48 protein-coding genes (1 of these 48 running past the window's edge) are annotated in these 57,671 nt (G+C 71.5%); 27 read left to right on the top strand and 21 right to left on the bottom strand.

Annotated features, from left to right (window positions below):
- Window positions 1-976, bottom strand: the 5' portion of a protein-coding gene (locus tag ACFQ11_RS19340; RefSeq protein WP_378300463.1) for a DivIVA domain-containing protein. The gene continues 143 nt to the left of window position 1, outside the view; 976 of the gene's 1,119 nt are visible here — the first part of the coding sequence; its start codon is at window positions 974-976; the stop codon falls past the left edge of the window.
- Between the two features lie 271 nt (window positions 977-1,247).
- Between ACFQ11_RS19340 and ACFQ11_RS19335 the strand changes: the two genes are divergently transcribed.
- The 10 genes from ACFQ11_RS19335 to pstB all read left to right on the top strand — a co-directional run bounded on the left by ACFQ11_RS19335 (window position 1,248) and on the right by pstB (window position 14,033).
- Window positions 1,248-1,775, top strand: a complete 528-nt coding sequence (locus ACFQ11_RS19335; RefSeq protein ID WP_378300461.1) for a gamma carbonic anhydrase family protein — start codon at window positions 1,248-1,250, stop codon at window positions 1,773-1,775.
- 33 nt (window positions 1,776-1,808) lie between these two features.
- Entirely contained in the window at window positions 1,809-6,179 is a 4,371-nt protein-coding gene (locus ACFQ11_RS19330; protein ID WP_378300459.1) for an AAA family ATPase, read from the top strand.
- 164 nt (window positions 6,180-6,343) lie between these two features.
- Window positions 6,344-6,538 carry a hypothetical protein gene (locus ACFQ11_RS19325; protein WP_325052979.1) on the top strand — a complete coding sequence of 65 codons (195 nt, stop codon included), beginning with the start codon at window positions 6,344-6,346 and terminating at the stop codon, window positions 6,536-6,538.
- Between the two features lie 403 nt (window positions 6,539-6,941).
- On the top strand, window positions 6,942-7,562 hold the full coding sequence (locus tag ACFQ11_RS19320; RefSeq protein WP_026404434.1) for a DUF47 domain-containing protein: 621 nt from the start codon (window positions 6,942-6,944) through the stop codon (window positions 7,560-7,562).
- Window positions 7,559-8,764 carry an inorganic phosphate transporter gene (locus ACFQ11_RS19315; RefSeq protein WP_378300456.1) on the top strand — a complete coding sequence of 402 codons (1,206 nt, stop codon included), beginning with the start codon at window positions 7,559-7,561 and terminating at the stop codon, window positions 8,762-8,764. Before ACFQ11_RS19320 ends, ACFQ11_RS19315 begins: the two co-directional genes overlap by 4 nt.
- Window positions 8,765-8,872: 108 nt before the next feature.
- Complete coding sequence (gene mshD / locus ACFQ11_RS19310; protein ID WP_378300471.1) at window positions 8,873-9,727, top strand: mycothiol synthase; 855 nt, start codon at window positions 8,873-8,875, stop codon at window positions 9,725-9,727.
- Between the two features lie 397 nt (window positions 9,728-10,124).
- On the top strand, window positions 10,125-11,231 hold the full coding sequence (gene pstS / locus ACFQ11_RS19305) for a phosphate ABC transporter substrate-binding protein PstS (protein ID WP_378300454.1): 1,107 nt from the start codon (window positions 10,125-10,127) through the stop codon (window positions 11,229-11,231).
- A gap of 160 nt (window positions 11,232-11,391) precedes the next feature.
- Window positions 11,392-12,309, top strand: coding sequence for a phosphate ABC transporter permease subunit PstC (gene pstC, locus ACFQ11_RS19300; RefSeq protein WP_378300469.1), 918 nt, complete (start codon window positions 11,392-11,394; stop codon window positions 12,307-12,309).
- Window positions 12,306-13,217 (top strand): phosphate ABC transporter permease PstA, encoded by a 912-nt coding sequence (gene pstA / locus ACFQ11_RS19295; protein WP_378300452.1) that lies wholly within the window; start codon window positions 12,306-12,308, stop codon window positions 13,215-13,217. Before pstC ends, pstA begins: the two co-directional genes overlap by 4 nt.
- A gap of 39 nt (window positions 13,218-13,256) precedes the next feature.
- Entirely contained in the window at window positions 13,257-14,033 is a 777-nt protein-coding gene (gene pstB, locus ACFQ11_RS19290) for a phosphate ABC transporter ATP-binding protein PstB (protein WP_378300450.1), read from the top strand.
- 635 nt (window positions 14,034-14,668) lie between these two features.
- Here pstB and ACFQ11_RS19285 read toward each other — a convergent pair.
- Window positions 14,669-15,388, bottom strand: coding sequence for a winged helix-turn-helix transcriptional regulator (locus ACFQ11_RS19285; RefSeq protein ID WP_378300448.1), 720 nt, complete (start codon window positions 15,386-15,388; stop codon window positions 14,669-14,671).
- A 208-nt stretch (window positions 15,389-15,596) separates the two neighbouring features.
- Between ACFQ11_RS19285 and ACFQ11_RS19280 the strand changes: the two genes are divergently transcribed.
- The 7 genes from ACFQ11_RS19280 (at window position 15,597) to ACFQ11_RS19250 (ending at window position 20,186) form a co-directional block, all read left to right on the top strand.
- Window positions 15,597-15,851, top strand: coding sequence for a MoaD/ThiS family protein (locus ACFQ11_RS19280; RefSeq protein ID WP_378300446.1), 255 nt, complete (start codon window positions 15,597-15,599; stop codon window positions 15,849-15,851).
- 81 nt (window positions 15,852-15,932) lie between these two features.
- Entirely contained in the window at window positions 15,933-16,637 is a 705-nt protein-coding gene (locus ACFQ11_RS19275) for an LmeA family phospholipid-binding protein (protein ID WP_378300444.1), read from the top strand.
- 85 nt (window positions 16,638-16,722) lie between these two features.
- Window positions 16,723-17,037: a TlpA family protein disulfide reductase gene (locus tag ACFQ11_RS19270; protein ID WP_378300442.1), complete on the top strand. Its 315-nt coding sequence runs from the start codon at window positions 16,723-16,725 to the stop codon at window positions 17,035-17,037.
- 118 nt (window positions 17,038-17,155) lie between these two features.
- Complete coding sequence (locus tag ACFQ11_RS19265; protein WP_353819285.1) at window positions 17,156-17,221, top strand: putative leader peptide; 66 nt, start codon at window positions 17,156-17,158, stop codon at window positions 17,219-17,221.
- 315 nt (window positions 17,222-17,536) lie between these two features.
- Window positions 17,537-18,376 (top strand): sulfurtransferase, encoded by an 840-nt coding sequence (locus ACFQ11_RS19260; protein WP_378300440.1) that lies wholly within the window; start codon window positions 17,537-17,539, stop codon window positions 18,374-18,376.
- A gap of 61 nt (window positions 18,377-18,437) precedes the next feature.
- Window positions 18,438-18,746: a DUF1416 domain-containing protein gene (locus ACFQ11_RS19255; protein ID WP_378300438.1), complete on the top strand. Its 309-nt coding sequence runs from the start codon at window positions 18,438-18,440 to the stop codon at window positions 18,744-18,746.
- 129 nt (window positions 18,747-18,875) lie between these two features.
- Complete coding sequence (locus ACFQ11_RS19250) at window positions 18,876-20,186, top strand: hypothetical protein (protein ID WP_378300436.1); 1,311 nt, start codon at window positions 18,876-18,878, stop codon at window positions 20,184-20,186.
- Here the strand turns inward: ACFQ11_RS19250 and ACFQ11_RS19245 are convergent.
- Genes ACFQ11_RS19245 through ACFQ11_RS19235 form a run of 3 tightly spaced genes read right to left on the bottom strand, consistent with a single transcriptional unit; the run spans window position 20,068 to window position 22,402 of the window.
- On the bottom strand, window positions 20,068-21,201 hold the full coding sequence (locus ACFQ11_RS19245) for a hypothetical protein (protein WP_378300434.1): 1,134 nt from the start codon (window positions 21,199-21,201) through the stop codon (window positions 20,068-20,070). The genes ACFQ11_RS19250 and ACFQ11_RS19245 overlap by 119 nt on opposite strands.
- Window positions 21,198-21,797, bottom strand: a complete 600-nt coding sequence (locus ACFQ11_RS19240) for a hypothetical protein (RefSeq protein ID WP_378300432.1) — start codon at window positions 21,795-21,797, stop codon at window positions 21,198-21,200. The genes ACFQ11_RS19245 and ACFQ11_RS19240 overlap by 4 nt, the downstream gene beginning before the upstream one ends.
- Window positions 21,794-22,402 (bottom strand): hypothetical protein, encoded by a 609-nt coding sequence (locus ACFQ11_RS19235; protein ID WP_378300430.1) that lies wholly within the window; start codon window positions 22,400-22,402, stop codon window positions 21,794-21,796. The genes ACFQ11_RS19240 and ACFQ11_RS19235 overlap by 4 nt, the downstream gene beginning before the upstream one ends.
- Window positions 22,403-22,670: 268 nt before the next feature.
- Here ACFQ11_RS19235 and ACFQ11_RS19230 point away from each other — a divergent pair, with 268 nt between their 5' ends.
- Window positions 22,671-23,855: a S8 family serine peptidase gene (locus ACFQ11_RS19230; RefSeq protein WP_378300428.1), complete on the top strand. Its 1,185-nt coding sequence runs from the start codon at window positions 22,671-22,673 to the stop codon at window positions 23,853-23,855.
- 101 nt (window positions 23,856-23,956) lie between these two features.
- Here the strand turns inward: ACFQ11_RS19230 and eccCa are convergent, their stop codons facing one another.
- Window positions 23,957-27,931, bottom strand: coding sequence for a type VII secretion protein EccCa (gene eccCa, locus ACFQ11_RS19225; RefSeq protein WP_378300425.1), 3,975 nt, complete (start codon window positions 27,929-27,931; stop codon window positions 23,957-23,959).
- Window positions 27,932-28,102: 171 nt separating this feature from the next.
- Here eccCa and eccD point away from each other — a divergent pair, with 171 nt between their 5' ends.
- From eccD to ACFQ11_RS19185, 8 genes are all read left to right on the top strand, one after another.
- Window positions 28,103-29,503 carry a type VII secretion integral membrane protein EccD gene (gene eccD / locus ACFQ11_RS19220; RefSeq protein WP_378300423.1) on the top strand — a complete coding sequence of 467 codons (1,401 nt, stop codon included), beginning with the start codon at window positions 28,103-28,105 and terminating at the stop codon, window positions 29,501-29,503.
- A gap of 7 nt (window positions 29,504-29,510) precedes the next feature.
- Window positions 29,511-30,938: a type VII secretion protein EccB gene (eccB, locus tag ACFQ11_RS19215; RefSeq protein ID WP_378300421.1), complete on the top strand. Its 1,428-nt coding sequence runs from the start codon at window positions 29,511-29,513 to the stop codon at window positions 30,936-30,938.
- A gap of 208 nt (window positions 30,939-31,146) precedes the next feature.
- Window positions 31,147-31,467: a WXG100 family type VII secretion target gene (locus ACFQ11_RS19210; RefSeq protein ID WP_378300419.1), complete on the top strand. Its 321-nt coding sequence runs from the start codon at window positions 31,147-31,149 to the stop codon at window positions 31,465-31,467.
- Window positions 31,468-31,510: 43 nt separating this feature from the next.
- Window positions 31,511-31,804 carry a WXG100 family type VII secretion target gene (locus ACFQ11_RS19205; RefSeq protein WP_378300418.1) on the top strand — a complete coding sequence of 98 codons (294 nt, stop codon included), beginning with the start codon at window positions 31,511-31,513 and terminating at the stop codon, window positions 31,802-31,804.
- A gap of 93 nt (window positions 31,805-31,897) precedes the next feature.
- The gene (locus tag ACFQ11_RS19200) at window positions 31,898-32,491 is read left to right on the top strand and encodes a hypothetical protein (RefSeq protein WP_378300417.1); all 594 of its coding nucleotides are present in this window, start codon (window positions 31,898-31,900) and stop codon (window positions 32,489-32,491) included.
- Window positions 32,492-32,515: 24 nt separating this feature from the next.
- The gene (locus tag ACFQ11_RS19195; RefSeq protein ID WP_378300416.1) at window positions 32,516-33,730 is read left to right on the top strand and encodes a hypothetical protein; all 1,215 of its coding nucleotides are present in this window, start codon (window positions 32,516-32,518) and stop codon (window positions 33,728-33,730) included.
- A gap of 81 nt (window positions 33,731-33,811) precedes the next feature.
- Entirely contained in the window at window positions 33,812-35,170 is a 1,359-nt protein-coding gene (locus ACFQ11_RS19190; protein ID WP_378300414.1) for a S8 family serine peptidase, read from the top strand.
- A 10-nt stretch (window positions 35,171-35,180) separates the two neighbouring features.
- Complete coding sequence (locus tag ACFQ11_RS19185; protein WP_378300412.1) at window positions 35,181-35,900, top strand: sulfotransferase family protein; 720 nt, start codon at window positions 35,181-35,183, stop codon at window positions 35,898-35,900.
- A 20-nt stretch (window positions 35,901-35,920) separates the two neighbouring features.
- Here the strand turns inward: ACFQ11_RS19185 and ACFQ11_RS19180 are convergent, their stop codons facing one another.
- The 15 genes from ACFQ11_RS19180 to ACFQ11_RS19110 form a co-directional block, all read right to left on the bottom strand.
- Window positions 35,921-36,739, bottom strand: coding sequence for a hypothetical protein (locus ACFQ11_RS19180; RefSeq protein ID WP_378300410.1), 819 nt, complete (start codon window positions 36,737-36,739; stop codon window positions 35,921-35,923).
- Window positions 36,740-36,847: 108 nt separating this feature from the next.
- Window positions 36,848-38,107 carry a hypothetical protein gene (locus tag ACFQ11_RS19175; protein WP_378300408.1) on the bottom strand — a complete coding sequence of 420 codons (1,260 nt, stop codon included), beginning with the start codon at window positions 38,105-38,107 and terminating at the stop codon, window positions 36,848-36,850.
- Window positions 38,108-38,117: 10 nt separating this feature from the next.
- Complete coding sequence (locus ACFQ11_RS19170; RefSeq protein ID WP_378300406.1) at window positions 38,118-38,924, bottom strand: hypothetical protein; 807 nt, start codon at window positions 38,922-38,924, stop codon at window positions 38,118-38,120.
- Window positions 38,925-38,962: 38 nt separating this feature from the next.
- The gene (locus tag ACFQ11_RS19165) at window positions 38,963-39,439 is read right to left on the bottom strand and encodes a hypothetical protein (RefSeq protein WP_378300404.1); all 477 of its coding nucleotides are present in this window, start codon (window positions 39,437-39,439) and stop codon (window positions 38,963-38,965) included.
- 84 nt (window positions 39,440-39,523) lie between these two features.
- Window positions 39,524-41,020, bottom strand: coding sequence for a glycohydrolase toxin TNT-related protein (locus ACFQ11_RS19160; RefSeq protein ID WP_378300402.1), 1,497 nt, complete (start codon window positions 41,018-41,020; stop codon window positions 39,524-39,526).
- Complete coding sequence (locus ACFQ11_RS19155) at window positions 41,017-41,967, bottom strand: hypothetical protein (protein WP_378300400.1); 951 nt, start codon at window positions 41,965-41,967, stop codon at window positions 41,017-41,019. The genes ACFQ11_RS19160 and ACFQ11_RS19155 overlap by 4 nt, the downstream gene beginning before the upstream one ends.
- A gap of 147 nt (window positions 41,968-42,114) precedes the next feature.
- Entirely contained in the window at window positions 42,115-42,531 is a 417-nt protein-coding gene (locus ACFQ11_RS19150) for a hypothetical protein (RefSeq protein ID WP_378300398.1), read from the bottom strand.
- A 121-nt stretch (window positions 42,532-42,652) separates the two neighbouring features.
- Entirely contained in the window at window positions 42,653-43,471 is an 819-nt protein-coding gene (locus ACFQ11_RS19145) for a cytochrome c oxidase assembly protein (protein WP_378300396.1), read from the bottom strand.
- The gene (locus ACFQ11_RS19140; protein ID WP_378300394.1) at window positions 43,471-44,028 is read right to left on the bottom strand and encodes a DUF2243 domain-containing protein; all 558 of its coding nucleotides are present in this window, start codon (window positions 44,026-44,028) and stop codon (window positions 43,471-43,473) included. Before ACFQ11_RS19140 ends, ACFQ11_RS19145 begins: the two co-directional genes overlap by 1 nt.
- A 206-nt stretch (window positions 44,029-44,234) precedes the next feature.
- A complete protein-coding gene (locus ACFQ11_RS19135; RefSeq protein WP_378300392.1) occupies window positions 44,235-44,546 on the bottom strand; it encodes a hypothetical protein in 312 nt (103 codons plus the stop codon).
- A gap of 560 nt (window positions 44,547-45,106) precedes the next feature.
- Window positions 45,107-45,553 carry a hypothetical protein gene (locus ACFQ11_RS19130; protein WP_378300390.1) on the bottom strand — a complete coding sequence of 149 codons (447 nt, stop codon included), beginning with the start codon at window positions 45,551-45,553 and terminating at the stop codon, window positions 45,107-45,109.
- Between the two features lie 68 nt (window positions 45,554-45,621).
- A complete protein-coding gene (locus ACFQ11_RS19125) occupies window positions 45,622-46,380 on the bottom strand; it encodes a hypothetical protein (protein WP_378300388.1) in 759 nt (252 codons plus the stop codon).
- A 19-nt stretch (window positions 46,381-46,399) separates the two neighbouring features.
- Window positions 46,400-47,068: a hypothetical protein gene (locus tag ACFQ11_RS19120; protein ID WP_378300386.1), complete on the bottom strand. Its 669-nt coding sequence runs from the start codon at window positions 47,066-47,068 to the stop codon at window positions 46,400-46,402.
- 216 nt (window positions 47,069-47,284) lie between these two features.
- Complete coding sequence (locus ACFQ11_RS19115; protein ID WP_378300384.1) at window positions 47,285-47,539, bottom strand: DUF6406 domain-containing protein; 255 nt, start codon at window positions 47,537-47,539, stop codon at window positions 47,285-47,287.
- 1 nt (window position 47,540) lies between these two features.
- Entirely contained in the window at window positions 47,541-56,903 is a 9,363-nt protein-coding gene (locus ACFQ11_RS19110; protein WP_378300382.1) for an ADP-ribosyltransferase, read from the bottom strand.
- Between the two features lie 331 nt (window positions 56,904-57,234).
- Here ACFQ11_RS19110 and ACFQ11_RS19105 point away from each other — a divergent pair.
- The coding region (locus ACFQ11_RS19105; protein ID WP_378300380.1) for a hypothetical protein at window positions 57,235-57,671 on the top strand (437 nt) is incomplete at its 3' end.

Here is a 57,671-nt window from a genome sequence, read left to right as displayed (position 1 = left end):
GCACGGTGGGCTGCGGCTTCGCGGGGGAGGGCTCGCCCGACGCCGACGGCGCGTCGGGCGCGGACGGGCCCGCGGGCGCGGGCGGCACGGGCTTGGCGGGGGCCTGCGGTGCGTCGGGCGCCGCCGGGCCCGCGGACGGGCTCGCGGACGGGGCCGCGGGCGCGGGGCGCGGCTTGGACTCGGCGGCCGGGGCACCGGCCGGCTTGGCCGCCGCCTTGCCCGAACCCGAACCCGAACCCGAACCGGCGGCCGGGGCCTGCTTGCGGGGCCCGGACGACTGCTTGACGGCGTCCTCGACCATCTTCTCCAGCGGGCCCGCCTCGTTCTCGGCGGTCAGCAGCCGGTGCAGCGTCTCGCTGATCTCGGTGAGGCGCTGCAGCGCCTGCGTGTGGTTCTTGGTCAGCGAGTTGAGCCGCTGGGTGGCGCCCTCGTTGATGACCCCGGCGCGGCGCTCGGCGGTGGTGAGGGTGCGCTCCGCCTCGACCCGCGCGGTCGTCACGGTCTGCTCGGCCTCCTGCTGGGCCGACGACAGCACCCGGTCGGCCTCCTTCTCGGCCGACCCCAGCACCTGCTCGGCCTTCTGCTGGGCGTTCGCGAGGTTCTTCTCGGCGTTCCCGCGGGCGTCGTCGATGATCCGCTTGGACTCCTGCTCGGCGTCCCTGCGGATCTCCTCCCCCTTGGCCTCGGCCTGGGCGATCTTGTCCTGCGCCTCGTCCTCGGCGAGGTTGATGATCTGCCGGAGCCGGTCGGACAGGTCGTCCCCGGTCGGCTTGCGCGCCTCCCGCAGCTCGGCCATCTCCCGGCGGATGCGCTCGGCGTCTTCCTGGGCCCGGGCGAGCCGCGTCTCCAGCTCCCGGTGCTTCTGGTGGGCGCGCGCGATGTAGTCGTCGACCTGGCGGCGGTTGTAGCCGCGCATGACGATCTCGAATTGCTCGTCTTTGAGAAGATTCGGCAGGATTTCGGCTTCGTTGCTCATGGTGCCTTGGGGGGTCGTTGGCGGGGGTATCACCCCGTCAGGGTCGGATGCATCCTCACCCGCCGGTGAGCGGGCCCGCGGTAGAAACGTCAGATTCGACTCTCGTCCGGTACCACGGGTGCGCGCAACCGGAACGCCGCTCTTGCTGCCGTTTCTTCATCCGGGTAGGCCCGACAAACTATCTGATCTCGGGTGAAATCTCGCCTTTCGCGGGGCCGTGTCGCGAGCCCGTCCACAGGGCCGTGGACGGCGCCGCCTAGCATCGGGCCCCATGAGCTACGTGGGATCGCTGGGGACGGACCGTCCGGACATCCACCCGGACGCGTGGGTCGCGCCCGGCGCCGTCGTCGTCGGACGGGTGAAGCTGGGGCGCGCGGCGAACGTCTGGTACGGGTCGGTGCTGCGCGGGGACGACGAGGAGATCGTCGTCGGCGACGAGTGCAACATCCAGGACCTGTGCTGCCTGCACGCCGACCCCGGCATGCCCGCCGTCCTCGAGGACCGCGTCAGCCTCGGGCACAAGGCGATGGTGCACGGCGCGCACGTCGAGACCGGCGCGCTGATCGGCATCGGCGCGATCGTCCTGAACGGCGCCCGCATCGGCGCGGGCACCCTCGTCGCCGCCGGGGCCCTCGTGCCCCCCGGGAAGACGATGCCGTCCGGGGTGCTCGTCGCGGGGACGCCCGGGAAGGTCGTCCGCGAACTGCGCGACGACGACCGGCTCGTCCTCGAGCACACTCCGGACATTTACGTCCGCAAGGCGCAGCAGCACCGAACCACCGCGACCTGGAACGAGTGACCCGCCGCCGCCCGGCTGACTACGATGACCGACGTGGTGTGGGGACCGGGCTATGGCAGTGCTCCGCCGCCCAGCCCCCGGCGGGGGCCTGATCCGTTCGCGGAGGCCGAGCGCGACACGCGGGCGATGGTGGCCGCGGCGTGGTGGCCGTCGGCGGCGCCGCAGCAGCGGCAGCACTCCATCGGCGGCCGCATGCTCGTGCTGCCCGACGGGACGTGGTGGCTGTTCGGCGCCTGGGCGCGCTGGTACCGGCTGCACCCGTCCGACGGGCAGTGGTACCTGTGCCCGCCGCCGCGCACCCCGGCCGTCCGGCTGGCCGCGCGGCCCGCGCAGCAGGGCGGCGGCAGCGTCCCCGACCTTCCCCCGCACGTCGTCCCCGCCGGACCCGACTTCTCCTACGACCCGCCCGCCGGACTCCCGTTCGTCGGCCGCGGCCTCGACCCCGGCGTGACGTCGCGCGTCGCCGCGACCGTCCAGTCCGCCGCCGCGCTCACCGCGTCCGAGTACCCGCACTGGTGGACGCAGTTCACGCCCGAGACGCCGTCCACGGTCGTCGCCGCCTGGGGCGTCATGCTGTGGTGCGCGCCCGCGCCCGCCTTTGACTCCCGGCTCGACGCGCAGATGCTCGACCTGTGGAAGCCCTACCGCGCCGTCCCGCTGCCCGACGTCGACGGCCCCCGCTGGCTCACCCCGCCCACCCTCGAGTCCCTCGCCGGCCTGTACGCCGAACGGCTCCGCGCCGGCCGCGTGGACGCCGCCGTCGTCGTCCTCCGCACCATGTGGGCCGTCGCGAACGCCCTGCGCGAGGACGTCCGCTTCCAGACCCGAGCCGACGCCCTGCTCGCCATCCTCGGCACGACCCTCGCGAACCCGACCGTCGACTACGACGCGCTCCCGTACGGGGACCAGGCGATCGCCCAGCAGTGGCTCACCCGCTGCCCGCCGAACCTCGTGCCCGCGCTGCGCAACGAGAGCTCGCCCGGCGACGACCTGCGGCACGCGTTCTACACGCTGTCCGAGGTCATCGCCGACCTCTCCGGCGACCCCGCCGACCCCGCGTACATCGAACCCCGCCTCGTCGCCGCCGCGCTGCTCGCCGCCGACCTCGCGGTCGTCCGGCGCGACGTCGCGGGCACGATCGTCCCCTGGCTGGACCCGGAGATCCGCTACACGGTGCAGGCGGTCACCGACCAGCAGGGCCACCCCCTGCGCCGGCTGTGGCCCGACGACATGCGCCTCCCCGAACCCCTCCGCTCCGCCGCCGGATCCGGGCCCGGCGCCGAGAGCCTCCTCGCCGCCATGTACCAGGTCGACCTCGCCTGGTGCCGTCTCGGCGGCATGCCCGCCCGCCCCCGCGGCTTCCCCGTCCCCACCGCCGTCGTCGCCGGCGTCATCGGCCGCGACCGGGCCCGCGCCACCGCGTCCTCGCCCACCCACACGTCCACCCCGCGCCCCGCGATGCCGCCCCCCGCGTCCGCGATGCAGAGCCAGCCGGGCCTCGCCCCGGGCGCCGCCCCGATCCCGCCGGGCCCCGCCCAGCCCGACCGTCCGTTCGTCCAGCCCCCGGCCGAACGCGCCTGGGAGAGCCCCGCGGACGACCGCGACGACGCCGCACCCCCGTACACGGAACTGGGCTTCGCCCCGTCCGGCCCCGCCCCCGGCGGCCCGGGCGGCCCCGGTGGACCCGGCGGCTGGTCGAACCCGAGCGAGAACCCGAACGTCCCACCCCCGCGCAACGCCCCGCTTCCGGGCCCCGCGCCGGACGAGCGCGGCGCCGCCCGGGGTGCGGGAGCCGCGGCCGCGTCCGCGATGCCGGGCGTCCCGCCGGGTTCCGGGTCGGACGGGCGTGGTGCCGGTCCGGGCGCGGGGGGCGCGGTCCCGTCCGCGATGCCGGGTGTGCCGCCGGGCTCCCGGCCGGATGAGCGTGGTGCGGGTTGGGGTGCGGGTGCGTCCGCGATGCCCGGTCCGGAGGGACATGGCGCCGGCCGTGGTGCCGGGGAGGCGGGGCCGGGCGTGCCGCCGGGGTCCGGGCCGGATGTCGGGGAGCCGGGGGACGAGGCGGGCGGTTCGGCCGCGCCGCCGTACACCGAGTTGGGTTTCCAGCCGTCCGGTGCGGCCGTGCAGGCCGTGACGCCGCCGGGTTCGGCGCCCGGGCGGGGCGCGGGCGGCGCCGGGGGGCCGCGGCAGTCCGGATGGCCGGGCGAGGACGCGGCGGCGTCGGCCGTGCCGCCGCAGGCGCCCGTGTGGCCCGGTGAGGACGCGTCCGACCAGGGGGGATCGGCCGCGCCGCCGTACACCGAGCTGGGGTTCCAGCCGTCCGGTGCGGCGACGCCGGGCGGGGGGCCGCGGGGGCCCGTGTGGCCGGGCGAGGACGCGGGGAGTGCGGGCAGCGCGCAGCTTCCGCCCCCCGGCGTCGGGTGGCCGGGCGAGGACGACGCGGACGCCGCGCGGCCCGCGGGCGCGCCTGGACGGGCCGGGCCGCCGGTGCCCCCGGCCACGCAGGTCGAGCAGCCTACGGGGTTCGATCCGCACTCGACGCGCGTGGAGGGCGGGACGCCGGCCGGGCCGGGGGCGCCGGGACGGCCGCCGGGCACCCGGGTGCTCGGGCCCGGGGACATGGACGACGACGCCACGACGCCCGACGCCGGGGGACCCGGGACCCGGGTCATGTCGGAGACGATGGTCGGGAACTTCGACTTCCTGGAGGACACGCCGTCGCCCGAGACGCCGGTGCACGAGATCCCGCCGCCGCGCGACCGCAGCGAGCGGCGGGCGATGGAGCGGTTCGGCATCGGGTACGTGTCGGGCGGGCACGACACGGCGGTGCTGCTCGACGAGCTGCGGCGGCAGGCGGCCGAGCTGACGGCCCCGGCGGGCGCGGGGTTCGAGGAGACCCGGGTGGACGGGGCGCCGAGCTCGATCCGGTCGGGGACGCCGGGGGTGCTGCTGGTGGGCGCCCCGCACTCGGGGCAGCGGCGGCTCGCCCGGCTGATCGCGCTGACGCTGCGGGACGGCGGGCTCGGGGACGGGACGGTCCGGGCGCACGACGCCGAGGACGTGCGGGACGCGCCGGGCGAGCGGCTCGGGGAGATCCTCGCGCAGCCGGGGCCGGTGGTCCTGTTCGAGCGGCTCGGCGCGGCGATCGTCGAGGCGGCGGATCCGCACGCGGCGGCGGGGGCGGTGCGGCGGGCCCGCCGGGACCCGGTGAACACGACGCCGGTGGTGGCGACGTGCGAGCCCCGCGCCTACAAGCGTCTGCTGCAGGAGCACCCGAGGCTGGTGCAGGCGTTCCGCGTGCACCGCATGCCGGACTTCACGGACGTCGACAACCGGATGACGCTGCTGCACCTGCTGGCGGAGGAGCGGCGGGTGACGGTCGGCGCGGAGGCGCTCGAGCGGGCGCGGGCCGACCTGGAGCGGCTGCGCGGCCCGGGGGACCTGGTGAACGCGCGGCTCGTCGAGACGTACCTGGACCAGGCGTGCCGCCGCAACATGCAGCGGGCGGGCGCGTCGCACGACCGGCTCGTCCTGACGCCGGACGACCTGGCGGGCGTCGCGGAGGGCATCGAGCCGGCGCTGCGGCCGCCGGGGGACATCGGCGTCCATCTGGCGCGGCTGGACGAGCTGACGGGCCTCGCGGACGTGAAGGCGGCGGTGCGGGAGCTCGCGGAGGAGGCGCAGGTCGCGGCGGACCGGGCACGGCACGGGGTGCCGACGCCGGGCGCGCGGAACCTGCTGTTCCTCGGCCCGTCCGGGACGGGCAAGACGACGGTCGCGGGGCTGCTCGGCGGGATCTACGCGGCGCTCGGCCGGCTCGGCTCCGGGCATGTGGTCGGGTGCCGTCCGGTGCATCTTGCCGGACGGGACGAGGCGGACGTGCGGCGCCGCGTGACGGGGATGGTGGAGCAGGCGCTCGGGGGCGTGCTGCTGATCCAGGAGACGCACCTGCTGGGGCGGGTCCCGGCGGTGGTGCGGGAGCTGCTGCGGGAGATGGCCGAGCGGCGGGGCCGGTTCCTGGTGGTGTGCTCGGGGCCGAAGGACGAGACGGAGCGGTTCCTCACGGGCCATCCGGCGTTCCGGGCGGAGTTCGGCCGGACGCTGGAGTTCACCGGGATGGGCGACCGCGACCTGATGCGGCTGTTCCAGGCGTACGCCGAGCGCGACCTGTACATGCTCGACGAGGAGCTGAAGGTCGAGGTGCTGACGCGGCTGGAGCGGATGCGGGACGACCCGTCGTTCGCGTACGCCCGGACGGTGCGGGCCCTGTTCGAGCAGACGGTGGCGCGGCAGGCGGCGCGGCTGGCGGGCGCGGACGTGAACGCGGCGACGGTGTCGCGGCTGACCGCCCGGGACCTGCCGGAGTCGCCGCTGGAGCAGATGATGGGCGACTTCCGGCACGGGTGAGCGGCCCCCGCCGCGCGAGTTCGCCGCCCCCGGCGCGCATCATGCGGGGGTCACCCGGGAAGACCACCGGGGGGAGTGGCCCTCGAATGGCCCTCTTGGGTCATGTGCGTCGCGGGGACGCCCGCGTAGCCTCGAACGCGGGGTGTGGGGAACGAAAACGGGAGGTGGACGCGGTGCGCCGGCACGACCTCGATCTGCGCGTCCACGACCGCGTTGCGCTGGACGAGATCGAACTCTATGCCGAGATGCTGAGCGCGGTGGCGGCGGCGAAGGAGCCGCTGACCAACGCCGAGATCGACATGGTGCTCGGGCTGGGTCCCGGCGACGCCGGTCGTCGCGAGCTGACACCGCAGGATTAGCCGAACAACGCTCCATGATCCGGGGACGTCCGCGAAGGACGTCCCCGGTCTCTTTTCCGGCCGTCGGCGCGCGCGACACGCCGGGCCACGCGAGCCTCTTCCGGACCGTCCGCACCCGGGCGTCCGCGCCGCCGCAGGGGCCCGCCGGCACGCCACGGGAACGTGCTGTAACCAATCTCACCTCGGGTTTCGCCGCGCCGCGCCGCGTGCCGTCGCCCGACCCCGGACGTCCGGACGTCCGCGCCCTTTGGGGGATCCCGGCGGGTATGCGCATCGTGGTCTAGGGCAGTCTTGTAGGTGAGAGGGCGGGGGAACAACAGCCGAAGCTGGGGCAAAGGTTCTTTTTACGGCTGGTTGCGCCTACGATCCTCTGCGGACTGTTCCGGCACATCAGGAGAACGACGTGCGCTTGCGTCTCACGCCGCGTGAGGACAGCTTCTACGACATGTTCGCCGACTCGGCGAACAACCTGGTCACCGGCGCCAGGCTGCTCGTGGAGCTCATCAGCGACGGCGCCGACCGGCCGGCGATCGCGGAGAAGATGCGCGCATGCGAGCACGCGTGCGACGAATCGACTCATGCGATCATGCGCCGGCTCAACGAAACGTTCATCACCCCGTTCGACCGGGAGGACATCTACCGGCTGGCCTCGACGCTCGACGACGTGATGGACGAGATGGAGGAGGCCGCCGACCTCGTCGTGCTCTACAAGATCGACGAGTTCCCCAAGGAGATCGTCCACATGGTCGAGGTCCTGGAGCGCGCCGCCGAGCTGACCGCCGAGGCGATGCCGCGGCTGCGGTCGATGAAGGAGCTCAACGAGTACTGGATCGAGATCAACCGGCTGGAGAACCAGGGCGACCAGGTCTACCGCAAGCTGCTGGCGCACCTGTTCAACAACGGCGGTCACGACACCCTGATGGTCATGAAGATGAAGCAGGTCATCGACCGGCTCGAGGAGGCCGCGGACGCTTTCGAGCACGTGGCCAACACGGTCGAGACCATCGCGGTCAAGGAATCATGAGCGCTCCCGACGAGCCGCCCGGCCGGCGCGGCCCGGCCGACCCCGCCGTGGGCGGGACAGTCGGCAAGGTGCTGACGAAGCCGTCGCCGCCGAGCGGCGAGCCGACGCTCGCGCAGCAGGCGCGGCGCGGCCCGGACCGGTTCTGGCCGCTGCTCGGCATCGGGCTGCTGGCCGTGATCATCTCGGGCGCGGTCGGCCTGCAGTCGGAGGCGCAGACGGCCGTCCTCATCGTGGTCGTGCTGATCGCGCTGGTGTTCGACTACACCAACGGGTTCCACGACGCGGCCAACGCGATCGCCACGTCGGTGTCGACGCGGGCGCTGACCCCGCGGGCGGCGCTGCTGATGGCGGCCGTGATGAACCTCGTCGGCGCGCTGCTCGGCGTCGAGGTCGCCAAGACCGTCAGCGAGGTGATCACCCCGCCGGACGGCCTGCACGGCCTGACGGTCGTCGCGGCGGGCGTGCTGGGCGCGATCACCTGGAACATGATCACCTGGTACTTCGGGCTGCCGTCGTCGTCCTCGCACGCGCTGATCGGCGGCGTGGTCGGCGCGGGCGTCGCGTCGGCGTCCTCGGTGAGCTGGGGCACGGTCGTGGACAAGGTCGCGATCCCGATGGTGATCTCCCCGGTGGCCGGGTTCGGGCTGACCTACATGGTCATGATCGCGATCCTGTGGATCTTCCGCCGGTCCAACCCCGGCCGGATCGGGCGCCGGTTCCGCATCGCGCAGTCGCTGTCGGCGGCGTCCATGGCCCTCGGGCACGGCCTGCAGGACGCGCAGAAGACGATGGGCATCATCGTCCTCGCGCTGGTCACCACCGGCCACTCGGACGGGACGAGCGTGCCGCTGTGGGTCATCCTGGCCTGTGCGGGCGCGCTGTCGCTCGGCACGTACGCGGGCGGCTGGCGGATCATGCGGACGCTGGGCCGCAAGGTCATCGAGCTGGACCCGCCCAAGGGCTTCGCCGCGGAATCGACGGCGTCGCTGATCCTGTACGCGACCGCCTACATCTGGCACGCTCCAATCTCGACGACGCACACGATCACGTCCTGCATCATGGGTGCGGGCGCGACGAAGCGGCTGTCGGCCGTCCGGTGGGGCGTGGCCGGGAACATCGTCACGGCCTGGGTCCTGACGATGCCGGCGGCGGCCCTGGTCGCGGCCGTCGTCTACTGGATCGTGCACCTCTTCGGCGCCTGACCGGCGCCTGGAGCGGTCTCCCGGCCGGTCCGCCGCCCGGTGCGGAGGACGGCGGGCCGGCCCGGGGCGAATAGGGTGGGGGACGTGAGCGAACTGCGGACGCGCGCGATGCTGGAGTACGACGAGATCGCCGGCGCGCTGGCGGTGGTCGAGGCCGCCGCCGAGGCCGACGGGGTCGGTGCGCTGTCGGAGCACTCGACGCTCGCCCTGCGGGCCGGACGCGCCGGCCTGCTCGCCGTCGAGGACGGCTTGATCGTCGGCTATGCCCGGTTCGACCCGGCGGACGGCGACGAGCCCGCGTCCGGCGAACTCGTCGTCCACCCCGGGCATCGGCGCCGCGGCCACGGGCGGGCGCTGCTGCGCGCCATGATCCAGAAGGCGGGCGGACCGCTGCGCGTGTGGGCGCACGGCGACCTGCCCGCCGCCGCCGCGCTCGCCCGCGGCGAGAGCCTGGACCGCGTCCGGGCCCTGTTCCAGATGCGCCGCCCCGCCGCCGGCCCCCTCCCCGCCGCGAAGCCCGCCGAGGGCGTCGCACTGCGCACGTTCCGTCCCGGCGCGGACGAGGTCGCGTGGCTGCGGGTGAACAAGCGCGCGTTCGCCGACCACCCCGAGCAGGGCACCTGGACGATGGAGGACGTGCGCGACCGCGAGGCCGAGGAGTGGTTCGACCCCGCCGGTTTCCTCCTCGCCGAGCGCGACGGCCGCCTCGTCGGCTTCCACTGGACGAAGGTGCACTCCGGCGGCCTCGGCGAGGTGTACGTCGTGGGCGTCGACCCGGACGCGCAGGGCCTCGGCCTCGGCCGCGCGCTGACGCTCGCGGGCCTGCACCACCTGCGCGACCGGGGCGTCGACCAGTTGATGCTGTACGTGGACGAGTCGAACACCGCGGCCGTCCGCCTCTACGACTCCCTCGGCTTCACCAAGTACGCCGTCGACGTCATGTACGGCACCCCGGGCGCCTGATCCCGCGGCCCCGTCGATTCCGGGCCCTGTTCTCCCGGGCCCTGTTCTCCCGGTCTTTGTCGCTCCCGCTGCCCTGTCGAACGCCGAACTCTTCGGCATACCCGCTCGCGCCGCGATCGACTCCCGAAGTGGTCCACGCGCGTCCGCATGCCCATGAGTCCTTTACTGGACCGTGGGCGTTCTGAGCAGCGCTGTTAACCGTAAAGCCATCCCAAATCGGGGCATTCTTCGTAACCATGCCCGGCGTCGTTCACTGTCCGTTCACCTGGAGCGGGGTGGCTGGTCACCTCGTCTGCCTACCTTCATGTTCGACGGTGACCCCCCGCCCCTGGCCGACCCGACCGGGACGCCGGCCGGGGAAACCCGCCCTGACGAAGAATCAAGAGGAGACCCTCCGGTGAAGAACGGTTCCCGACTTGCCGCACTGAGCGGCGTGGTCGTCGCGGGGGCGCTTGCCCTGTCCGCCTGCGGCAGCGATGCCAACGAGACCGAGGCCTCGGCCAACGCGCCGGCCGCCGGCTCGATCGACTGCGCCGAGGGCAGCGTCAACGCCGCCGGTTCGAGCGCGCAGAAGAACGCCGTCGAGGAGTGGTCCAAGGCCTTCGCCGCCGCCTGCCCCGGCGCCACCCTGAACTACAACCCGACCGGCTCCGGCGCCGGCATCCAGGCGTTCACCGAGGGCCAGGTGGCCTTCGCCGGCTCCGACTCCGCGCTGGACGAGGAGGAGAAGGCCGCCGCGAAGCAGCGCTGCGAGGGCAACCCCGCGCTGAACCTGCCGATGGTCGTCGGCCCGGTCGCGGTCGCCTACAACGTCGAGGGCGTCGACTCCCTCAAGCTGGACTCCCCGACCCTCGCGAAGATCTTCGCGGGCGAGGTCACGAAGTGGAACGCTCCGGAGATCGCCGAGCAGAACGAGGGCGTCACCCTGCCCGACGCCGACATCAAGCCGGTGTACCGCTCGGACGAGTCCGGCACCACGGACAACTTCACCGACTACCTGAAGGCCACCGCGGGCGACGTCTGGAAGTGGGAGCCCGCCAAGAAGTGGCCGAACGACGCCGGCCAGGGCGCCAACGGCTCCGACGGCGTCACCCAGCTGGTGAAGAGCACCGCCGGGAGCATCTCCTACGTCGAGTACTCCTACGCCAAGAACAACTCGCTCAACACCGTCTCGGTGAAGAACGGCGCCGGTGAGTACACCGAGCTGACCCCCGACAGCGCCTCCAAGGGCGTCGCGGGCGCCAAGATCGTCGGCACCGGCAACGACGTCGAGCTCGAGATCGACTACACCGCCAAGGAGGCCGGGGCCTACCCGATCGTCCTGGTGACGTACGAGGTCGCCTGCGAGAAGGGCCTGCCCGCCGAGCAGGCCAAGTTCGTCAAGTCCTTCCTGACCTACACCTCCAGCGCGGACGGTCAGAAGATCCTCACCGACATCGGCTACGCGCCGCTTCCGCAGGCCGTGCTGACCAAGGTTCAGGCGTCCGTGAAGGCCCTGTCCTGACGACAGCCCGACCGACCAGCAGCCCCGCCGCCGAGGTTCTCGGCGGCGGGGCCGGTCCGCGTTCGGCCGACGACGTGATCTTCAAGGAGGAGTCCCCGTGACCAGCGACACCGGCGTCGAGGCGCACGCCGCCGCGAAGGAACGCGGCCTCGCCCGCGCGATGAGCACCGGCCGGGCCGGAGACAAGATCTTCGTCTCCGCGGCCCGCGGCTCCGGCCTCACCGTGCTGGCGATCGTCGCCGCCATCGCCGTCTTCCTCATCTGGAAGGCCATCCCCGCGCTGCAGGCGAACGAGGCGAGCTTCCTCACCAGCGAGGAATGGAACCCCAACGCCAAGCCGCCCGAGTTCGGCATCGCGCAACTGGCCTACGGCACGATCATGTCGTCGCTGATCGCGATGGTCATCGCCACGCCGATCGCGATCGGCATCGCGCTGTTCATCTCGTTCTACGCGCCGCGGCGGCTGGCGTCCGGGCTCGGCTACATCGTCGACCTGCTCGCCGCCGTGCCCAGCATCGTCTACGGACTCTGGGGCCTGATCTTCCTGTCCCAGTACATGGACGACGCCGGCGAGTTCCTCAGCGCCGTGCTCGGCTGGATCCCGCTGTTCTCCACCGACAGCCCCGGCAGGAACTCGATGTTCGCCGCCGGAGTCGTCCTCGCCATCATGATCCTGCCGATCATCTCCTCCATCTCCCGCGAAGTGTTCCTGCAGGTCCCGCAGGCGCACGTGGAGGCGTCCCTCGCGCTCGGCGCCACCCGCTGGGAGATGATCCGGATGTCGGTGCTGCCCTACGGCCGCTCCGGCATGATCGGCGCCTCCATGCTCGGCCTCGGCCGCGCGCTCGGCGAGACGATCGCCGTCGCGATGGTGCTGACCTTCGTGCCCGGCATCAACTGGAGCATCCTCGAGAACGGCGGCAACACCTTCGCCGCCAACATCGCCAACAGCTTCGCCGAGGCGTCCGAGACCGGCCGCGGCGCCCTCGTCGCCTCCGGCCTCGTCCTGTTCGTGATCACGCTGCTCGTCAACATGGCCGCCCGCGCGGTCGTCGCGCGCCGCAAGGAGTTCGTGTGACCTCGCCCTCCCTCACCAAGCCGTCCGGCCCGGCGGGCCCGAGCCTCACGTCGGTCTCGGCGTCCCGGAAGATCAAGGACCGCGCCGTCCAGGGGCTCGTCTACCTGGCGTTCGCCCTCGCGGTCATCCCGCTGGTGTCGGTCCTGTGGACGGTCGTCGTCAACGGCCTCGAGCGGCTCGACCCGACGTTCTTCCAGTTCTCGATGAACGCGGTCAGCGGCATCGACGAGGGCGGTGGCGCCTACCACGCCATCATCGGCACCCTCATGCAGGTCGCGATCACCACCATGATCGCCGTGCCGATCTCCGTGCTCACCGCCATCTACCTGGTGGAGTACGCCGGCAACGGCCGCCTCGGCAAGGTGATCAGCTTCTTCGTGGACGTCATGATCGGCATCCCGTCGATCGTCGCGGGCCTGTTCGTCCTCGCGCTCTGGCTGCTCACCTTCGGCTTCGAGTACTCCGGCTTCGCCGGGTCCCTCGCCCTGGTGATCCTGATGATCCCGACCGTCACGCGGTCGGCCGAGGAGATGCTCAAGCTCGTCCCGAACGACCTGCGCGAGGCGTCCTACGCCCTCGGCGTCCCGCGGTGGCGGACGATCCTGTTCGTCGTCCTGCCCACCGCCATGAACGGCATCGTCACCGGCATCATGCTCGCCGTCGCCCGCGTCATGGGCGAGACCGCGCCGCTCCTCCTCACGATCTTCTTCACGAAGGCGATCAACAACAACCCGTTCGACGGTCCCCAGGGATCGCTGCCCACCTTCATCTGGGAGCAGGCCGGCGACCCGAACCAGAACTCGCTGGACCGCGCCTGGACCGGCGCGCTCGTCCTGATCGGCCTGATCATGCTGCTGAACCTGGTGGCACGGCTGATCGCCCGGCGCCGTTCCCCCGCCGACCGCTGACCCCGACCCCGGCACGACCCCGATAGGAGCACCTGACCCATGGCCAAGCGGATCGAAGTCTCCGGGCTGCACGCCTACTACGGCGGCGTCCACGCCATCGAGGACATCTCGATGACGGTCGAGCCGCGCTCGGTGACCGCGTTCATCGGGCCGTCGGGCTGCGGAAAGTCCACCTTCCTGCGCACCCTCAACCGGATGCACGAGGTCATCCCGGGCGCCCGCGTCGAAGGCAAGGTCATGCTGGACGACGAGGACCTCTACGACTCGTCCGTCGACCCCGTCGCCGTCCGCCGCGTCGTCGGCATGGTGTTCCAGCGGCCCAACCCGTTCCCCACCATGTCGATCTACGACAACGTCGCCGCGGGCCTGAAGCTCAACGGCGTCCGCCGCAAGAGCCGCCTCGACGAGATCGTCGAGGAGTCCCTGCAGGGCGCCAACCTGTGGAACGAGGTCAAGGACCGCCTGAGCAAGCCCGGAGCCGGCCTCTCCGGCGGCCAGCAGCAGCGCCTCTGCATCGCCCGCGCCATCGCCGTGCAGCCGCAGGTCCTGCTGATGGACGAGCCCTGCTCGGCCCTCGACCCCATCTCGACCCTCGCGATCGAGGACCTCATCGCCAAGCTGAAGTCCCAGTACACGATCGTGATCGTCACCCACAACATGCAGCAGGCCGCCCGCGTCAGCGACCGCACGGCGTTCTTCAACATCGCGGGCACGGGCCAGCCCGGCAAGCTCATCGAGATCGACGACACCAGCAAGATCTTCACGAACCCGGAGCAGAAGGCCACCGAGGACTACATCACCGGCCGCTTCGGCTGAACCACCGGTCGGCCTCCGGTCGCAGAGCGACCTACGGCCGCCGCGAACCCCGCGCACTCCGCGGGGGTACCACCGGCGCATCGTCCCGCCTGGCCACCTGTCGGCCGCCTGCGAGCTCGGCGCGCTCCGCGGGGGCGCCACCGGCGTATCGTCTCGTCCGGCCACCTGTCGGCCGCTTGCGAGCTCGGCGGGCTCCGCGGGGGACCACCGGTGCATCGTCTCGTCCGGCCACCTGTCGGCCGCCCGCGAGTTCGGCGCGCTCCGCGGGGGCGCCACCGGCGTATCGTCCCGTCCGGCCACCTGCCGGCCGCCCGTGCGTGGGGCTCGGCGGTTCGGGTGGCGTGTGTTCGCGGGTGCGGGTTCGCCCGTTCGCGCGGCGCCCGCGTGTGCACGGCGGCTCGGCCGTTCGGGGATGTTCGTCCGCGCATGCGGAGCCGGCTTTCACCTGGTGCCGCTCGCGCACGGAGGCCGGCCCGTTCGCACGGCGCCCGCTCGCGTATGGAGGCGTGCAGGCACGTACGTCGCCCGTGCAGGGGCGCCCGTGGACGGAGGCTCGCGCGGCGCGGGGGCCGAGCCGCGCGGAAGGGCGGCCGCCGGCGGGGGTGCTCGCGTGGTGCGCCGGTTTCGTGCCGGGGTCAGGTGCGGGCCGGGGTCTTCTCTTCGGAGTCGCCGCCGGGGCGGTGGTCGGGGACGAAGCGGTAGCCGACGTTGCGGACGGTGCCGATGAGGGCCTCGTACTCGGCGCCGAGCTTCGCGCGGAGGCGGCGGACGTGGACGTCGACCGTGCGGGTGCCGCCGAAGTAGTCGTACCCCCAGACCTCCTGGAGGAGCTGGGCGCGGGTGAAGACGCGGCCCGGGTGCTGGGCGAGGTACTTCAGGAGCTCGAACTCCTTGAAGGTCAGATCGAGGACGCGGCCGCGCAGCCGGGCCGTGTAGGTGGCCTCGTCGATCGTGAGGTCGCCGTTGCGGATCTCGCCCGGGTCCTCCTCGGCGTCGGCGGCCGCGGCGGCGCGGCCGACGGCGAGCCGGAGGCGGGCCTCGACCTCGGCGGGGCCCGCGGACTGGAGCAGCAGGTCGTCCAGTCCCCATTCGGGGCTGAGGGCGGCGAGCCCGCCCTCGGTGACGATGCCCAGCAGGGGGCTGTCCAGCCCGGTGGTGCGCAGCAGCCGGCACAGGCTCTTGGCCTGGGCGAGATCGCGGCGCGCGTCCACCAGGACGATGTCGGCGGGCGGCGCGTCGATGAGCGCGGACGCCTCGGCGGGCGCGACGCGCACCGAGTGCAGCAGCAGACCCAGCGCGGGCAGCACCTCGTCGGACGGTTCGAGCGCGTTGGTCAGCAAGAGCAAACTGCTCAATGCCGCCTCCTCGTCTTGAAACAGACGTGGGACCCAGGCTGCTCACGCTCGTTCGCCCCGGTCATGGCCGGCGCGCGCGAGACGAGGCCATGCAGGGTGTTCGGGTGAACTCCCCGGCCTCGTCGCCCGGATCCCTGCCTTGAGCATATCCGAGCCCGCTCCGGCCGTTCCGGGCGACTCGGGTGCGGCGGGTGAGATGCTTGGGGGCATGGCGAAGGGGACGATCCGGTACTGGGCGGCGGCGAAGGCGGCGGCGGGGCTCGCGGAGGAGCCGTACGACGCCGGGACGCTCGCGGAGGCGCTCGCGGCCGCGTCCGCCGGACGGGACGGGGAGTTCGCGCGGGTGGTCGCGCGGAGTTCGTTCCTCGTGAACGGTGATCCGGTAGGGACGCGCGAGCCCGCGGCCGTGGAGTTGCCCGAGGGCGGGACCGTCGAGGTCCTGCCGCCGTTCGCCGGGGGCTGATGTCACTCCACGGTGTGACTCCCGTGGATCGCCGGGCCGGTTAAGGTGTGGCGATCGCGTGGGCCCGTCCGGAGGAGAGACATGCGCAAGGCACTCGTCGTCCTGCTCGTCCTGGTGGTGGGCGGGTTGATCGCCGCCGACCGGATCGGCGTGCGCGTCGCGCAGGACGAGATCGCGCGGCAGGTGGCGGCGCAGGAGGGCCTGGCGCGGCAGCCGGACGTGACGATCCACGGGTTCCCGTTCCTGACGCAGGCGGCCGGCGGCGAGTACGACCACATCGAAGTGGTCATCGGGGAGTACACCGAGCAGGATGTGACGCTGTCGGACGTCCGGGTCGACATGCGGGGGCTGCGGGCGCCGCTGTCGGAGCTCGCGGACGGCAACACCGCGAACGTGACCGCCCGGACGGCGACCGCGTCGGCGATCGTGCCGTACCCGATGATCCGGGAACAGGCGCCGAAGGAGGTCGAGGGGCTCGCGCCGAAGGGCGAGAACCTCGAGGTCGACCTCGCGGGCGCGGTGATGGGCGTCCCGCTGTCGGGCAAGGCGGTCGTGTCGCTGGAGGCGACGGGCAAGGGCATCGCGGTGACGCCGGTGTCGGTCGCGCCGGACGGCGGCCCGCAGATCCCGCTGGCGCTGGTGAAGCGGCAGCTCACCTGGGTGGTTCCGGTCACCGACCTGCCGGTGGGGTCGCGGATCAGCCGGATCGAGCCGACGGCGGACGGGCTCCGGGTGTCGGCGACCGCGCAGGACGTCCGGCTGAGCGACCTGGAGAAGGCGCGCTGAGGCCGCCCGCGCCCGTCCCGGCCGCCGCCGGAAGACGCGCGCGTCCCGCGCCGTTGTACGGGACGGCGGCGATGGGAGGGATCACGTGACGGACGTCCTCGGACCGGACGACCTGGGCGCCGGCCTCGGCGAGCGCGCGACGCTCGTCCAGTTCTCCAGCGCCTTCTGCGCGCCGTGCCGCGCCACCCGGCGGGTCCTCGGGGACGTCGCCCGCATGGTGGACGGCGTCGCGCACATCGAGATCGACGCGGAGGCGAACCTCCCGCTCGTCCGGAGGCTGGACGTCACCGGCACCCCCACCGTGCTCGTCCTGGACGCCGCCGGGCGCGTGGTCCGGCGGGCCTCGGGGGCGCCCCGCAGGGCCGACGTCATCGCCGCTCTCGGCGCCGCCGTCCGGTGAGGGGACACTCCGGTGACCAGCCCTAAGACGAATGTCACTGTCTCGCAACGCGAGACGGATGTGACACCGCGTGGATTGTCGGCTTACCATCGTGTCCGTGCGTGACCGAACAGAGCAGATGCTCACGAAGCGCCGCGCGGTCGACTTCTGCCGCGTGGCCGCCTCGCTCTGTCGCATGGCCTGAGGCATCGAGCCCGACCGTTCCGAGCACTTTCCCTCTACTCAGCTCGTACGCACGCCTCACCGCCTGGAGCACCCCGATGCAGGTCGACCCGTGCAGGCCGCGCCCCGGCGCGTCCCTACCGGAGTCCCGCGTCGATGTCCGCTCCGTTCCGGCGGGCCCGGCCGGTCGCGCGACGGGGACCACCCGGCTCGGTATCGATGCCGCCGCCTGTGCGATGAAGGCGCACCCGCCCGCGCAGTGCCGCGGGCGCCGCGCCATGTATCCGCTGATCCGACAATTCACCGCGAAGATTCGCTCCGACAGGGAGGTTCCCGCATGAGCCGCGCCGACGTTCTGGTGGACGCAAGCTGGGTCGAAGAGCACCTGGACGACCCCGGCCTCGTCCTCGTCGAGGTCGACGAGGACGTGTCCGCCTACGACAAGGGCCACATCCGTGGCGCCGTGAAGATCGACTGGAAGACCGAGCTGCAGGACCCGGTCCGCCGCGACTTCGTCGACAAGACCGGCTTCGAGGAGCTGCTCTCGTCCAAGGGCATCGCCAACGACGACCTGGTCATCCTGTACGGCGGGAACAACAACTGGTTCGCCGCCTACGCCTACTGGTACTTCAAGCTGTACGGCCACCAGAACGTGCGGCTGCTCGACGGCGGCCGCAAGAAGTGGGAGCTGGACTCCCGCGAGCTGGTCACCGACGTGCCGTCCCGCCCGAAGACCGACTACAAGGCGCAGGACCAGGACCTGTCGATCCGCGCGTTCCGCGACGAGGTCGTGGACGCCATCGGCACCAAGAACCTCATCGACGTCCGTTCGCCGGACGAGTTCAGCGGCAAGCTGCTCGCCCCGGCGCACCTTCCGCAGGAGCAGGCGCAGCGGGCCGGGCACGTCCCGACCGCGCGCAGCATCCCGTGGTCGAAGGCCGCCAACGACGACGGCACGTTCAAGTCCGACGAGGAGCTCCGCGAGCTCTACACCGAGGCCGGCGTCGACCTGAACAAGGACACCATCGCCTACTGCCGCATCGGTGAGCGCTCGTCGCACACCTGGTTCGCCCTGCGCGAGCTGCTCGGCCTGGAGAACGTCAAGAACTACGACGGCTCCTGGACCGAGTACGGCTCGCTCGTCGGCGTCCCCGTCGAGCTCGGCGACCCCAAGTAACCGTCCGCCGTCCGCCGTCCGGCGGAGCAGATCTTTCCGTGCACACGGAGATGGAGGAACAATGACCCAGGGCTGCGCAGCACCCGCCCAGACGGCGCATCTGCCCGCGACCGTCGACCTGACCAACGAGGCCGTCATCCAGGGCACCGTCACGCGTGACGGCGCGCCCGTGTCCAGCGCCTACGCCCGCCTGCTCGACTCCACCGGCGAGTTCACCGCCGAGGTCGTCACCGGCGACGAGGGCGTGTTCCGCTTCTTCGCGGCCGACGGCGACTGGACGGTCCGCGTCCTCGCCGCGGGCGGCGTGAGCGTCGACAACACCGTCACCGCCAAGACCGGTGAGGTCGCCGCGCTCGAGGTCGCCATCTGACCCGAGCGGACGCGACGTCCGCACGGACCCCGCCGTCCCCGCCCCGCGCGGACGGCGGGGTCCGTCGCTTTCCCGGGCGGTTCCGGCCGTCCCTCCACGGCGTCGGTGCGGATCGGTACGATCGGCGCGATGCTCCGACTCTCCCCCAAGTCCCCGCTGATCCTCCCGTGGGCGACGCTCAAGCTGGCGGGCCGCTTCGTGCTGCCCCTCACGCTGTGGTTCACGGTCGGGGAGCTGCTGCGGTACGGGGCGATGTACGGCGGCTACCGGCTCGGCAAGATGGACGGGACGGCCGCGACCGTCGCGCCGCTGCTGACCATCGGGCTGCTCGTCGTCATCACGCTGACGACGACCGCGCTGATGATCCACTGCGTGCGCGAGGGGCTCGACGTCGTGCACGCCCGGTCGTCCGGCGGCGGCCTGACGTCCTGGGCCGTCGGCAACGAGGACGAGTCGGCGCTCGGCGCGATGGGGCGCGCCGCGCTCCCGTTCGTCATCTTCTACCTCGCGTGGGGGCAGCAGGCCGAGGACGCCCGTGAGTTCGCCGAGACGGCCGCGAGCCGCGGCTTCACCGAAGGCGGCATCCAGGGGCAGATCGAGGGCATCGGGCTGCTGCTGTCCCTCGAGAAGCACGTGAAGCTCGCGATCGTCCTCACCGCCGCGTTCTTCGTCCTGAAGCTCCTCGTCGAATGGCTGCTGGAGGAGCGGCTGCCCCGCACCGTCGGCCCGCTCGCCGGCGTCCTCGAGATCAATTTCGCGCTGTTCGGCATCTTCACCATCGACCAGCTCCGCGACAAGGGCGCGGAGTGGTTCACCGACCGGCGGGCCTGGGACTGGTTCAGCGACGCCGCCGGGCCCCTCCTGGACGTGTGGCCGCCGTTCAAGCACGCGGTCCTCGGCGCCCTCATCTGGCTCGTCATCGCGGGCGTCATCCTCGGTCTCGACACCGGCGACGAACGGCTCGTCCTCGGGGAGAGCCGCACCGCCCGGCGCATCGCCGCCGCCGGCGGCATCGACCGCGTGAACAGCCCCCGCGAGGTCCTCACCCGCGGCCTGCGCGACATGCTGCTGCCCGCCTGGTTCGGGCTGCGCCTCGTCCGCCGGTCCGGGATGATGCCGTTCGCCGCGTTCTGCCTGCTGTTCTCGGCGCTGCACGTCGGCGAGGACGCGGCCCAGCGGCAGGCGTACGAGCTGATCGGCGCCCACGACGTCGCCTGGTGGCTGCCGCGGATGCCGTTCGTCGTCTACGGCGCCGGGCTGGTCTTCGAGATCCTCCGCATCTGCCTGCTCGCCGCCGCGTTCAACCTCATGGTCACCCGCGTCACGGCTCGAACCGCAGCGAAGGCAGTGGATCCCCGCCCCGACGCTCCGTTTCCGGCGGACGCACCACCAGCGCCAGCGACTCCGCCCCGGCACGGGGCACCGTACCCCGGACCGTGAGCGGGAACGCCTGCCCCGGCGTCACCTCCACGGGCTTGGACGCGTTCGCCGTCCACTCCCGGCCCCGCGCGTCGGTGAACCGGTACTCCATCCCGTAGCCGCCGATGGTCTTCACGCTCTCCGCGTCCTGTGCCTTCACCGCGAGGACGACCTGCAACTGGACGGCGTCCCGCGCGGAGCTCCCGGGCAGCGGCGCCGACTCCCGCTTGTAGACCGTCCACCGGGCGCCCGCGAGTTCGCCGATCTCCCCGCGCGCGACGGACGACACCTTCACCGGCGGCTCGAGGCTTTCCGCGCGTCCCGTCTCGTCCACCCAGTACAGGCCGAGCAACCCGGGCAGGAGGACCGCGAGCGCGCACGCCTCCACGACCCGGCGCGTCCGGGGGCCGAGCCGCGTGCGCCGGGCCCGCGGAGACGCCCCGTCCGGCTCGTCGTCCCGCCCGTCCGGTCGTCCGCCGGGGGGCGGCTGGGCGAACGGGTGCCCGGGCGGGGGCGGGCCGCCCGGCGGGGGCGGGGGCTGGAACCACGGCTGCTGCGGGTGGTCGCCCGGCGGCCGCACGGGCGCGTACGGACCGGTCTGCTGCGGTTGCGCGGGCCGCGCGTGCCGCCCACGCGGCTCCCCGCCCGCGGGCTGCCCGTATCCGCCTCCGTGCTGCTGCCACCCGGGCGGTTGCCGGTACCCGCCGGTGGGCTGCTGCTGCCACCCCTGCGGTTGCCGATATCCCCCGGTCGGCGGCTGGTGACCGGGTGACTGGTCGTGTCCGGGTGACTGTTCGTGCCTGCCGGTCGGCTGGTTCTGCGGTGTGCCGGGGCCGGGGTACCGCGGGGTCGCGGGCGGGGGGTACGTCCCCTGCGGTCCGCCCGCTCCCTGCCAGGGCGGCTGCGGCGGCGGGGGCTCATGCGGGACGAACGGCGGCGGGGGAGGCGGCTGCTGCTGCTCGTCCGCGGGCGGTCGCCGCCTGCGGCCGTACCGTCCCTGCGGCGGCTCCTCCGGCGGCCGGTGCGGGTCGTTCACGAGTCCTCCCGCAGCTCGTACCGTTCGGGGGCCTTCCGGACGAGTTCGGCGGCGCGGGACCGGGTGAGGCCGAGGTCGATGTCGGCGGCGGACGACAGCTGCGGCAGGAGCCCGCCCGTCCCCACCACCAGGTGGGCGCCCGCGACGCGGTCCTTCGGCAGCTCGAAGACGAACGCGGTGTTCGTCCACAGCATCGGCTGCAGGGTCGCCTGCGGCGGGTCCGCGGCGCCGGGCCGCTGGGCGGGCTCGAAGGTGTGGCCGTCCGGGGTCTCCAGGGCGGCGGATCGCAGCTGCACCGGCTCGTCGCGGGCCATGCCGCGCGCACGAACGACGATGTAGACGCCGTCCGTGGCCACCGGGGGCTTGTCGCCGAGGACCGAGTCGGGTGCGAGCGACCGCGCGGCGGCCACGCTCTCGACGCGCAGCGTGAACGCCGGCGTGGCGACCTCCGCCCCGATGCGGCCGTCCGTCCGGATGGGGTCGAGCATCCCCGCCTCGACCTTCGGCTGGAACGCGTGCAGCCACATGGCCCCGGCGAGCAGGACCGTTCCGCCGAGGCCGGCGCCGCCCTGCACGGCGAGCTTGCGCACGTTCACGGCGTCCCCGTCCCGACGGGCAGCGTGTAGCGCGCGGCCAGCGCACCGCCCTCCCGCTGCACCCGCCACGCGTACTCGTTGTCGGTGAACCCGTGGTCGTACTTCCATTCGCGCAGCCCGAACGTGAACGTCTCGGGCGGCTGCGCCGGGCCGAGCTTCCACATCACGGACGCCTCCACGGGCAGGCCGGGCTGGACGGTGTACGTCTCCGCGCCCGCGGCGACGCCCGTCACCTCGTCGGGCTCCACCCACTTGCCGGTCTTGGTGCGGGCGACGACGCCCTCCTGCAGCCCGGTGGAGCCGAGCCAGGCCGTTTCCCTGCTCTCGTTGACGACCCGCATCCGGACGATCAGGTACCGTTCGGATCCGCCCAGGCCGCCGTCGACCACACCGGCCCGCACGTCGTGCACCGTCAACGCGAACAGCCCGACGTCGACCGCCTTCCCCGGCGGCTTCACCGGCTGTTTCGGCTTCTCCTTCAGCCCGCCGGTCGCCCACAGCACCGCGGCCAGCACGACCACCGCCGCCACGGCGGCCGACGCCCACACCAGGCGGCGGCGCCCGCCGGCGGTGTTCCGGTGGGGGACGGGGGCGGTGTACTGCACCCGGTGATGGTAATACGCGCCCGGTCCGCCCACATGGCGAAGATCGCGGCCGCCTCCGCTAGCGCGATCGGCGGCCGGACGGACGCGCCCCCGGGGACACCGTCCGGACGTCCGCGCCGTGCGCCCCGGCCGATCGTTTAGGCTCTTTGGGCCGACTCGCTCGGGTCGGCGGCTTGTGTCCTCGGATGACGGCGGATCGGGAGAGATGGGCATGCGCGGTGGGGGGCTGACGGCGAGAGCGGGAGGCATCGCTGCGACCTCGGTGCTCGTGTTCGCACCGGCGGCCGCGGCGGCGCCCGTCGAACGGGCGGCCGCGTCCGTCCAGCGGCCGGTCGCGCCGCTCGCGCCCCAGTGCAACAAACCGGTGGGCCACCCCGCGTCGGACATCACCGTCGAGCCGTGGCCGCAGCAGCGCCTCGACTTCGAGCAGGCCTGGCAGGCCACCCGCGGCAAGGGGGTGACCGTCGCCGTCGTCGACAGCGGCATCGAGGCGAACCATCCGCAGCTCAAGGGCAAGGTCGCCAAGAGCCACGACGCCACGAAGACCACCGCCGGCGACTGCTTCGGCCACGGCACCCAGGTCGCGGGCATCATCGCCGCCACCGACATGCGGCGGCAGAACGTGCCGTTCGTCGGTGTGGCGCCGCAGGTGAAACTGCTCAACGCCAAGTTCACCACGGGCGAGAGCACCAACGACAACACGCTGCTGCCCAAGGCCATCGACTGGGCGGTGGACAACGGGGCGGACGTCGTCAACGTCTCGGCCCGCGCGCCCGACACCACGGCGTTGCGCGCGGCCGTGGAGAAGGCGAAGCGGGAGGACGTCCTGATCGTCGCCGCCGCCGGGAACGTCGCCCAGGACCAGCGCGGCAAGGAGAGCGCCGCCTACCCGGCGAGTTACGAAGGCGTCCTGTCGGTCGCGGCCGTGGACGAGGCCGGCACCATCGCGGACTTCTCCAACATCAAGTCGCGCATCGACGTCTCGGCGCCCGGCCAGAACATCATCTCGACCGTCGGCGACGGGTACATCGGCGGGCTGCAGGGCACCAGTTACGGCGCCCCGTACGCCGCCGGCGTCGCCGCGCTCGTCCGCGCCCGCCACCCGAACCTGAACCACCAGCAGGTGATCAACCGGATTCTGATCACCGCGGAGGGCGGCAACGGGACGGGCAGCGGGCACGGCATGATCAGCCCGATGCAGGCCGTCACCGCCGTCATCCCGCCGAACGCGAAGCCCTCCGCGCAGCAGGCCGTCAACTCCGCCAGGGGCACGGTGGACATCGCCCGGCCCGCGCCCGTCGACCACCGCTCCCGCACCATCGGCCTCGCCGTCGCGGGCGGCGCGCTCGTCCTCGGCCTGCTGGTCGCGTTCGCCGGCGCCGTCATCCCGCTCGGCCGCAAGCGCGGCTGGAAGCCGGGACGCGCCGCCGCCCCCTCCGGCGACCGCGGCTGACTCCCGCCCTCCCGCGCTGACGGGAAGGCCCCGGCCCGCACGGGCCGGGGCCTCCCTCATCGGACGGACGCCGTCACGCGCCCCCCGTCACGCGCCCCACGTCACTGCGGGTCGCCGTGGAAGGCGGTCTGGATCAGCCGCTTCCCGGCCCGCCGGTCGGAGTGGGTGCCGCGGCCGGGCGGCAGCGGCGACGGGCGGACCTCGAACAGGTTCCCCTCGTCCTTGCTGCCCGACATGATCAGCGCCGGGGTCGCCATGTCCTTGAGCCGCTGCAGGATCGGGTCGAACATCGCGCGGCCCGCACCGCCCATCGTCCGGGCCAGGATCACGTGCATCCCGATGTCCCGCGCCTGCGGGAGCAGCTCGGCGAGCTGCGCCAGCGGGTTCCCGGACGGCGTGGCGACCAGGTCGTAGTCGTCCACGATCAGGAACAGCTCGGAACCGCTCCACCACGACCGGTTGCGGAGCTGCTCCGGCGTCAGGTCGGACGGAGGCAGCCGGTTGACCAGCGCCCCGTTGGTGTCCTTCATCAGCCCGGCCGCCGCCGTCGACGACGCCGCGTACCCGATGACGTGCTCGCTCTCCGCGGAGTCCAGCAGCGCCCGGCGGTAGTCGAGCATGATGATGCGGGCCTCGGCGGTCGTGTACCGCTCCTTCACGGCGTCCACGATCACGCGCAGCAGGTTCGACTTGCCGCACTCGTTGTCGCCGATGACGACGAAGTGCGGGTCGTTCTCGAAGTCCAGCAGGACGGGCGACAGGGTCTCCTCGTCGATGCCGATCGGGATGCGCTTGCCCGTCTCGCCCACCGCGGGCAGCGACCGCAGCGGCAGCACGTCCGGCAGCATCCGGACCTCCGGCGCGCCGGGCCGTCCCCCCCAGCCCGCCTGGACCGTCTGCACCAGGTGCCGGACGCCGTCGGCGAGGTCGTCCGCGGACACCCGGCCGTCGATGCGCGGCAGCGCGCTGAGGAAGTGCAGCCCCTCCCGGGTGAGGCCGCGGCCCGGACGGCCCTCCGGGACGTTCGCGGCCATCTTCCGGTCCATCTCCGACTCGTACGGGTCGCCCAGCTTCAGCTCCAGCCGCGTCCCGAACAGGTCGCGGATCGTCAGGCGGAACTCCGACCACTTGTTGGTGGCCGCCACGACGTGGATGCCGTACCCGAGACCGCGCGCGGCGAGGTCGGTGATCGTGGTCTCCAGGGCCTCGAAGTCCTGCCGGACGGTCAGCCAGTTGTCCACGACGAGGAACACGTCGCCGAAGCCGTCCCCGGGGATCTGCCCTTCGGCGCGCAGCCGCCGGTACGCGGCGATGGAGTCGATGCCGCGCTCGGTGAAGTACCGCTCCCGCGACTCCAGCAGCGACGACACCTCCGCGACCGTCCGCCGGACCCGGTCGGGGTCGAGCCGGCTCGCGACGCCGCCGACGTGCGGGAGATCGGCGAGCGCGGCCAGCCCGCCGCCGCCGAAGTCCAGGCAGTAGAACTGCACCTCCTGCGGAGTGTGCATGAGCGCCAGCGACGTGACGAGGGTCCGCAGCACCGTCGACTTGCCCGACTGCGGGTTGCCCGCCACGCCGACGTGCCCGGCGGCACCGGACAGGTCCAGCCACATCGGGTCCCGGCGCTGGTCGAACGGCTTGTCGACGATCCCCGCGAACGCGTGCAGCCGCCCGCGTCCGTCCCAGCCGGTCGTCGTGAACCCGAACTCCGGCGTCTGCGCGAGGTTCGGCAGGACCTGGTCGAGCGTGCTCGGCTCGTCCAGCGGCGGCAGCCAGATCTGGTGCGGCGGCGGGCCCTGCCCGGCGAGCTGCCGAACCACCAGGTCGAACAGGCTGATCTGCGGCCCCTCCTCCTCCTGCCGCTGCTCCTGCTGCGGCGCCTCCTGGACGCGCGGCTGCACGTACGCGGGAGTGAACGGGACGATCTGGGCGAGCTGCCGGGGACCGCTCGGCGACGACTGCGCGGCCTCGTCGTCCGGCCGGTAGGGACCCGAGACGTACGCCGCGCGGAACCGCGTCATCGACTCGGTGCCGATCTTCAGGTAGCCGTTACCGGGAGCCTGCGGCAGCTCGTACGCGTCCGGCACGCCGAGGACGACCCGCGACTCCATCGCCGAAAACGTCCGCAGGCCGATCCGGTAGGACAGGTGGGTGTCCAGGCCCCGCAGCTTGCCCTCCTCCAGCCGCTGCGAGGCGAGCAGCAGGTGCACGCCCAGCGAACGCCCCAGCCGCCCGATCATCACGAACAGCTCGGCGAAGTCCGGCTTGGCCGACAGCAGCTCCGAGAACTCGTCCAGCACGACGAACAGCGTCGGCATCGGACGGAGCGGCGCGCCCTGCTCGCGCGCCTTCTCGTAGTCGCGCAGCGAGGCGTAGTTGCCCGCCGCCCGCAGCCACTCCTGGCGCCGCACCATCTCCCCGTGCAGCGCGTCGTACATCCGGTCGACGAGCGGGAGCTCGTCCTCCAGGTTGGTGATGACGGCCGACACGTGGTTCAGGCCGTCCATCCCGAGGAAGGTCGCACCGCCCTTGAAGTCGACGAGCACGAAGTTGAGCACCTCGGACGAGTGCGTCATCGCCAGGCCGAGGACGAGCGTGCGCAGCAGCTCCGACTTACCGGAACCGGTCGCGCCGATGCACAGGCCGTGCGGGCCGTAACCGCCCTGCGCGGCCTCCTTGATGTCCAGCTCGATCGGGTTGCCGTCGGCGTCCATCCCGATCGGGACCCGCAGCCGGTTGCGCGGCGCCCGCGGCTGCCACGACTGCCGCGGGTCGATCCGCGCCGGGTCCGGCACCCCCAGCAGCGTCGTCAGCGTCGTCGCGGCCGACAGCGCGTCCATCTCCGGGCCCGTCGCCGCGCTGGCCCGCAGCGGCGCGAGCTGCCGCGCCAGGCCGTCCGCCTGCACGTAGCTGAGGTGGTCCGGACGGCCGAGCGAGTTCGGGACGTCCTTGCCGGTGCGGTCGCGCCGCAGCATCGCCATCCGGTCGGGCGCGACGCGCAGCCGCAGCATCGTGCTGTCGGCCGTCGGCGCCACGTGCCCGGTCAGGTCGATGACGCACACGCCCTCGATGCCGTCCGCGCCGATCTGCGAGTCGGGCGTCACCGCGCCGCCGTCCACGATCACCACGTGGTACGGCAGGTCGTTCTGCGACAGGCCCGGGGTGAACCGCGCCCGGTCCTTCACCTCGTTGCCGAACATCCGCTCCAGCTCGCTGAGGCTGCCCGCCATCAGCCGGACGGGCCCCGCCGCGTCCGTCACGGTCGGATGCATCGCGTGCGGCAGCCACTTCACCCAGTCCCAGTACGGCATCGCCTCCTGCGACGCGCACACGCTCACCCGCATGTCGTCGGGGGAGTGGAACGCCGCGAGCTGCCCGATGAGCGCGCGGACCATGCCCCGGACGGCCTCGGGCTCCCCCACCGGGAGGATCCGGGCGAACGACGGCAGCGACACCGCGACCGGCAGGTTCGGCACCGTCGAATGCGCGCGGACGAACCGGCGCAGCGCGCCCGCCGTCATCGGCTCGAGGTCCTCGACCGGCTTCGTCTCCGGCGGGATGATCTGGACCGCGAGCTTCTGCGGGCCCGCACCGATCCGCACGTTGCCGAAGTCCGGGTCGGACGGCCGGCGCTCCCAGATCCGGGCGCTCATCACCAGCGACCACAGCGAGTCCGGGGGCGGGCTGTTCCACTCCAGCGACTCGCGCTGCTGCTCGGCCGCACGGCGCACCTTGCGGCGCGCCTGGCTCAGGTACCGGAAATAGTCGCGGCGCGCACCGTTCAGCTTGAATTTGCGCTCACCGCCGCCACGGGTGAGCTGGCCGATCATCATGGCGCCCATGGCGAGCGCCATACCGCCGCTGCTGATCATCATCATCGGGCCGCGGGTCCCGCCCCCGAGGAACATCAGTCCCATCATCAACGGCATGACGGCCATCGGCAGATACATCAGGACGTTCTGAAGTCCGCCGCTCTGCGTCTCGGGGAGCTCGGGCGGTGACTCCAGGAGCAGCTCCCCCTTGGGCGCCTGTGGGGGTTTCCTGCGCTCCTTGCGCTTGACGAGGACAGTGCTCACCTGCGCGTTCCTCCGGGAGCTCGCTCATCGGGCGGTCGCGCCGGCTGGAAGGACGACCGACCCGCACGGTACTTGGCGAATGGGGGTTGATTTAGCGTAATCGGACGTCACATCCTAAGCTGCGCGTCGATCGGATCCGCCCGCGGTCTGACATGGAGGACGGGAGCTTCGGTGAATTCCCCCGCCGCATTGGAACTCTGCAGGGTCACCATCGTCGCCCCGCGGCGGCGCGTGGACGTGTCCCTGCCCGCTGACGTACCACTCGCGCACATGCTCCCCACGCTGCTGCGCGCCGCCGGCGAGGACATGGCGGACACCGGTCTCGCCCACTCCGGCTGGGTGCTGCAGCGGCTCGACAGCAGCCCGTTCGACCAGGCGCAGACGATGAGCGCCCTCGGCGTCCGCGACGGGGACATCCTCTACTTCCGCCCCCGGATGGCGCAGCTCCCCGAGATGTCGTTCGACGACGTCGCCGACGTCATCGCCAGCGGCATCCGCGAACGCTCGGACCGCTGGCGTCCCGCCACGACCCGCTCCTTCGGCCTCGGCGCCGCCGGGGTCGCGCTGCTCGTCGGCGCGGTGGTGATCGCGCTGTCCGGCCCCTCGTGGCTGATTCCGGCCATCGCCGCGGGACTGATCGCGGTCGTGCTGCTGGGCGTCGCCACCACCCTCTCGCGGGCGATCGCCGACTCCGGCGCGGGAGTGATCCTCGGGTACGCGGCGCTGCCCTACGCGTTCCTCGCCGGGCTGTTCGCCCCGGCCCGCGACGACGTCGAGCTCACCGACCTCGGCGCACCACACCTGCTGGCCGCGTTCGGGGTGATGGCGCTCGCCGCCGTCATCGCCGCGTTCGCCGTCGCGGACGGCCTGCCGGTCTTCCTCGGCCTCGCCTTCGCCGGGATCATCGGCGCGATCGGCGCCACCGTCGGGTTCTTCTTCGACGACCTGCCCGCGGCCGGCATCGCGGCCGTCGCGGCCGTCATCACGATGTTCTTCACCGCGGCCGTCCCGTCCCTGTCGTTCAAGCTGGCCCGCATGCCGCTGCCGTCCGTGCCCAGCAGCTCGGAGGACCTGCGCAACGACACCGAGACCGTGGACGGCCGCCAGGTCCTCGCCCGGACGGCCGCGGCCGACCGGTTCTCGACGGGCCTCATCGCCGCGATCTCGCTCGTCGCGGCCGGCGGGATGCTGTTCCTCTACGACGCCGGCGGCTGGGCCGGGCCGACCACCACCGCCGCCATGTCGGTGTCGCTGCTGCTGCGCGCCCGCGTGTTCCGCGGCGTCGCGCAGCGCGGCTGGATGCTCGTCACCGGGCTGGCCGGGCTGCTGCTGACGACCGTCGGCCTGGCCGCGCACGGCGGCCAGGTCATGGCGCTGGCCGCCGCGCTCGGGCCGCTGCTCGTCGTCACCGGCATCGTCGTCGCCGTCACCCTGTGGCTGCCGAACAACCGGCTCACCCCGGTCTGGGGCCGGTGGGGCGACATCATCGACATGATCGTGATGATCTCGCTGATCCCGCTCGCGCTCGCCGTCCTGGACGTCTACGCCCGCGTGCGCGGGCTGGCCGGGTGACCGGCTGATGCAGAGCAGGCGGGATCTGTACCAGGCGCACCGCCTGATGACGCAGCGGGTCGGCCTCGCCCTCCTGCAGGGCGAGCCGGACGTCGCCGAGTCGCCGATGCGGCGGCTGTCCATCGGCGCGTTCGCCGGAGTCATGGTCGGGCTGCTCATCGTCGCCGTCTTCGGCATCTGGGGCATCCTGTCCCCGGGCGGCGCGAAGGGCCTCGACCAGCCCGGGAAGCTCATCATCGAGAAGGAGACCGGCACCAAGTACATCTACGACGCCAACACCGGCAAGATGTTCCCGGTCGCCAACTACGCGTCGGCGCTGCTCGCGCTCGACTCCGACACCATCGACCGGCGCTCGGTGTCGCGCAAGTCGCTCGCCGAGTTCTCCCGCGGCCCGATGATCGGCATCCCCGGGGCGCCCGACTCGCTGCCGGACGCGAAGCAGCTCATCCGCGGCCCCTGGTCGGTCTGCGTCCGGGAGGCCGAGGGCGCCAACGGCGTCAAGCGGCAGTTCAGCGCCCTCGCCGCGGGCCGCGACGTCGGCGGCCGCAAGCTCGGCGCGGACGAGGCCGTCGTCGTCCGCACCCAGGGCGTCAACTGGGTCGTGTGGCAGGACCACCGCATGCAGCTCACCACCCCCGCGTCCCAGATCACCGTGCTGACCGGGGGACCGCAGGCCATCGAGGTTCCCGCCACCTGGCTGAACGCGATCCCGGCCTCCGGGAACTTCGGCGCCCCGAACGTCCCGCAGCGCGGCAAGGAAGTGCCCGGCCCCCGCGGCGGCAAGGCCCGCGTCGGCCAGGTCTTCAAGGCGGAGACCGGCGCCCGGACGCTGTGGTACGTCATGCTCCCCGACGGCCTCGCGCAGATCAGCGGGACGCAGGCGCAGCTGCTCCTGCTCGACGGCGGCACCAGCGCCGCCTACCCGGGCGCGCAGGTCCAGGCGCTGCCCACCGACGCCCCCACGGCGCAGCAGCACGCCTCCCAGACTCGGCTCCTGGACAACAACCTTCCGCCGACCCTGCCGAAGTTCATCTCCTGGGACCCGACCGCCCCGCTGTGCTCGGTCTTCCCGACCGGCTCCTCGACCGCCCATCTCACGGTCGGCGGCTCCCTCCCGGCGCCCTCCGTCACCGCCCTCGGCGCGGGGACGATCGGCGCGACCGGGACGGTCGACCAGATGGTCCTGCCGCCCGGCGGGGCCGCGCTGATGAGCCTCGTGCCCAGCGGCGGCCAGTCCGGCGGGTCCGGTTCGCTCTCCCTCGTCAACGACCAGGGCGTCCGGTTCGCGCTCCCGTCCGCCGAGGTCGCGAAGGTGCTGGGCTTCGACGCGAAGAAGGCCGCGCCCGTCCCCTCCAGCGTTATCCAGCTCATTCCGCAGGGCCCCGCGCTCGACCCGCAGAAGGCCCGCCAGCCGATATCGACAGGGGCATCCTGAGCTGAGATCCTGTGTGAGGCAAGTCACACGAAATAGTCGCGGAGGTAGAGAACCGGCTGATCACCATTTGCGTCGACATCATTGAGTGAGACGCCTATGATCGCTGTTATTTCATGTCCCAGGAGTGCTCCCCGGGCGGCCCGCCGAACGAGGGTCCCGACACCTCTCCTGCGGCACGTGACCCGAACTCGCACACGGAGGTGACACTGTGGGTGGACAGTCCGCAGTCGACAGAAACGAAATGCAGGCCGCCGCGCAGCGGATCGAGGACTCCGCGGGCGTCGTGAAGGGCCTGCAGAGCCAGCTCGAAGGCCACAAGGGCTCGCTGATGTCCGGCTGGGCCGGCAACGCGTCGGTGTCCTTCGACCGGGTCTTCAACGAGTTCCAGACCGAGATGAACAAGGTGCGGACCGCGCTCGAGGGCATGCACGAGAAGCTCGTGCAGACCAAGCTCACGTACGAGTCGACCGAGCAGGAGCAGGCCGACGCGGTCAACAAGATCAACTCCCTGCTGAACGGCGGCACCTGATCTCCCCCTCCCCTCGACTCCCCGACTGTGAAGGACTCATAACGTGAGCGACGGCTACACCAAGGCAAATTTCGGCACGATGCAGCAGGCGCAGGCCGACTTCTCCCTGGCCTACCGCGCCCTGGTCGACGAACTCAACGACCTGGAGAGCAACCTCGAGAAGAACCTCGCCCAGTGGGAGGGTTCCGCAGTCCAGGCCTACTGGGAGGCGAAGCGTCAGTGGGACGCCGCCGCGAACCACATCGGCCAGGTCCTCAACCAGCTCGGCGTCGTCATCGGCGAAGCCCACTCGAACTACAGCAACGCCGAGCGCATGAACCAGGGTATCTGGGGCTGACCCGAACCTGCCCACGTCCATGTCGTGCGGAGTCGCTGCTACCGCATGACATGGACGTTTTGGGCTGTTGGGCGACTCGCCAGGAGGTGAACGATGACCGAATATCACATGACGGACGAGCAGCTCTCCCAGATCGTCCACACCACCACCATCAGTCACAAGGACGGGATCACCGAGTCCCAGACCGGGCTGACCCGCGCGGAATGGAACGACCTCTCGGAGGACGACCAGCGCAAGTACTACTACCAGTACGGGCCTGGGGTGAACGCCGGACAGCCCGACGATCCGCAGAACGCCATCCCGCGCGGTACCGAGCCTGAGCGCGGCGAATGGAAGATGGAAGCGGAGAAGGGCTACGACGTCAACTGGAAAGAGCTCCGAAAAATCGCCCAGGACATGCAGTACCAGATGGACGGGTGGAAGGCGAAGCTGAACAAGGTCAGTTCGGTCAGCATCTCCACCGCCACGCTGGGCAACGTCAAGGGTTCAGAGACCTTCGTGGAGCTCACGAACCAGACCAAGACGGGCTTCAACGAGTACATCGGCGCCATCCAGACGGCATACAACGGCGTCATCGAAAAGCTGAAGGCCACGGCGGACCAGTACGAGAACGCCGAGAACAACACCCACGGACGGACCAACAGCGTAAATCCCAGCGGTGGTCCGCAGGCCCCGAACCTGGGCTGATCGTGACCTGGAGAGGAGAAGCCGATGGGCAATAACGCTGAAAGATTCCCGATCAGGGACGGCAAGCAGTTCCCGTCGTACGATTTCTCAGAAATGAGCTTCGACGACGTCAAGAACCAGCTGTCGAGCATTCGTCCGGAAGCGGTCGGCGACGCTTCGACCGCCTACAAGGACGCTGCGGACATCCTTGCGAAGATGACCACGGCGCTGCGGACGGACTTCGCGAAGCGGATCAAGGACAACTGGCAGGGGGAGAGTGCGCAGAAGGCGCTCGACCAGCTGGGGCAGATCTACCAGACCGCGGGCACCCTCTCCGACAAGAGTCACAACACCGCGACCACGTACAACTGGTACAAGGTCAACATCCTGGACTGGTACAAGACCGCAGCCCAGGACATGGAAGACGGGTACATCCACACCGACGGCGACGACGAGAACGCCCGCAAGTTCATCGCCAAGTTCAGCCGTCGCATGGGCGAGGCGTACAACGCCCACCCCGACACCATCGAGAAGGACCTGCCCAGGGAGATCGGTAACTTCGGCAATCCTCCAGGCAACGGGCCTGGAGGCTTCCCCGGTGGCGGCGGCGGTGGCGGCATCCCCGGCGGTGGCGGCGGTGGCGGCATCCCGGGTGGTGGCGGCGCGGGCATGCCCAAGTTCGGCGGTGACGGAGCCGGCGGCATTCCCGGTGGAGGCGCCGGTGGCGGAGGCTTCGGAGGCGAGAGCCCGTTCAGCCCGCCCAGCAACAACGGGCCCCACCTGCAGCCCGGCGAAGTGAACCCCGGTGGTGCCTGGGGCTCCGGCGCCGGAGCGGGCGGCCTCGGTGGGAGCCCGTTCGGGAGCGGCAGCGGTACTGACCTGTCCAGCTTCCCGGGCGGCGGTCCGCCCGGAGGTGGTGGCGGCGGCCTGCCCGGAGGCGGCGGTGGCGGCCTCCCGGGCGGCGGCGGTGGCGGTCTCCCGGGCGGCGGCGGTGGCGGTATTCCCGGTGGCGCTCCGGGTGCCTTCGGTGGTGTCGGCGCCGGTGGCATGGGTCCGGGCGGCGCCGGTGCCGGCATGGGCGCCGCTGGACGTGGTGCGGGTGGCGCCGGTGGCGCGCGTCCGATGGGCATGCCGATGGCCCCCGGCGGCGGCGGTGGTGCCGGACAGGGCGATCAGGAGCGCGAGCGCGAGACCTGGCTCACCGAGGACGAGGACGTCTGGGGTGCCGACGACGACACCGCTCCTCCGGTGATCGGCTGACCTGGATAATTGGCGACTGTGGGCGGACGGGGCTTAGGCTTCGCCCGCCCATGGTTGCTTGAGCGATAGGGAGTGTCGGTCATGCGGTGGTCGCTTCGCGCCGTGGCGGCGCTGTCGGCGGTGGGATTGGGGTTGGCTCCGGTCGCCCCCGCACATGCCACCCCGGGGCCGGGCCAGTACCAGTGGTGGTTCAAGTCCTGGTCGATCCAGGAGGAGGTCTGGCCGCTCACCAAAGGTAAAGGCGTGACCGTCGCCGTAATCGACACCGGGGTAAACGCCAGCCTCCCGGATCTCCGGAACGTGGTCCTCCCGGGCAAGAACTTCAGAACTGGTGAAGGCGACGGTCGGAAGGACGTCGACCAGCATAATGAGGGCCACGGTACGGCCATGGCAAGCTTGATTGCCTCCCAAGGGACTTCAAGCGGCTTTGTCGGCATTGCGCCTGAAGCAAAGATTCTGCCGATCGCTTCGTCCGTGTCTGGGCCGCAAACCGCCGAATCAGTCCGATATGCGGTTGATCACGGTGCGAAAGTCGTCAACATATCCCAGGCAAGCGAGACCGCCGATAGCTATCCGAATTTGTGTCCTCCCGAGCTGCTCGAGGCGATCAAATATGCGGCGAAGAATGACGTGGTGATCGTTGCGGGCACCGGCAACTCCGGAAACTTCAACAACAAGCCTGCTTACCCGGCTTCTTGCCCGGGTGTCGTCGCTGTGGGGGCATTGGGCCAAGACGGTAAGCCTTGGGAGTCGACGCAGCGCCAGGACTATGTGACGGTCGGCGCGCCCGGAGCTGGCGTCGGCGCGATCGGTAAGAGCGGCCACGTCTTCACCACCGGTGCGGGGACGAGCCAGGCGAGCGCCCTGACGTCCGGGGCGGTCGCGCTCATGCGGAGTCACTTCCCGCAGATGTCCGCGCGGGAGATCGTGCAGCGGCTCACGAACACGGCGAAGGACTTCGGGCCCACCGGTAAGGACGACCTCGTCGGTTACGGCGTGATCAGCATTCCGCGGGCGCTGAAGCAGGACGTCCCCAAGAGCGCCCCGAACCCGGTCTATGAACGGCTGGACAAGGCCATCGCCGCGGGCGGCGGCAAGAAGGACGGGACGGCTGGGGGCGACGCCGAGTCGACCGGCGCGCAGACCGAGAGCGATGAGGGCTCGGGCATCCTTCTGCCGCTCGCCGTGGGCGGTATCGTGGTGGTCCTGGTGATCGCCCTCGGCGGCTTCCTCATCGTCAGGAGCCGCAAGAAGACGCCGTCCGGGGCGCCTCCCATGCAGACGATGCCGCCGCCCGGTTTCGCCGGTCCCGGAGGGCCTCAGCAGCCTCCGTACCAGCCGTCCTTCCAGCCGCCGAATCAGCCGCCCGCGCCGCCGAGCGGTCCCGCGGGGCCTCCGCCCGGTCCGTCCGGTCCGTCCGGGCCGCCGCCGGGGCGCTGAGATCGGCGCCGTGGCCCGCAGACTGGCCAGGCCCGCGTTCATCCTGTCGACCGTGCGGTCCGGGTCGACGCTGCTGCGCGCGATCTTGGACGGTCATTCGCGGCTGCACGCACCGCACGAGACCCACCTCGGGGACATCGCGGTCGAGTTCAAGTCGCGGCAGGTCGCCCGGTCGATGGAGGCGTTCGGCCACAGCGAGCGGGAGTTGCGCTTCCTGCTCTGGGACGCGCTGCTGTCGGAAAGGGTCGAGCGCAGCGGGAAGAAGTACCTGGTGAACAAGTCGCCGAACGATCTGTTCATCCGCGAGGAGATCGTCGAGTGCTGGCCCGACGCCCGGTTCGTCTTCCTGCTGCGGCACCCGGGCGCGATCCTGCGCTCGTGGCAGGCAGCGCGCCCGTACCTGGAGCCGGAGGACGTCCTCGGCGACATCGTTTCGTACGCCGAGGCGCTGGAAAGCGCGCGCCGGGAGCTTCCCGGCCTGACCGTCCGATACGAGGAGTTGACCCGGGACCCGGCCACCGTCGTCCAGGGCGTCTGCGAGTTCCTCGAGGTGCAGTGGGAGGAAAGCATGCTGGACTACGCCGCCTCGGGCGTCGAGTCCTTCAAGCCCGGGTTCGGGGACTGGATGGGCAAGATCCGGTCCGGCGTGATCCAGCCGGCGGCCGACGCGCCGTTCGGCGTCCCGGACCGGTTGAAGTCGATCTGCGCGGCATGGGAGTACGCGGTCTGATCGGCTGAAGACCGTCCGCGTCAGCCGCCGAGGCACGCGGCGCAGGACGTGAACGTGTTCGCGACGTCCCGGGCGATGGCGACGGCTCCGGCACGGGCCGTCGCCTCGTCCAGCGGCGCGGACTTGCTGAGCTCCGGCGAGCCGTCGGCGCCGAGGGGGTAGGTGGAACCGCGGTAGTCGACGGTGACGACGACGTTCCGCAGCCGGACGGTCGCCTCGACCGTCCCGGAGTCGGCGAGCGCGCTCCTGAGCGTCCGGTGATGGGTGAAGGCGTGGTCCCCGATGCCGTCGACCGTGCTGGGCGCCTCGGCGTGGAGCGACCCCAGGGAGTCGTCCTGCGTGCCCGCCATCGACCGGGCGCCGCCCCAAGCCGCCTCGTACTCGCTCGTGGCGGCGGCGATCGGGTCGTCCCCGCCGTGCAGGCGCGCGGCCACGCGAAGTTTCCGGGAGGTGACGACGTCCGTTCCGTTCGCAGTCATGGGCTCGGACCAGTCGCACGTCCGGTACAGGGTTCCCGGTGCGGATTGCTCGGGCGACTCCTCGACGAGCGGCCCGGCGTTCGGCATGTACTGCTGGAATGAGCCCTTGATTACCGAGGGGCACAGTTCTGGAAAGGAGACGTAGCGTTTTTGCGCGGGCGAGTCGTCGCCGGGGGCCACGACCAGGAACGCCGCGACGACGGCCAGGAGAACGGCGCCGGACGCGCCGGCCAGCCACCAGCGACGCCTGTGCACGAACCCCGGTGTCCCAGGGGCCTCGGACGCCGGCTCGGGGACGTCAGGGACGTCCGGCGCGTCGGACGAACGCTGGGAGCCGTCCAGCAGTTGGTCCGAGGCCACGAACTCCGGACGCGGGTCACCGGACAATTGAGGCTCCCAAACTCACTCGCGCCGCACCGGCGGAAACCCGGCCTTTCGAAGGACGACTGTTCTCGAACGCGCCCGTGCCTATCGGAAGCTGGGCGGGGGGACGAGGAGGCGGTGCAGGCGGAGCGTCTGCTTGCCGCGCTCGCGTTCGTCCGGGCCGAGTTGGAGGAGACGGAAGCCGGTCCCGCGGATGTGCTGGAGCAGGGCGGGTTCGGGGGGGACGCCGTGGTGTTCGAGGTGGTAGGGGATGCCGCCGCGCCAGACCCAGGTGCCGTCGGTTCGGTAGCTGTCGGGGACGTGCTGAGGGTGTGACGGGTCGAAGTCGTCCGGGACGAAGTTGCCGCTGTCGTAAACGAGAAGGCCCTGGTTCAGGTAGTTCAGCACCGCGTCGCGTTCCTGCGGGTCCAGGGCGGGACGGCCGGTCACCTCGGGGTCCGACGGCACCGGGTTCTCGGCGAGCCGGAGCGACTGGCCGTAGACGGACGCGTGGCGCTGCAGCTCGTCCAGGCTCTCCGACTGCTGGGTGCGCGCGTCCGGACGGACGTGCCCGGCTGTCGGGTCCGGGGGGAACGACCGGCAGCGTTCGAGCGCTTCGAGCGCCGGGACGCCCTGCGCGTGCAGCTCACGAAGACGCGGCACCCAGGCGTTCGCGGCCAGGCTGCCGATGGCGGCGGCGTCGTCGCGGGGAAGGTACCGGGCGGCGTTGTCGTGGACGGCGGCCCACAGGTAGCCGAGGACGAGCCCGTCATCCCGCACGACGGGCAGGTGCCGGACGGGCCCGGCCGTCGTGAGGCCGTAGGAGGCGGGCACCTGGAGGCTCAGCGGCCCCCACCCCTTCGAGCGGTCGAGGGGGGTGCCGTCCGGCAGTTCGCCGTACATGAGCGAAGCGGTGGGGGACGGCTGGTAGTCGGGGTTGTCGATCCTGCGAAGTTCGACGTAGTTCGCGGCGGTGTGTTCGGTCGCGTCCGCGGGAATGCCGCCGCCGACCGGGTCCTCGGGGCGTCCGATCCACCGCCGGACGGCCTCACGCGACGGCAGCTTCTCCCAGCTCGCTTCCATGAGGCGCTGTGACCAGAAACCGGGGGTTTCGTAGGCCACGTCGAGCATTCCCGGTCGCCGCAGGAATCCCGCCGAGCGATCGTCCGTCCCGGCCCACAGGTAGCCGACGTGCGTTCCGTTCAGCATCACGTGGAAGTAGATGAGCGGCTCGCGGGTGACGGGACGGTACGGGCCGCTCTCGTACGGGTCGCCGAGCGGGGCCGGGCCGGGCCCGCCGAAGTAGGGGCCGCCCTGGCCGCCCGGGAAGGGACCGCTTTGGCCGCCGGGAGGAACGTTGCTCATCAGAATCTCCTCAGGACCCGGTGATCGTGGAGACGGCGGCGGACCGGGCGTCCTCGGGGACGTCGGGCACCCGGAAGCCGGTCCGGCGGATGTGCTCGACCAGGTCGGGCTCCGGCGGAACGTTGTGGGTGCGCAGGTAGTAGCCGACGGCGCCGGGCCAGATCCAGGTTCCGTCGGTGTGGTACGTCAGCGGGACGTTCTTCGCGCCCGCGGGATCGACAAGGTCGGTGTCGTAGCCGCGCGCGGCGAGCACGATGGGGCACTTCGTCAGGTAGTCCACCATCGCGTCCAGTTCTCCGGCCGGTACCTCGGGGCGCTGCGCCTGCGGACGTCCGTCCGGTGCGGTGCCGTCGAACGGCTTCGCGATCGGCATCTCGCGCGCGGGCCGCCCGGCCAGCCATTCCGGGACGTGCTCGGGGTCGCGGGGGAAGCGCCGCAGTTCGTCCTCGAGCGCCGCGGCCGGCGGGGGAGTCTGCCAGCGCGGCGGCCCCTCGCGGTCGTACCGGACCTCGTAGGTGAACGGGAACGTGAGCTTGAACAGCGCCGTGAACCAGGTGCCCAGGCCGGGGGCGTACATGCCCTCCCGAAGCTGTTCGAACAGCCGCCCGAGTTCGTCGGGGAAATCGTCGTAGGGCGTCGGCAGCCCGGGGCCGGTGACCCGGCGCAGCACCCCGACGGTCTCGTGGTGCGAGCCGGCGGAGCGGTGCTCCACCTGGCATTCGCCCCAGCCCGGCGGCAGGGAGTGGGTCAACAGCAAGGTGATCTTCTGGAGCAGTTCGTTCTGCTCCATCGGGTTCAGTGGCCCGTTCTGGCTCACGACTACCTCTTTCCGTCCGTCCGGGGTGACTGCGCGGCTCAGCCCGCGGGCTGCTGGAGCCTGTCGCGCAGCCAGCCGGGGACGTGCTGCTCGCTGCGGGGGAAGACCGCCAGATCCTGAGCCCACGCCTCGGCGGGGACGGGTGGGTCCCACAGCGGGTCGAAGTCGGCGTTGAAGCTGATCCAGTACGCGCTCGGCGGATCCATCATGAACCGCATGCCGAACCAGGTGCCCTCGTCCTGGCGGTACATCATGGAGCGCAGCTCGCCCGCGATCAGGGTGCAGTCGCGCGGAGGGTCGACCATGGGCGTGCTGCCGTCCTTCAGCAGGACGGTCAGCTGGAGGTCGGCGACGCCGGCCAGCATGAGGATCTTCAGGTCGATCCGCCGCCAGCGCTCGGGCGCGATCTGCAGCAGGACCCTGCCGAGCCGCTGCACGAGTTCCTCGTGGCGTTGCCGGTCGTAGGGCTGCGGTTGCTGCCGCGGCACCGGAACCTCGGCGGGGGGCTCGCTCATCGCGTCGCTGCTCCTTTCCTGGACGGGCAAGTCTAATGCCCGCGAGTGTCGCGCCGTGTCGCCGTGCGGGACGCCCGATCGGGGTCAGGTTCCGGCGATCGGTTCGCCGCCGGGAGCGTCGATCTCCACCAGATGACCGGAGCGGAGCAGGTCGTCGATGGAATGGACGAGATAGAAGCCGCGGCCGGTGCCGTCCGGTGCCGGTTCCGTCCGTCCGGTAGGGAAGATCGGGGCGTCGGCGAACAGGCCCGGAAATGCCTCCAGCTCTTTGGCGACCCGGAAGGCGCGGTACGGGTAGGCGTCGGGGGTGCCGTACAAACCTCGCTGGGAGAACGGTGTTCCGATGGTGAACAGGAAGGGACGGTCGGTGCCGCCGTGGGCGTCCAGTTCCACGCCGACCGGCAGCACCTCGCGGGCGGGTTCCTCGGGCTCCGGGGCCGCTTCGACTTCTGCCCTGGGCAGCACCTCGTCCAGGAAGTGCTCGAACACTTCGTGGACGCTGAGGAACTCGCCCTTTTCCGGAGGAGGGCCCGCCGGCAGCACGAAGTATCCGCCGGGGCGGTTGTTGACGACCTGCAGATCGACGTACCGGTGCTGTTCGGCCTCCGCGCCGCTCGGACGCACGGCGCCGCGACTCCAGTGGGTCAGCCGTCCGCCCTTGGAGGTGAGCAGCCACGCATCGATGTCCCCCCTCCGCTGGACCGTGCGCGACGCGATGCCGGCGGAGCTCAGGACGGCGGAGTCCACCGGTACTTCCGCGTCGGCGACCACCCCTGCCGCCGCGTACCGCACCGCCTCCCGCGGCCCCGTGAACGCCCGCAGTTGCGTGCATCGTCCGTCCTGGTAGCGCGCCGCGATCCAGGCCGGCGGATGGTGCAGCACCGACCAGCACCCTTCGGCGAGGCGACCGACCTGGAAGCGATCTTCCCGGCCGGGCGCGATGGCCGCCAGCCTCGCGCGCGTCCAGTCGAACAACTCCTCAAGCCCCGCGGGCAACGCGGCCACCAGCCGCGCCTCGTCCTGGGGTGTGCGGGCCTGCTGGGCCGGGTCGAGTGTTTCCGCGGCGGCGTGCACCTCGGCGCGATGCGCCGCCCACCCGGGGACGCTGTGCAGCGGCCGGGGGAACATCCGAAGCTCTTCGGCGAAGGCCGACGCCGGGACGTCCCCCATCAATTTCGCGTCGTCGATCCGAGGAAACTCGTCCAGATACTGATAGGTGACGCCCCACAGCAGCTCTTCCGGGTTCTTCGTGCGGGAACAGTGCACGTCTAGACGAAGGTGAGTCCAAGTGCCCCGGCCATCCTCGTGCATTTCCGTGCGCAGCCGGCGCAGCAGCGGGTAGATCCCCGAGACTGGCAGCAGAACCTCCGCGGGTATCAACGCTCCCGCCGTGTCCCTCAGATTCTTGCCCACGAATCGGGGATGGGCCAAGGCGCCGGTGAGCAATGCTCGCTCGAAGGACGTTCCGATGGCCTGGTAAGCGAGCGTGACCACCTCCCAGGCACCGGGGGCGAGGTGGACCAGCAGCGTCGCGATGTCCTGCAGGTACCGGTCTTCCTCGCGACGCTCCATCGGGCTCATTCCGCCTCCCCGAACGTGACCCGCATTCGTCCCGACGGTGCCGGAGTGCGAGTGAGATGTCCTGAACGCAGCAGCTCGCAAATCGGCTCGACCAAATAGTATCCGCGTCCCTCTTTCGTCGGCGGGCGGGCCCCCGCGCCTATCCCCGTATCGGGGATGGACGCGTGCGCCACCGGAAACCCGGGGTAGACAGGGAGGGGACGCTGCACGTGGTACACATCCGGAATGGGATCCTTGTAACCGCCGCGAACGACCCCCTGCCACACGAACGGAGTTCCGGGCTCGAAGAGGAACACCTCGTCCACGCCTCCGGAACCATGCAGCTCGGTGCCTTCCGGCAGGACCTCCAACGTGCTCGTTCCGTCCTGATCATCGGGTGGAAGCATCGCGGCGACCGCCAACGCGAAAACCTTCCGCACAGTGACGAACCCCCCGCGCTCACCGTCCGGCCTCGGTCGTGGCACGCACACGAAGTAGCCCATGGGGCGCCCGTCCACATCGTCCAGGACGATGCCCGGACCGTCCGGGCGCCCGTCCGAGCCGCCCGCCGACTCCCTGCCCGCATCGGTGACCCGCCACAGCCGCCACGGCGGCTCCCGAAGGTCCGTCTCGACGACGACACCGGCCACCTTCAGCAACTCGCTGTTGAGGCGCACTCCCGCGTCGATCATGATGCCCGCCATCGCGTCGGCCACCGCCTCCCGCGCCGACCCGAAGCGCACCACGTCCGCCTCTCCGACGCCGCGGGCCGACATCCATCCGGACGCGTCGTGCAGGACCGACCAGCACCCCTCCGCCCGCCGTCCGACCAAAAGCCGCTCAACACGCCCCTGGACGATCTCGCGCAGCCGCAGCCGCGCCCACGCGAACAGCAACGGACTTTCGGGTGCGAGCGCAGCCACCGAATCCCGCTCTTCGACAGCCGCGATCTGCTCCCCACCGGTCACGCTGACACCTCCGGTCGCCGACACGTCCGTCCCAGAGTGCCGCAAGTCCGATCCGCGATGCACATCACCCATGGCCTCCACAGACCACACCGCACTTCACTGATCGGACGACTCCAGACTCAAAGTGCGTGCCGTTCGCGCGATTCCTCAGGCTCCTTCGGGCAGCCCCTGGCGGCCCTCTGCGCGCAGTCGTTTCTCGAACAGTTCGTGGGTGCGCAACCGGAGCGTATGGATCAACACGCGCTCCTCCGGAGAGAGGTCGCGCGCTTCAGCACGCGAGGTGTCCTCGAGCGAGTTGATCGTCTCGTACAGTGCGTAGACCGGCCCGCCCCCGTGAACCCGCCGTCCGCGGTACTCCTCGACCCGCTGGACGAACTCGGGCCGGGACACCGCGTCGACGTCGGCGGTCGTCCCGAACCAGATCTTCTCCAGGTAGGACTTGTCGAGCCGGAACTCGCCGGTCTTGGACGACAGCGCCCAGATCCGCAGGCCCCCATCGGGCGCCTCGACAAAAACCACCGGTCTGCGTTCGTAGATGTAGTACTGCGGATACTGCTCAGCCATCGACTTCCCCTCAAGGCCGGTTGCCGAACGCGGCTCGGCGAGCCGGAGGCCCGTCCATGAGTGTCGCAAACGCGGCCTGGCGTCCTGCTCCCGATCTTCGCGGACGGTGCCCGGGTGCGGGTCATCGAGCGGGGGCGTCGGTGACGTGCTGGGAAGGCGGGCGGAAAGTGGCGGTGCGGCGGGCGGGGCGCCAGGTGGCGACCAGGGCGGCGGCGAGCAGCAGTTCGGCGATGTCGCCGCCGTAGTACATGATCTCCGCGCCGCCGCGGAGCTGGGCGATGGGTGCGTGCACGTCGATGAAGAACCCGCCGTACATCAGTTGGGCGATGATCGCGTGCGCGGCGATCGCCACGCCGAGCACCGTCAGCCGGACCGGGACGGTGGGACGCGCGGGGGCGGGGTCGGGACCCGCGATGACCCAGGCGAACAGGCATCCCGAGAGCAGGAAGTGGACGTGCAGCAGCAGGTGCAGCGTCGGATGGCCGGTGGCGGCGTCGTACAGGGGGGTGAAGTACAGGACGCCCAGGCTTCCGGTGCTCAGGCATAGAGCGGTGATGGGGTTGGCCAGCAGGCCCATTGCGCGGCTGCGCAGCAGGCGGGTCAGCCGCCGTGCCCGGTGGGCGGGCAACGCGCGCAGGAGCACGGTGATCGGGGCGCCCAAGACCAGGGCCAGCGGCGCGTACATCCCGATCAGCAGGTGCTGGAGCATGTGCCCGCGGAAGTCTTCATGGGCGAACGGCGCGATCGGCGGCAGCAGCGCCACGGCGAGCAGGACGCAGCCGGTCAGGAACGAGGCGGTGCGCCACCGCTGTCCGCGAGCCGGACGATCCGCGCGGTGTGCGAGCCCCAGGTAGACCACCGCGAGCAGCAGCACGACCGCCGCCGGGACCAGGGCGGCCCACGACCCGCCGCCGTGGCCGTCCACCGGGTGGCCGTGCATCAGGCGCTCCGCTCACGGCCTGCGGCATCGCCCGGCTCGGGGTCGAACGGCTCGCCGGTGCGCTGCACCAGGTAGCCCACGACCATCAGCACCGCGCCCAGAACCAGGAAGCCGATGTCCCACCAGATCTGGTGGGGGCCGCCGTGCACGTGGTGGATGCCCAGGATGTGATGGTCGATGATGCCTTCGACGAGGTTGAAGAGTCCCCACCCGACCAGTACCCACCCCCACAGCACCCGCGAGGTCCACACGCGGCGCCGCCGGTGGGTGACCCGCGAATACAGCAGGGCGAGCCCGAGCAGGACCGCCAGCCAGCAGACCGTATGGAACAGCCCGTCCCACACGGTGTTCATCTCCAGCCCGGAGACGGTGTCGGGGTTGTAGTACTTCACCCCGATGTTGTCGGTATCGGTGCCGGTGAGCATGTGGTGCCACTGCAAGAGCTGGTGCAGCAGGATTCCGTCGACGAAGCCCCCGAGCCCGATTCCCAGGACGGCGCCCGGCAATTGCAGGCCGGCTGGTCTGGCGGAGGTGCCGATCCGGTCGGCGGCGGCCATGGTCCCTCCCCATTGCGGACGCCGATGCGGCGCAGACAAGATCAAGCTCGTTGACGGAGCCGCTACCCCGCGTCGAGGCCGCTAACCGCTGGCCGGTGAACGCGACGCGCCCACCCACACCGCGCCCCTGACACCGCCGTCAAGGAGCACGCGCGTCCCTCGGTACAGAGCCCTCGTCGCGGCGCTCATGCCGTCGCCCCCTGCGATCATGGGACGCGTGCTTGCGCTGACCGCGGGGTGCCGGCGAGGCCGCGCTCGCGCAGGTACTCCTCGAACATCGGATGTGTCCGCTTGCTCAGCGAGGCGAGCAGGGCCTTCTCCTCGGGCGTCAGCCGCCACCGGCCCTGCGCCCGCATGTTCTCTTCGATGCCGGCCATCGTTTCGTAGAGCACCTTGACGGTGCCCTCACCGAGTCGCCAGTGAGCCCGGTACATCTCGACCGCGGTGACGAACTCATCGAACGGCACCTGGTCGAATTCGGCGCTGTGGTTGAAGTTGATCTCCGCGATGTACCGCATCTCGCGGACGAAAGCTCCGGTTCGCGGGTCGGCCGCGAGACAGTCCAGCCCACCGCCCGGTGACATGAGGAGCACAACGGGCCGCTCCTCGTACACCCAATACTGCGGGTGCGGCAATCTCGTCATCCCCCAACCAAACTCCCGTTAGTCGCAACTTGCTTATCTCAAAATAACATGTTGTGACTGTGAATGGAAAATTAAAATACACTTGCATGTTAATTTCGTTGCGGAGTGATAACGTGAAATGAACCTATGGACTAGTCCGCTGCGGTGTAGTCGCTGCCCTCAAGCGGTCATGGCCGTCGATCTTGTGGAGCACCGACGCCTACTTGCGGTCGGGTGGGGGCGAATTACCCAGAAAGGGATGGTCGCCGCAGCAGGTGGCGGGGCGATTGCTGTGGTCGCGATGCGCCCGTCGCCAGCTCGCTCTGGTGGGAAACTCCGGCACTGGAAAGGCGACCTGGTGGTTGCGAGGACGGCGGTGTTCAGTTGGGTAAGCGTTGGCCGTGCCGCCGACCAGATCTGGCGGACCGGCGAACAGTTGGGGGCCAACTGTTGGCTCAGGTGCCCGACGATCCGCTTTCGGAGTTACTTGGAGCGTCGGGCATGCCGGTCAGCCCCTGCTCTCGCAGTGATCTCTCGAAGAGTTCATGAGATTCAGAACGGAGTGTCCGTACCAGTGCCGCCTCCGCGTCGCTAAGTACTCTCCGCTGGTTTCGGGCATTCGCCTTGAGGGCTTCGATCGTCTCATAAAGCGCAAATGCGGGACCGCTGCCGCGAAGATGTTCGGCACGGTATTTTTCGACGTACTGAATGAATTCCGCTCGATCTAGTTCCCGGATGTCGGCAGTTGTTCCAAAGCGGGTCTTGTGGGCGAATTGCATGTCCCGTTCGAAGGCGCCGTTGGTGTCGGAAAGTGCTAGACAATCCAACCCACCGTCGGCCGGTTCGATGAATATCACCGGGATATCTTCATAAAGATAGTATTCTGGATGGCGTGTGGCCATGATCAGCTCCTCGGCGGCAAGTGGGTATCGTTTGTATGCCCTTGCTCGTGGGCGTGATCAAGGTCGGGTCAGGCGCCTGCGATGTCCCGCAACGCGGCGAGGGACGGTGCTTCGCTGACAGGCGTATCTGCGGGAATCCCGCCGGCGCGGTCATCCTCTGGTGTGCCGATCGCATGATGGAGCGCCTGCAGAGGCGTCATCCCATAGTCCAACGCGGCACGTAGCGCCTTCCGCCAGGGCACGCCCGAATTTACTCCGTCATCTCCCGCGGCCCGCCGATACAGATACGATGCCGCGTCGTCCGCCGCCGACGCCCAAAGGTATCCGAGGACGGTCGTGCCTCTGGTGACGGGAACGTAGCGCACTGGCGCCTCGGTTGTCTTCGGGTAGTCACGCGGGCGGTAGGAGACGACCGGAGGCACGCCCCGCCGCCAGGAGCCCAGCGGATTCGCGCGGCGCTGCTGCTCGACGCGATCGACATGACCGGGATTGGCGATCTCCTGCAGCTCCGTCAGGGTCGAAGCCTGGCGCTCCGGAGCCACCAGGACCCCGTGATCGTCGGATTCGCCAGCGCCGACCCAACGACGCAAAGCTTGCAGGGGGGTCAGGCCCAGCGCCTTCGACTCCTTCAGGCGCTCGTTCCACACGCGGTATGCACGGAGGCTTTCCTCCTTCTTCGCGAGCCGCCGCAGGCAACTGGCGGCGTCGTCGTCCACCGACGCCCACAGGTACCCGACCGTCTTCCCGTCGCGCACGATGGCGTAATAACGCACCGGTCCGTTGGTGCGCTGGGAGTAGGGCTCGCCAGTGGGCTTGCGGCCGGTCACGTCTGCTGTCGGCCGTGGGTCAGGCGCGTTCGTTGACGGCCTGGACGGCTTCTGCGCGGGTTTCTTCGTCGACTTCGGGGATCGTGAAGAGGCTGCCGCGGGCGTGGCCGACGAGGTCGGGTTCGGGTGGGATGTTGTGGTGGCGCAGGTAGTAGGCGGTGGCGCCGGGCCAGATCCAGGTCCCGTCGGTGTGGTAGCTGAGGGGGACGCGTTCGGGGTGCGCGGGATCGATGATGTCGGTGTCGTGGCCGCGGGCGGCCAGGACCATCGGTGCCTGTTCCAGGTAGCGAAGCAGCGGTTCGCGGTCTTCGGCCTGGACGGGCGGGCGCTGGACGACCGGTGCGCCGGAGGCGTCGAGGGAGTCGAACAGCCGGGCGATGCGCAAAGGCGAGGTGTTGGGCCGCGGAGTGCCGGCGAGGCCGCGCTCGCGCAGGTACTCCTCGAACATCGGATGTGTCCGCTTGCTCAGCGAGGCGAGCAGGGCCTTCTCCTCGGGCGTCAGCCGCCACCGGCCCTGCGCCCGCATGTTCTCTTCGATGCCGGCCATCGTTTCGTAGAGCACCTTGACGGTGCCCTCACCGAGTCGCCAGTGAGCCCGGTACATCTCGACCGCGGTGACGAACTCATCGAACGGCACCTGGTCGAATTCGGCGCTGTGGTTGAAGTTGATCTCCGCGATGTACCGCATCTCGCGGACGAAAGCTCCGGTTCGCGGGTCGGCCGCGAGACAGTCCAGCCCACCGCCCGGTGACATGAGGAGCACAACGGGCCGCTCCTCGTACACCCAATACTGCGGATAGTCGGATCTTGCCATCTCAAATCCCGAGCTCTCTGTCGGCGGCGACGTTTTCGCCCCAAGCATAGAGGGCGTGTGCCGTGGAGGGACGAAGCGAACCCGCCGTGGTCAGTCTGCCTGCTTCAGGTAAACGGCCCAGTCGGTGGTGCCGATGAATTCGGCGCGTTCGACCTGCCATGTCTGCTCGCCGACCGGGAACCTGTCACCGGGACGGACCACATGGTGGTGCTCTTCGCCGTCGGCAACGGTGACCATCGTCACCTCCGGCCCACGCGGGTCCCCATCGTCTCGCACTCGAGGAGCCATGAATCTCCCGTAAGACGTGGTTCTCTGCATGTTCCGCTGCAAGACAATATTGGCCATGCTATTCCAGGGTGATGTAGCTGCGGGTGAAGTTGCGGCGATATTCCTTGACCGTCATGGGCAGCGGGTGGTTGGCGTTGTGCGGATTGCGCAGGTGGATTTTGCCTCGCTCGTCGACCTTGACGATCTCGTAGGCGTGGCCCGCTTCCACTCTGTGTGTGAGTTCGGGCTCGTCTTTCAGTGGGTACTGTGAGCCGACAAGAATCGGCTTGTTCTCTTCGAGCAGTTTTCTGAACTCGTCGAGGACCTGACGATCGGCGGATCTGCCCGTCATCGGGTCCATTTCCGTGGCGATCACGTCGCTTCTCGCCGGCAGGCCGGTTATCTGGGAGAGAACTTCGGTCTTGTCCATGACCTTGCCGCCGTCCAGCCTGGGGTAACCCTCCGGCGGAGCCGACCTGTCCTTGATGCCGCGGAACTCCAGCCACTGATCCTTGCGCTCTTGAGGCCAGGTCTGGTCCAGACCGGCGATCGCCTTCTCCAGGATCGCGGCCCAGGCGACGCCCGTGTTCCTCACGTCGGCGAAGGCCGCCGCATGCGGGCTATCGCTGTAGACCGGAAGGTCTGGAGTGACGGTCACGATGATCTCGCCGCCGGTGAGCTCCCAGCTGGCGCTCTTCTTCGACCTCTCGACGGCATGGAAGCGAACCTCATAGTTCCCGTCCTCCGTCTCACGGATGCAGTTCCGGATCGCCTCGGGCATGTGCCCGGCGATCGAGCCCAGGGTCGAGATCAGCCAGCAGTCGCCGATCGCGCCCTGTTGCGTCTGTTCCCGTGTCGGGTCGCCGTTGAACAGGGGGACACGGCTGCCGTCGGGCCGCGTCAGCGGAGTGCCGTATCGATCCGGAGGGTTGACCTTGCCGGGGTCGGCGAAGTCCGGCTGGTCCACGGAGACGTGGACCGGCGGTGGGGGTTCGCTTTCGCCGCCGCCGAACATGCCCTTCAGGTGGTCGAGGATGCCGCGGTCGGCGGCGTCGTCGGCGTTCGGGCCGCCGACGGTGTGCGGGTGGCCGGGCGGTGAGCCGTCCCGGCCTGCCGGGGTGCGGGCGCCGTCCGGGTGGTGGGCGTTCCAGGCACCGTCCGGCGGGATGACGGGACGCGGGCGCCCGTCGGGGCCGTGGACGGCCGAGGAGGCGAAGACGTTTCCGTGGGAGTCGGACCAGGCGAGTCCGTTGGGTGCCAGCACCGGGACGCCGAGGCGCCGGGCGAGTTGCGCGGCGAAGTCGCCGTCGCCCGTGCGGCAGGACAGCAACAGCACCTCGCGGCCGTCCCAGTTCGGGTCGTTGCGGATGAGGTGCGCGAGGTCGTCGACGCCGAGGCGGCGCCCGTCCGGGAGCCGCAGCCCGTCCGCGTCGCCGTGGCCGTCCACGACGAAGCGCTGCGGGTCGGCGGGGACGCGCCGGGCCAGGTCGCGGATCGCGGGATCGGCCGGGTCGTGGAACGACCTTCCCGCGGGGGTGGTGTCGCTGTTCCGGTAGACGTCGTGGAGATGCGGCGGGAGGTTCGCCGGGACCTCCGTGTCCTCCTGCCGCGTCGGGTGGTCGGCTTCTTCCCGGGACGGTCCGGTCCCCTCGTCCGCGGCCCTGTGCGGTTCCGCTGAACGATCGCGCTGCTCCGCCCCGTCCGCCTGGGAGCGGAGTTCAGGGGGCAGGGCCTGGTCCACGGCGTTCTGGAAAAGCGTGTTCAGGCGCCGGTTGATCACCTCTTGGAGCGCCGACTCTTCTGGAGTGAACCTCGAGTCTCGCTGACCGAGCTGGAACAGTTCACCGGCGACGTTCGGCAGATCGCGCGAGACCTCGTACAGCGAGTGCTCGTACGACGCGACCTCGTCGATCGACTTGAGATGCAGACGCAGTTCGCCGATGTGTCCGTTCGGCATCCGCACGGTCAAGCGGATGTCGCGGTATCCGCTCAACTGTGGTTTACGCAGCCGGTCCTTGATGGACACGACCTCAACGCCATGACGGCCGGCGACCTCCCGTACCTGGGCGAGCGCACGGTAGAGGTCGGCGACGCTGTCATACTGCACCTTGCCGCCGAGCAGGTCGTTGAGTTGGTCGGCGCGCCCCCCGCTGTCATTAATGATTTTGTCGAGGGCGCGGACCCGGTCCTTGCGGCCGGGGCGCATTTTCGCGTCGTCCGGGTGATTCGCAAGCTCACGCAGAACGCTCTGCAGCGTGGCCTTTTGGGAGTCCGCCGCCGCATAGAGCCCGTCCAGGTAGCCGTTGATGAACGGGTCGTCCGCGGGAAGAGAATCCCCCTCGGGGAGGTTCGCCAGCCGGTTCCGCAGTTCCGCTTCGTCGAAGCCTGGCTGCAGCGGCGACTTCGACCCGCCGATCGCGGCGATCTCACGGTCGCTGATCTCGACTTGCCAGCCTTCGAGCGGCGTCGGATTCGGAGACACCGGTTTCTCGGCCTTGACCGCCTCGGCGCCCCGTTCGTTCACCTCCCGGACCGAGTCCTCCAGGATGCGGACGGCCTCGGGGCTGTTCAGCAGGCTGTTCAGCGTCTTCGGGCGGGCCAGCAGCGAGTTGCGCAGGTGCTCCTCGACAGTCGTCAGCGGCGGGGGCCCGTTGCCTTCGACGATCCGGGCGAGTTCGGGGTGGTTCGGCAGTCGTTCGCGGAGGTCTGCTTCGAGGAGATCCCCGAGCCGGTCGCCGCGCTCGTTGACGGTGATCTCCCGCGCCTGGTCCACGACCCGCCGGATCTGCGGGTTCTCGTGAACGCGCCGCATGAGGTCGGCATCGGCCGTCCGCGGGGCCTCGGCGCCGGGCTCGGACGTCGCCGAGCGTGCGATGGGGCCAGGGGGTGGGGGCGTCGTGCCGGCGAGGTTCGACCGACCGCCGTCTGCGGGCGGTGCGGCCGGAGCGTTGTCCTGTGGAGCGGCAGGCGTGGGGCCGGTACCGGGTTGAGTGGGCTGGTACCAGCCGTAGTGGGACCGCGCATCCGGGTGGAGCCCGCCCTGCCCCTGCGGGTCCGCGGCGGGTTCACGGAGGGACGTGCCGGGCTCCGCGCTCCGGTCCGCGGGTTCGCGCGGTTGTTCGGTCGACGGGGCAGGTGCTTCGGGACGGTCGTCCCGGATCGACGCCTCGAGGGCCTCGGCGGCCGCGCGGTCGCCCAGGACGTCGTTCATCCGCTGCGGGTCGGCCAGCAGCGAGTCGCGGAGGGCGGCCTCCGTGTCGGTTCGGGTGTCCCCGGCCAGGACGCGCGCCAGGTCCGGGTGGTTCGGGAGCGAGTCCCGAAGCCGGGCCTGGAGTTCGGCGTGCAGCCGGGGGTCGGAGTCCGCGACCCGGTCGAGCGTGTCCCGGACCTGCTGGTCCTCGTGGGCGCGCCGGGTCGTGTCGTCCGGCGTTCGCTGGGTCGGGGCGGTGCCGTCATCGGACGATCGGGCGGCTGCGCCGTCGCCGAAGGAGGGTGGGCCGCCGCGCCGGAAGCGTGGGCCGCCGGTGCCGTCGGCGGAGTTCGAGGTGGTGCCGCCGGGCGTCTCTACGCTTGCCGGGCCGACCGGGGACGTGTAGTTCGCGGGGCCCGTCGCGCCGCCGAAGTTCCTGCGGTCGTTCGGCCATAGCGGTGAACCGCCGCCGGTGGGGGGCGTCGGGCCGGTTCCCCGGTCGTTCGGCGGGAGGTTGAAGAAGGACCGGTAGTGCACGGTGCGCACCACGTTGCCGCCGACGACTTCCGCCTCGACCCAGCGCGCGTGGACGACCTGCGGGGTCCGCCCGGGGAGGTTCGGCTCCGCGAAGAAGTCGAAGCGTTCGACGCTGATGTTGTTCGTCGGGTCCTCGTGCAATTCCTGGAGGTTGCGCTCCAGTTGGAACCAGCTCGTGGGACGGGTGACGTCGAAGGCGTTCTTGCCCTGGTTCTCGGTCCGCCATTGCGGGAAGTAGTTCAGCCGCTCACGGGGTCCTTGCGCGGCGTGCCCGAAGATGTGGCCGCCGTCGAACCGCGCGTTCGCGTACTCTTCGCGCCCGATCCGGCCGACCGCGGTTTGCGCCGTGCCGTATCGCGACTGATCGGAGTCGTATTCGGGGACCCCGGTGGCGAGGTGCGCCTGCCCGTGGCCGTCGGTGTGGTAGAGGAATGTGCCCGGGGCGACTTCCGCCGGGTCCATCTCGCCCCGGCGGACCGAGTCCACGGGATCGATGTCGGCGTCGTCGATGCCCACGAACTGCGAGCGCGGCTCCACCATGTACCGGGCGTCGGGAATGGGGACGTCGCGTCCCGCATTGGCCGTCCAATGCGTGCCGAGTTCGGGGTTGAGGTTCGCGACGCCGTCTTCGTCGCCGTACCAGGTCCGCACCCATTCGACCCGGCCGTCGCTGTTCGTGTAGAAGATGCCGTGCACTTCGTCGCCGTGCCGGACGACGATGCGCGTGTTCGCCGGCAGGGGGTCGGAGGTGCCCGGCATTGTCGTCCGGTCGCTGAACGGCCCGTCGCGGTGGACGTCGTAGTCGCGGACGTTCACGGTGGGGATCGGACGGCCGTCCGGGCCGTGCGTGGGCGGGTCGAACGGCGCCGCGGCGGGAGACCGCCCGTCGTCGCCGCCGACGAACACGTGCGGGTCGCCGCGGTCGAAGTCGATCTGGTGGACGACACCCGGTTCGGGCTGGGTGAGGTCGATGTTCTCGTTGGGGTCCGCGAGCGCCGCCGGAACGTTCTCGGCCTGCGGGTTCGTGATGTGCGTGACCTGGCCGGCCGCGTCCGTGTAGACGATGGAACGGACGATCTGCTGCCCGTTCTCGTCGAGGACGGGGTTGCCGTTCGCGTCCGTCGCGATGATGCGGTGGCGGGCCTCCCCCTCGGGGAAGGTGTGGTCGACGGCGCGCACGTTGGGCGGCAGGGGGACGTCGGCGGCGCCGCTGTCGTCGCGGGTCACCTGCGGCGGGTCCCATGGGTGCTGCTGGGGCGTTCCCCGGCTGGCCGAGCCGTCGTCCGGCCGTGCGGACGCGCCGTCCGAGTCGGAGCCGGGGGCGAAGCCGTCGCGGCCGGACGGGGCGGTGTCGCCGTTCGGGCGGTGCGTGGTCCAGCCGCCGTTCGGGGGCAGGTCGGGGCGCAGGCGGCCGTCGGCGTCGCGATGGCCGGACGACGCGTAGACGCTGCCGTCGTCGTTCGACCAGGCCAGGCCGCGGGGGGCGGTGACCGGGACGCCGAGCCGCTGCGCGAGCTGGGAGGCGAAGGCGCCGTCGCCCGTCTCGCAGGACAGCAGCATGACCTCGCGGCCGTCCCAGTTCGGGTCGTTGCGGATCAGGTCGGCGACGTCGTCGGCGTTCAGCCGGCGGTCGCCGACGCGCATGCCGTCGGCGTCGCCGTGCCCGTCCACGATGAACCGGTCCGGGTCGGCGGGGACGCGGTGGGCGAGGTCGCGCATGGCGTCGTCGCCCGGCTCGTAGAAGGAGCGTCCGGCGGGGGTCCCCTGGCTGCCGCGGTAGACGTCGTGGAGGTGGTCGGGGAGCCCGGCGGGGGGTGTGCCGTCCGTGCCGCCGTCGTGCGGGGACGTCCCGTCCTCGGGCCGGTCGGTGGCCGGGGCGTCTTCGGACGGGCGCGTCGCCGTGCCGTCCTCCCGCGGAGGCGCGGGATCGGCGGGCGTGTTCGATGCCGGCCGCGTCGCCGTGTCGCCGTCTCCGCGAGAGGCGTCCGCCGCCGGCCGTCCGGGCATGCCGTCGTCGGGCATGGCCCTGCGCGGGAGCGGGCCGCCGGTGCCGGGTGAGGGCGGCGGGGTCGCCGGTCCGGTGCCGGGCGGCGGGACCAGGCGGTCGGCGCGCGGAGGCGCCGTCGGCGTCCGCGCCGCGTCGGCCGACGGTGACGCGTGCGGTCCCTCGAGGAGCACCCTCGCCCGCATCTCGATGATGGACCTGCCGGTGGCGTCCCGAGCGTTCGTGTCGACGGCGGTGATCTCGTAGCGGGTGCCGCGCGGCAGGACCAGCTCGCGCTGATCGCTGTACGCGCTCTGCTGCCCCATCCACACACCGCGCGCCCCCTCGGGCATGTCGATGTGGATGCGGATCAGGAACGGGTTGTTGTCGACGACGGCCGGGTCCCGCCCCAGGGACGTCGACATGAACGCGTGCTCGTGCTGGACCGAGCCGACGAGAAGGGACGCGTCGCGGGCGCCGAGCGGGCTCCCGTCGGGGAGCGTCAGGAAGCTGACGTCGTGGAGTCCGCGCTCGGTCTGGACGGGCTCCGGCAGCGGCTGGTCGAGGGCCTGGTCCAGTTCCTGGATGCGCCGGTTGAAGGCGTCGACACTGGGAGTCTCGCCGAAGTACCCCTCGAGGAACTGGTGGTAGCCCCCGTTGTTGATGGCGTTGCGGAGCAGGGCGTCCGGGTCGTCGGCGGTGAGGATCGAGTCGATCAGGGCGCGCTGGTTCGGGTCCAGGTTGAACCCGGCCTGAATGCGCCGGAGGTCGAACTCGGACGGCGTGAGGTAGCTGGACAGGTGGCGCAGCATCGCCGCGTTCGCCGGGTCCGTCCTCATCAGGTTGTTGAAGGTGCCGACCGGGTCGTGGGAGAAGACGACGGAGTCCACCACGGCGAGCTGTTCCGGGGTGAGCTGGAACTCGATCCGCATGCGATGCAGATCGGCGACCGTCGGCTCGAGCTGCCGGGTGAGCGGCCACAGTGTGTCCGCCACCTGCCGGTCGGCCGCGAGCGAGTTGAGGTATCCCGCGAGGTCGGGCGCATTCGGCCGCAGATACGCGTTCGGCATCGACTGCACCGTGTACTGGTACAGCGCGTTCCGCAGCTCGGGGTCGAGGTCGGCGTAGACGTGCGAGAGCCGGTTCTCGCCGTACTGCGCACCGGCCTCGTTCGTCGCGAAACGCTGCGGCCCGGCCTCCAGGGGACCGCCGTCCCGGTCGGCGGCGGCCCAGCCGTTCGCCTCCGGGTTGCCGAGCGCGTCGAGGTCGACGGCGCCCCGCGGGGCGACGACGCGGACGCCGAGCTGCTGCGCGAGCTCGGACGCGAAGGTGCCGTCGCCCGTCTGGTTGGCGAGCAGGACGACGTCCCGGCCGTTCCAGTTCGGGTCGCTGCGGACGATGTCGGCGACGTCGGACGGGGTAAGCCGCCGGTCGCCCGCGTACAGCCCGTCGCGGTCGCCGTGCGCGTCCAGGACGAACCGCCCGTCTGGGTCGGGACGCACGCCGCGCGCGGTGTCGCGCATGAACGGTTCGTCCGGCCCGTAGAGCGACCGTCCCGCGGGGGTTTCGTCGCTGTCGCGCCAGGTGTCGTGCAGCCGGTCCGGGAGCCCTTCGGGGACGTCGCGGCGGGGTCCTTCGGCGTCGGAGTCGTTCGTCCGGTCGTGGCGGACGCCGCTGTCCTGGTCGGGGCGGTTCGTGTTCCCGTCGGACGGGTCGGTGCGGGGCCGCGAGTCGGCGTCGCCGTCCCGCGTCGTCCCGGTCGGGGTCTCGTCCCGGCGGGGACCGGACGGGGTGGCGTCGGTGTCGGTCCGGGTGGTCCCGTTCTCGGAGGACGCGTCGTCGGTGCGAGGGGCCCCGGGCGGGGGAGTCTCGGCGTCGCCGTCCGAGCGCGTCGCTCCGTCCGTGTTGATGGCGCCGCCGCCATCGAAGGGACCCGGCGCCTGCGTGCGCTGGTTCCCGTCCCCGTCCGGCCGCGACGAGGACGGGTCGGTGCCGTCGCCGGTGTTCGGGGACGGCGTGCCCGTCTCGGTGCCGGGCGCGGACGATGTGGGATCGCTCGTCCCGGGGGTCGGCTCGGACGACGAGCCCGCCTCGGGCGCGGTCGTGTTCGTCGTCCCTTCGGGCGTCGTCCCGGTGGGGGTCGTGGTGCCGTCCGGAGTCGTGGTGCCTTCGGGGGTGGCCGTTCCGTCCGGGGACGTCGTCCCGGTGGGCGTCGCGGTGCTTTCGGGAGTCGCTGCCCCTTCGGGCGTCGTGGTGTCGTTCGGCGTCGTAGTCCCGCTCGAGGACGTGGTTCCTTCGGGGGGCGTCGTTCCCTCGGGCGCCGAGGTCCTTTCGGGTGGCGTGCCGTCGTCGGGGGTCGTGCTGCCGTCCGGGGAGGCGGTCCCGTTCGGGTTCGCCGTCCCATCGGGCGTTGCCGTGCCGCCAGGCGTTCCCGTGCTGTTCTGGCCGCCGGTCGTGCCGCCGGTGGTGCCGCCCGCGGTTCCGCCGGTCGTGCCGCCAGTGGTGCCGCCCGTGGTGCCGCCCGTGGTTCCGCCCGTGGTTCCGCCCGTGGTTCCGCCGGTGGTTCCGCCCGTGCTCCCGCCGGTCGTGCCGCCAGTGGTGCCGCCCGTGGTTCCGCCGGTGGTGCCGCCCGTCGTCCCGGTGCTGTTGGTGGCGTTCGCGCCGAGGTAGGAGTCCATGACCTGGCCGATGGCCTGGGCCAGCGGGCGCGGGTTCGGGGCGAGCCGGTACTCGGTGAACGCCTCCGCCATCATCTCGTGCGAGTCGGAGGCGCCGTAACCGGAAAGGGCGTTCTCGACGCGCTGCGTCGTGTCGGCGTCGTGAGGCTGCGTGGCGTCGTACGACTTGATGCCCAGGGCTTTCGCGACCGCCTGGTTCAGGTCGGCCAGCGCCTTGGGGTTGTTCAGGAGCTGCTCGCCGAGCTGGTGGCCGAACTCGTGGGTGAACACGCCTTCGCTGGAGCCGCCGCCGGGGACGGTGAAGCCCGTCGCCTCCTCGTCGGCGCCGTCCTCCGCGCGGGTCGCGTTGTCGGCGAACGCCTCGCTGCCGACGTAGATGCCCTGGTCGGGGCCGCTCGGGTAGGCGTAGGCGAGGACGTCCTCCTCACCAGGGCCGAGCGTCTGCGAGAAGTCCTGCGAGCCGATGTGGTTGAGCTGCCGCATCGTGCTCGGGTAGTCCGCGGCGAGCTGCCGGATGGCGTTGTTGAACTCGCGGACCGCCGCGGGGTCGATCGGGACGGACGAGAAGTCGACGGCCGGCGCGTCCTTGCCGAACTGGTCGAGGATGTCGCGGGTCTCCTGCTCGGCGTCCGCGAGGTCCTGGGTCTTGTCCGGCTTCGTGCCGTCGGGTGTCGTGCCGTCGCCCTTCTTCGGGTGGGCCTCCTGGTCGCCGCCGTCCGCGGGCGGTTCGGGGGTCTCGCCGCGGATCGTGCCCTGGTCGTCGATCGTGGGGGACTGCGAAGCGGCGGAGGGCTCGCCGTCCAGCGCGCCCGGCTGCGACGTGAGGGGGGTGCGGTCCTGGCCGGACGGGACGTCCTCGCGCGGAGCCGGCGGACGTGAATCGGGCGTCGGTGTGCTCGGCCTGGGCGGGGTGCCGGGGGCGGGGGTGCCGCCGCGCGACGGACCGGCGGTCCCGGCCGCTCCGCCGAACGCGCCCATGGGCATGGGCGCGACGAACGCGGTGTCGCCGCCGGACGAGTCGCCGGACTCGGGACGCGCCATGGCGTCCGGCACGTCACCGTGCGAGTTCTCGGACGCGACGCTCGTGGGCGTCTGCTCGTTGGGCGCGGGACGGTCGCCGCCGTCGGGCGTCCCGCCGTCGTTGCCGGTCGGCGCGGGGTCGGTGGTCCCGGAGTCCGGGCGGGGCGGCGTCCCGTCGCCGCCGGAGGTGGACGGGGCGTCCCCTTCGGGCGCACGGGACGTCTCGTTCCCGGGCGTCCGCGTCGCCTCGTTGCCGGGGGTGGACGGGCCGTCCGGTGTCCCCGGGGTGCCGTTGCCGGGGGTCGCCTGGTCGCCGGGGGTCGCCCGGTCGCCGGGGGGTGTGGTCTGACCGTCGCTGCCGGGCGTGGTCTGGCCCTCGGGCCGGGACGACGGCGTCTCGCCGCCCGGTGCGGTCGGCGGCGTGCCGGGTGTGGCGGAGTCCCCGCCGCCGGGCGCGGACGGTGCCGTGTTCGCGCTGGCGGGCGTGGTGCTGGGGCTCGACGGTGTCGTGCTCGTACTGGACGGCGTGTGCGGGGGCGTCGGCGAGGTGTTCTGGGTGGAGGAGCCGTCGCGGCCGCCGGGGCCGCCGCCGGGGGTGGTGGACGGCGTGCCGCCCGGGGCGCCCGAGGGGCGTGCGGCGGGCGAGGACGCGGGGCTGCTCGTCGACGGGGTGGTGCCTCCGGCGGTCGACGGGGTGCCGCCGGCCGTGCCGCTCGGCGCGCCGCGGAGGCGGCGCCGTGGACCACGGCGGAGATCACTCGGCGGGTCGTCGCCGAGTACGGCGCGGACGCGCGCGTCCTG

The organism is Actinomadura sediminis, assembly GCF_042675525.1.
Taxonomy (GTDB): Bacteria; Actinomycetota; Actinomycetes; order Streptosporangiales; family Streptosporangiaceae; genus Spirillospora; species Spirillospora sediminis.
Note: the sequence above shows the minus strand (reverse complement) of the source record. Positions and strands in the feature narration are given on the sequence as shown.

Excerpts from the sequence above, each read along its gene's own strand:
- ACFQ11_RS19335 (WP_378300461.1), top strand. The coding sequence starts at position 1,248 with ATGAGCTACGTGGGATCGCTGGGGACGGACCGTCCGGACATCCACCCG.
- ACFQ11_RS19315 (WP_378300456.1), top strand. The coding sequence starts at position 7,559 with ATGAGCGCTCCCGACGAGCCGCCCGGCCGGCGCGGCCCGGCCGACCCC.
- mshD (WP_378300471.1), top strand. The coding sequence starts at position 8,873 with ATGCTGGAGTACGACGAGATCGCCGGCGCGCTGGCGGTGGTCGAGGCC.
- pstC (WP_378300469.1), top strand. The coding sequence starts at position 11,392 with ATGAGCACCGGCCGGGCCGGAGACAAGATCTTCGTCTCCGCGGCCCGC.
- pstB (WP_378300450.1), top strand. The coding sequence starts at position 13,257 with ATGGCCAAGCGGATCGAAGTCTCCGGGCTGCACGCCTACTACGGCGGC.
- ACFQ11_RS19280 (WP_378300446.1), top strand. The coding sequence starts at position 15,597 with ATGGCGAAGGGGACGATCCGGTACTGGGCGGCGGCGAAGGCGGCGGCG.
- ACFQ11_RS19275 (WP_378300444.1), top strand. The coding sequence starts at position 15,933 with ATGCGCAAGGCACTCGTCGTCCTGCTCGTCCTGGTGGTGGGCGGGTTG.
- ACFQ11_RS19260 (WP_378300440.1), top strand. The coding sequence starts at position 17,537 with ATGAGCCGCGCCGACGTTCTGGTGGACGCAAGCTGGGTCGAAGAGCAC.
- ACFQ11_RS19255 (WP_378300438.1), top strand. The coding sequence starts at position 18,438 with ATGACCCAGGGCTGCGCAGCACCCGCCCAGACGGCGCATCTGCCCGCG.
- ACFQ11_RS19250 (WP_378300436.1), top strand. The coding sequence starts at position 18,876 with ATGCTCCGACTCTCCCCCAAGTCCCCGCTGATCCTCCCGTGGGCGACG.
- eccB (WP_378300421.1), top strand. The coding sequence starts at position 29,511 with ATGCAGAGCAGGCGGGATCTGTACCAGGCGCACCGCCTGATGACGCAG.
- ACFQ11_RS19200 (WP_378300417.1), top strand. The coding sequence starts at position 31,898 with ATGACCGAATATCACATGACGGACGAGCAGCTCTCCCAGATCGTCCAC.
- ACFQ11_RS19195 (WP_378300416.1), top strand. The coding sequence starts at position 32,516 with ATGGGCAATAACGCTGAAAGATTCCCGATCAGGGACGGCAAGCAGTTC.
- ACFQ11_RS19190 (WP_378300414.1), top strand. The coding sequence starts at position 33,812 with ATGCGGTGGTCGCTTCGCGCCGTGGCGGCGCTGTCGGCGGTGGGATTG.
- ACFQ11_RS19175 (WP_378300408.1), bottom strand. The coding sequence starts at position 38,107 with ATGAGCAACGTTCCTCCCGGCGGCCAAAGCGGTCCCTTCCCGGGCGGC.
- ACFQ11_RS19165 (WP_378300404.1), bottom strand. The coding sequence starts at position 39,439 with ATGAGCGAGCCCCCCGCCGAGGTTCCGGTGCCGCGGCAGCAACCGCAG.
- ACFQ11_RS19160 (WP_378300402.1), bottom strand. The coding sequence starts at position 41,020 with ATGAGCCCGATGGAGCGTCGCGAGGAAGACCGGTACCTGCAGGACATC.
- ACFQ11_RS19150 (WP_378300398.1), bottom strand. The coding sequence starts at position 42,531 with ATGGCTGAGCAGTATCCGCAGTACTACATCTACGAACGCAGACCGGTG.
- ACFQ11_RS19145 (WP_378300396.1), bottom strand. The coding sequence starts at position 43,471 with ATGCACGGCCACCCGGTGGACGGCCACGGCGGCGGGTCGTGGGCCGCC.
- ACFQ11_RS19140 (WP_378300394.1), bottom strand. The coding sequence starts at position 44,028 with ATGGCCGCCGCCGACCGGATCGGCACCTCCGCCAGACCAGCCGGCCTG.
- ACFQ11_RS19135 (WP_378300392.1), bottom strand. The coding sequence starts at position 44,546 with ATGCGGTACATCGCGGAGATCAACTTCAACCACAGCGCCGAATTCGAC.
- ACFQ11_RS19130 (WP_378300390.1), bottom strand. The coding sequence starts at position 45,553 with ATGGCCACACGCCATCCAGAATACTATCTTTATGAAGATATCCCGGTG.
- ACFQ11_RS19120 (WP_378300386.1), bottom strand. The coding sequence starts at position 47,068 with ATGCGGTACATCGCGGAGATCAACTTCAACCACAGCGCCGAATTCGAC.
- ACFQ11_RS19115 (WP_378300384.1), bottom strand. The coding sequence starts at position 47,539 with ATGGCCAATATTGTCTTGCAGCGGAACATGCAGAGAACCACGTCTTAC.